General features: G+C 66.1%; 55 protein-coding genes and 1 other RNA gene (1 of these 56 running past the window's edge). 19 read left to right on the top strand and 37 right to left on the bottom strand.

Annotation, left to right across the window (positions count from 1 at the left end):
- Both RSO01_RS11985 and RSO01_RS11980 read right to left on the bottom strand, forming a co-directional pair.
- On the bottom strand, positions 1–185 hold the 5' portion of the coding sequence (locus RSO01_RS11985; RefSeq protein WP_147149329.1) for a M81 family metallopeptidase. 1288 nt of this gene lie to the left of the window's left edge; 185 of the gene's 1473 nt are visible here — the first part of the coding sequence; its start codon is at positions 183–185; its stop codon lies off the left edge, out of view.
- A gap of 143 nt (positions 186–328) precedes the next feature.
- Positions 329–1219: a polysaccharide deacetylase family protein gene (locus tag RSO01_RS11980; RefSeq protein WP_147149328.1), complete on the bottom strand. Its 891-nt coding sequence runs from the start codon at positions 1217–1219 to the stop codon at positions 329–331.
- Positions 1220–1265: 46 nt separating this feature from the next.
- Here RSO01_RS11980 and RSO01_RS11975 point away from each other — a divergent pair, with 46 nt between their 5' ends.
- The 4 genes from RSO01_RS11975 to RSO01_RS11960 all read left to right on the top strand — a co-directional run bounded on the left by RSO01_RS11975 (position 1266) and on the right by RSO01_RS11960 (position 6622).
- Entirely contained in the window at positions 1266–2555 is a 1290-nt protein-coding gene (locus tag RSO01_RS11975) for a hypothetical protein (protein WP_147149327.1), read from the top strand.
- A 142-nt stretch (positions 2556–2697) separates the two neighbouring features.
- Positions 2698–4458: an ABC transporter permease gene (locus RSO01_RS11970; RefSeq protein WP_246158323.1), complete on the top strand. Its 1761-nt coding sequence runs from the start codon at positions 2698–2700 to the stop codon at positions 4456–4458.
- Between the two features lie 26 nt (positions 4459–4484).
- Entirely contained in the window at positions 4485–5522 is a 1038-nt protein-coding gene (locus RSO01_RS11965; RefSeq protein WP_147149326.1) for an extracellular solute-binding protein, read from the top strand.
- A complete protein-coding gene (locus RSO01_RS11960) occupies positions 5519–6622 on the top strand; it encodes an ABC transporter ATP-binding protein (RefSeq protein WP_147149325.1) in 1104 nt (367 codons plus the stop codon). The genes RSO01_RS11965 and RSO01_RS11960 overlap by 4 nt, the downstream gene beginning before the upstream one ends.
- 91 nt (positions 6623–6713) lie before the next feature.
- On the opposite strand, the gene RSO01_RS11955 is transcribed toward RSO01_RS11960, so the two are convergent.
- Positions 6714–7775, bottom strand: coding sequence for a phosphotransferase (locus RSO01_RS11955; protein WP_170303001.1), 1062 nt, complete (start codon positions 7773–7775; stop codon positions 6714–6716).
- 107 nt (positions 7776–7882) lie between these two features.
- Between RSO01_RS11955 and RSO01_RS11950 the strand changes: the two genes are divergently transcribed.
- Positions 7883–8332: an ester cyclase gene (locus RSO01_RS11950; protein ID WP_147149323.1), complete on the top strand. Its 450-nt coding sequence runs from the start codon at positions 7883–7885 to the stop codon at positions 8330–8332.
- Here the strand turns inward: RSO01_RS11950 and RSO01_RS11945 are convergent.
- Both RSO01_RS11945 and RSO01_RS11940 read right to left on the bottom strand, forming a co-directional pair.
- Positions 8329–9495 (bottom strand): aminotransferase class V-fold PLP-dependent enzyme, encoded by a 1167-nt coding sequence (locus RSO01_RS11945; RefSeq protein WP_147149322.1) that lies wholly within the window; start codon positions 9493–9495, stop codon positions 8329–8331. The genes RSO01_RS11950 and RSO01_RS11945 overlap by 4 nt on opposite strands.
- A 261-nt stretch (positions 9496–9756) precedes the next feature.
- Complete coding sequence (locus RSO01_RS11940) at positions 9757–10584, bottom strand: serine hydrolase domain-containing protein (protein ID WP_147149321.1); 828 nt, start codon at positions 10582–10584, stop codon at positions 9757–9759.
- A 266-nt stretch (positions 10585–10850) separates the two neighbouring features.
- On the opposite strand from RSO01_RS11940, the gene RSO01_RS11935 reads away from it, so the two are divergent.
- Positions 10851–11381, top strand: coding sequence for a VOC family protein (locus tag RSO01_RS11935; protein ID WP_147149320.1), 531 nt, complete (start codon positions 10851–10853; stop codon positions 11379–11381).
- Positions 11382–12058: 677 nt separating this feature from the next.
- On the opposite strand, the gene atzD is transcribed toward RSO01_RS11935, so the two are convergent.
- The 5 genes from atzD to RSO01_RS11910 form a co-directional block, all read right to left on the bottom strand.
- Positions 12059–13120, bottom strand: a complete 1062-nt coding sequence (gene atzD / locus RSO01_RS11930) for a cyanuric acid amidohydrolase (protein WP_147149319.1) — start codon at positions 13118–13120, stop codon at positions 12059–12061.
- Positions 13117–13959: an ABC transporter permease gene (locus RSO01_RS11925; protein WP_147149318.1), complete on the bottom strand. Its 843-nt coding sequence runs from the start codon at positions 13957–13959 to the stop codon at positions 13117–13119. Before RSO01_RS11925 ends, atzD begins: the two co-directional genes overlap by 4 nt.
- Position 13960: 1 nt before the next feature.
- The gene (locus RSO01_RS11920) at positions 13961–14815 is read right to left on the bottom strand and encodes an ABC transporter permease (protein WP_147149317.1); all 855 of its coding nucleotides are present in this window, start codon (positions 14813–14815) and stop codon (positions 13961–13963) included.
- Between the two features lie 167 nt (positions 14816–14982).
- Positions 14983–16266, bottom strand: coding sequence for an ABC transporter substrate-binding protein (locus tag RSO01_RS11915; RefSeq protein ID WP_147149316.1), 1284 nt, complete (start codon positions 16264–16266; stop codon positions 14983–14985).
- Positions 16267–16283: 17 nt separating this feature from the next.
- On the bottom strand, positions 16284–17300 hold the full coding sequence (locus RSO01_RS11910; protein WP_147149315.1) for an ABC transporter ATP-binding protein: 1017 nt from the start codon (positions 17298–17300) through the stop codon (positions 16284–16286).
- Positions 17301–17497: 197 nt separating this feature from the next.
- Here RSO01_RS11910 and RSO01_RS11905 point away from each other — a divergent pair, with 197 nt between their 5' ends.
- Positions 17498–19573 carry a hydantoinase/oxoprolinase family protein gene (locus RSO01_RS11905; RefSeq protein ID WP_147149314.1) on the top strand — a complete coding sequence of 692 codons (2076 nt, stop codon included), beginning with the start codon at positions 17498–17500 and terminating at the stop codon, positions 19571–19573.
- A 182-nt stretch (positions 19574–19755) separates the two neighbouring features.
- Positions 19756–21558, top strand: a complete 1803-nt coding sequence (locus tag RSO01_RS11900) for a hydantoinase B/oxoprolinase family protein (protein WP_147149313.1) — start codon at positions 19756–19758, stop codon at positions 21556–21558.
- 331 nt (positions 21559–21889) lie between these two features.
- Here the strand turns inward: RSO01_RS11900 and RSO01_RS11895 are convergent, their stop codons facing one another.
- The 7 genes from RSO01_RS11895 to RSO01_RS11865 form a co-directional block, all read right to left on the bottom strand.
- Positions 21890–22336, bottom strand: a complete 447-nt coding sequence (locus RSO01_RS11895) for a peptidoglycan-binding domain-containing protein (RefSeq protein ID WP_147149312.1) — start codon at positions 22334–22336, stop codon at positions 21890–21892.
- 33 nt (positions 22337–22369) lie between these two features.
- Entirely contained in the window at positions 22370–22855 is a 486-nt protein-coding gene (locus tag RSO01_RS11890) for a peptidoglycan-binding domain-containing protein (RefSeq protein WP_147149311.1), read from the bottom strand.
- A gap of 104 nt (positions 22856–22959) precedes the next feature.
- Positions 22960–24381 (bottom strand): dihydroorotase, encoded by a 1422-nt coding sequence (locus tag RSO01_RS11885; protein ID WP_147149310.1) that lies wholly within the window; start codon positions 24379–24381, stop codon positions 22960–22962.
- Positions 24381–25373 carry a CobW family GTP-binding protein gene (locus RSO01_RS11880; protein WP_147149309.1) on the bottom strand — a complete coding sequence of 331 codons (993 nt, stop codon included), beginning with the start codon at positions 25371–25373 and terminating at the stop codon, positions 24381–24383. The genes RSO01_RS11885 and RSO01_RS11880 overlap by 1 nt, the downstream gene beginning before the upstream one ends.
- Complete coding sequence (locus tag RSO01_RS11875; RefSeq protein ID WP_147149308.1) at positions 25370–26206, bottom strand: LLM class F420-dependent oxidoreductase; 837 nt, start codon at positions 26204–26206, stop codon at positions 25370–25372. The genes RSO01_RS11880 and RSO01_RS11875 overlap by 4 nt, the downstream gene beginning before the upstream one ends.
- A gap of 362 nt (positions 26207–26568) precedes the next feature.
- Positions 26569–27027: an MmcQ/YjbR family DNA-binding protein gene (locus RSO01_RS11870; RefSeq protein WP_147149331.1), complete on the bottom strand. Its 459-nt coding sequence runs from the start codon at positions 27025–27027 to the stop codon at positions 26569–26571.
- Positions 27027–27569, bottom strand: coding sequence for a hypothetical protein (locus RSO01_RS11865; protein WP_147149307.1), 543 nt, complete (start codon positions 27567–27569; stop codon positions 27027–27029). The genes RSO01_RS11870 and RSO01_RS11865 overlap by 1 nt, the downstream gene beginning before the upstream one ends.
- Before the next feature lie 9 nt (positions 27570–27578).
- On the opposite strand from RSO01_RS11865, the gene RSO01_RS11860 reads away from it, so the two are divergent.
- Both RSO01_RS11860 and RSO01_RS11855 read left to right on the top strand, forming a co-directional pair.
- Positions 27579–28310, top strand: a complete 732-nt coding sequence (locus RSO01_RS11860; RefSeq protein ID WP_147149306.1) for an SDR family NAD(P)-dependent oxidoreductase — start codon at positions 27579–27581, stop codon at positions 28308–28310.
- Between the two features lie 26 nt (positions 28311–28336).
- Complete coding sequence (locus RSO01_RS11855; RefSeq protein ID WP_246158321.1) at positions 28337–29623, top strand: LLM class flavin-dependent oxidoreductase; 1287 nt, start codon at positions 28337–28339, stop codon at positions 29621–29623.
- On the opposite strand, the gene RSO01_RS11850 is transcribed toward RSO01_RS11855, so the two are convergent.
- Positions 29620–30141: a cysteine hydrolase family protein gene (locus RSO01_RS11850; RefSeq protein WP_147149304.1), complete on the bottom strand. Its 522-nt coding sequence runs from the start codon at positions 30139–30141 to the stop codon at positions 29620–29622. The two genes, RSO01_RS11855 and RSO01_RS11850, sit on opposite strands and share 4 nt — an antisense overlap.
- 113 nt (positions 30142–30254) lie before the next feature.
- Between RSO01_RS11850 and RSO01_RS11845 the strand changes: the two genes are divergently transcribed.
- From RSO01_RS11845 to RSO01_RS11805, 9 genes are all read left to right on the top strand, one after another.
- Positions 30255–30443: a hemin uptake protein HemP gene (locus tag RSO01_RS11845; protein WP_147149303.1), complete on the top strand. Its 189-nt coding sequence runs from the start codon at positions 30255–30257 to the stop codon at positions 30441–30443.
- A 128-nt stretch (positions 30444–30571) separates the two neighbouring features.
- Positions 30572–30666, top strand: an RNA gene (ffs, locus tag RSO01_RS11840) — signal recognition particle sRNA small type.
- Positions 30667–30762: 96 nt separating this feature from the next.
- Complete coding sequence (locus tag RSO01_RS11835; protein ID WP_147149302.1) at positions 30763–32511, top strand: DNA polymerase III subunit gamma/tau; 1749 nt, start codon at positions 30763–30765, stop codon at positions 32509–32511.
- Positions 32512–32522: 11 nt separating this feature from the next.
- A complete protein-coding gene (locus tag RSO01_RS11830) occupies positions 32523–32840 on the top strand; it encodes a YbaB/EbfC family nucleoid-associated protein (protein ID WP_147149330.1) in 318 nt (105 codons plus the stop codon).
- A gap of 58 nt (positions 32841–32898) precedes the next feature.
- Positions 32899–33492, top strand: a complete 594-nt coding sequence (gene recR, locus RSO01_RS11825) for a recombination mediator RecR (protein WP_147149301.1) — start codon at positions 32899–32901, stop codon at positions 33490–33492.
- 24 nt (positions 33493–33516) lie between these two features.
- A complete protein-coding gene (locus tag RSO01_RS11820) occupies positions 33517–34119 on the top strand; it encodes a DUF4126 domain-containing protein (RefSeq protein ID WP_147149300.1) in 603 nt (200 codons plus the stop codon).
- Positions 34120–34199: 80 nt separating this feature from the next.
- Positions 34200–34934, top strand: a complete 735-nt coding sequence (locus RSO01_RS11815; protein WP_147149299.1) for an arginyltransferase — start codon at positions 34200–34202, stop codon at positions 34932–34934.
- Positions 34935–35086: 152 nt separating this feature from the next.
- Positions 35087–35632, top strand: coding sequence for a TRAP transporter small permease subunit (locus RSO01_RS11810; protein ID WP_147149298.1), 546 nt, complete (start codon positions 35087–35089; stop codon positions 35630–35632).
- Entirely contained in the window at positions 35629–37233 is a 1605-nt protein-coding gene (locus RSO01_RS11805; RefSeq protein WP_147149297.1) for a TRAP transporter large permease, read from the top strand. Before RSO01_RS11810 ends, RSO01_RS11805 begins: the two co-directional genes overlap by 4 nt.
- A gap of 105 nt (positions 37234–37338) precedes the next feature.
- Here RSO01_RS11805 and RSO01_RS11800 read toward each other — a convergent pair whose 3' ends face one another.
- From RSO01_RS11800 to rpoZ, 19 genes are all read right to left on the bottom strand, one after another.
- Positions 37339–38442: a TRAP transporter substrate-binding protein gene (locus RSO01_RS11800; protein WP_147149296.1), complete on the bottom strand. Its 1104-nt coding sequence runs from the start codon at positions 38440–38442 to the stop codon at positions 37339–37341.
- Positions 38443–38598: 156 nt separating this feature from the next.
- Entirely contained in the window at positions 38599–39696 is a 1098-nt protein-coding gene (locus RSO01_RS11795; protein ID WP_147149295.1) for a TRAP transporter substrate-binding protein, read from the bottom strand.
- Between the two features lie 47 nt (positions 39697–39743).
- A complete protein-coding gene (locus tag RSO01_RS11790; RefSeq protein WP_147149294.1) occupies positions 39744–40835 on the bottom strand; it encodes a TRAP transporter substrate-binding protein in 1092 nt (363 codons plus the stop codon).
- Positions 40836–40848: 13 nt separating this feature from the next.
- Positions 40849–41958 (bottom strand): TRAP transporter substrate-binding protein, encoded by a 1110-nt coding sequence (locus tag RSO01_RS11785; protein WP_147149293.1) that lies wholly within the window; start codon positions 41956–41958, stop codon positions 40849–40851.
- Positions 41959–42099: 141 nt separating this feature from the next.
- Positions 42100–43206 (bottom strand): TRAP transporter substrate-binding protein, encoded by a 1107-nt coding sequence (locus RSO01_RS11780; protein WP_147149292.1) that lies wholly within the window; start codon positions 43204–43206, stop codon positions 42100–42102.
- Between the two features lie 165 nt (positions 43207–43371).
- The gene (locus tag RSO01_RS11775) at positions 43372–44478 is read right to left on the bottom strand and encodes a TRAP transporter substrate-binding protein (protein ID WP_147149291.1); all 1107 of its coding nucleotides are present in this window, start codon (positions 44476–44478) and stop codon (positions 43372–43374) included.
- A 70-nt stretch (positions 44479–44548) separates the two neighbouring features.
- Positions 44549–45355 carry an undecaprenyl-diphosphate phosphatase gene (locus tag RSO01_RS11770; protein WP_147149290.1) on the bottom strand — a complete coding sequence of 269 codons (807 nt, stop codon included), beginning with the start codon at positions 45353–45355 and terminating at the stop codon, positions 44549–44551.
- 4 nt (positions 45356–45359) lie between these two features.
- A complete protein-coding gene (gene parC, locus RSO01_RS11765; RefSeq protein ID WP_147149289.1) occupies positions 45360–47603 on the bottom strand; it encodes a DNA topoisomerase IV subunit A in 2244 nt (747 codons plus the stop codon).
- A gap of 65 nt (positions 47604–47668) precedes the next feature.
- Positions 47669–48385: a DNA repair protein RecO gene (gene recO / locus RSO01_RS11760; RefSeq protein ID WP_147149288.1), complete on the bottom strand. Its 717-nt coding sequence runs from the start codon at positions 48383–48385 to the stop codon at positions 47669–47671.
- 311 nt (positions 48386–48696) lie between these two features.
- Positions 48697–49011, bottom strand: coding sequence for a CARDB domain-containing protein (locus tag RSO01_RS11755; protein ID WP_170303000.1), 315 nt, complete (start codon positions 49009–49011; stop codon positions 48697–48699).
- A gap of 98 nt (positions 49012–49109) precedes the next feature.
- On the bottom strand, positions 49110–49532 hold the full coding sequence (locus tag RSO01_RS11750; protein WP_147149286.1) for a type II toxin-antitoxin system VapC family toxin: 423 nt from the start codon (positions 49530–49532) through the stop codon (positions 49110–49112).
- Entirely contained in the window at positions 49529–49783 is a 255-nt protein-coding gene (locus tag RSO01_RS11745) for a type II toxin-antitoxin system Phd/YefM family antitoxin (RefSeq protein ID WP_147149285.1), read from the bottom strand. The genes RSO01_RS11750 and RSO01_RS11745 overlap by 4 nt, the downstream gene beginning before the upstream one ends.
- Positions 49784–49868: 85 nt before the next feature.
- Positions 49869–50792, bottom strand: coding sequence for a GTPase Era (gene era, locus RSO01_RS11740; RefSeq protein ID WP_147149284.1), 924 nt, complete (start codon positions 50790–50792; stop codon positions 49869–49871).
- Entirely contained in the window at positions 50789–51484 is a 696-nt protein-coding gene (rnc, locus tag RSO01_RS11735) for a ribonuclease III (RefSeq protein ID WP_218037317.1), read from the bottom strand. The genes era and rnc overlap by 4 nt, the downstream gene beginning before the upstream one ends.
- A gap of 11 nt (positions 51485–51495) precedes the next feature.
- Positions 51496–52320: a signal peptidase I gene (gene lepB, locus RSO01_RS11730; protein ID WP_147149282.1), complete on the bottom strand. Its 825-nt coding sequence runs from the start codon at positions 52318–52320 to the stop codon at positions 51496–51498.
- 108 nt (positions 52321–52428) lie between these two features.
- A complete protein-coding gene (gene acpS / locus RSO01_RS11725; RefSeq protein ID WP_147149281.1) occupies positions 52429–52830 on the bottom strand; it encodes a holo-ACP synthase in 402 nt (133 codons plus the stop codon).
- Complete coding sequence (locus RSO01_RS11720) at positions 52827–53573, bottom strand: pyridoxine 5'-phosphate synthase (RefSeq protein ID WP_147149280.1); 747 nt, start codon at positions 53571–53573, stop codon at positions 52827–52829. Before RSO01_RS11720 ends, acpS begins: the two co-directional genes overlap by 4 nt.
- Before the next feature lie 68 nt (positions 53574–53641).
- Entirely contained in the window at positions 53642–55825 is a 2184-nt protein-coding gene (locus RSO01_RS11715; RefSeq protein WP_147149279.1) for a RelA/SpoT family protein, read from the bottom strand.
- A 107-nt stretch (positions 55826–55932) separates the two neighbouring features.
- The gene (gene rpoZ, locus RSO01_RS11710) at positions 55933–56295 is read right to left on the bottom strand and encodes a DNA-directed RNA polymerase subunit omega (RefSeq protein ID WP_147149278.1); all 363 of its coding nucleotides are present in this window, start codon (positions 56293–56295) and stop codon (positions 55933–55935) included.
- Positions 56296–56408 lie beyond the last annotated feature (113 nt).

Here is a 56408-nt window from a genome sequence, read left to right as displayed (position 1 = left end):
AGTTCGAAGCCTTCCGCCTCGGCACGCTTGCGGCCGACGAACAATGGCGCGGTGCACATGCGCGGCGCATCGGCCGGATGCTCACCCGGCCGCAGGAACACCGATTCGCGATAGTTGTCGATGCTGGTCGGTAGCGGCGAGAAGGTGTTGGTCTCGGTCGCGAGCGTGGCGGTGAACAGGCGCATGGCATCTCCCCTACTCGTCATCCCGACCGGAGCCAAGCGTAGCGAGGCGCAGCGCAGGGACCTGTTCTGTCGATGTGTCGACCAGAACAGGTCCCTCGACTACGCCGCCCTTCGGGCGGCTTCGCTCGGGATGACGGTGGCGTTTATGGAACAACGCCGGCCGGGAGATCAACGCAATGCCGCGCGATCGCGCCGGGAGTCGTGAGCCAGATGCGGTCGCGGTGTTTCGCGATGTGACGCAGCGCGCGCTTCAGGTGCCGCAGGCGATGCGGCTGGCCGACCAGATAGGCATGCAGCGCCACGCCCATCACCAGCGGCCGCGTCTGCGACAGCTCCAGCATCTCGTCGAACTGGTCGATGATGATGTCGGCAAACGCCTCGCCGCCGATCTTGCGGCCGACGATCTGCGGAATGTCGTTCACTTCCTGTGGATAGGGCACGGCGAGGATGCGCTTGCCGCCGCGGCAGCTGAACCAGATCGGCTGGTCGTCCATGCACCAGTCCAGCAGATAGCGATAGCCCGCTTCCGCCAGCAGGTCGGGCGTGACGTGACTGTGCGAAATCCACGGCCCGAGCCAACCTTCCGGCGGGCGGCCCTCGGCTTCCGTCAGGCGCTGGGTCGCCTCGCCGATCAAGGCGCGTTCGGCCGCCTCGTCGAGGTCGCCCTGGCGCTCGGCGTTGGTGCGGCCATGCCCCACGATCTCGTCGCCCCGGGCCCGGCAGGCCGCCACCAGGGCCGGCGCATAGTCATACATCGCGCTGTTGACCAGGGCGGCCATCGGCAACTGCAGGGCGTCGAAGGCATCGAGCATGTACCAGGCGCCGACGCGATTGCCATAATCGCGCCATGCGTAGTTGAGAATGTCGGGATGTGGTCCACTCGGCGCCAGCTCTGCACCAAGGCCCTCGCCATAGGAAAAATGCTCCAGATTGAGGGCGAAATAGACGGCGAGCCGTCGGCCACTCGGCCAGGTGTAGTCGGCGCGGCCACGCAGCGGCACATAGCCGTAGCGGTTGTGTGTTCTGAGTTCCATTCCGAAAAACTAACGTCGGAAATCACGAAGGGCTACGGTTAGAACCATGCTCGAGCGCCTGCTGTCGGCTGCCCTCACCGGCTGCCTGCTTCTCTCCACCGGCTCCCCGGCCTTCGCCTACTACTCAAAAGATTCGTACGAAGGCGAGGTCACCTTCACCAGCATGGTCGAGATCGCCGAGGATGCGCCCGACTTCCTTCTGCAGCCCTCCTACATCAGCCGGCAGCTCCTGTATCTCGCGGGCCCACTTCAGGCCGCGCCCAAGAAGGCCGCCGCCAAGAACGACGCGAAAGTCGACGTTCTCGGAAAGCATCGCGACAGCAAGACCGGCAAGCTCTACGTGCGCTATCGCTACACCGGCACGTTCGTTCTCGACAACGGGCTTCAGGATGTCGTGAAAATCCGCCTGCCCCTCAACCTGGACGAGGTGTGGGAGCGCTCGAACAACAATTGCTTCAGCTGGGGCGACAAGTATCGCATGGCCTACTTCTGGGCTCCGCTGAACAAAGGCTGCGCGCTGGTCGACGGTGTCGACTATGTCACCTCGGACGGCATGATCGTCGCGAAGCGGGCCAACACCGCCAACACGACGCCCGCCTACGACCGCCTGGCCAACGGCAACGGCGAGATCCGCATCGTGCTGACGTTCGGCGCCGACGACGACAGGAACGGCAAGTCCGGCCCCGACAGCAACAACAAGGACTACAACGCCGCGAACTACCGTGACATCCGCAAGTTCCTGCTCAATCAGGGCTTCTCGGTGCGCACCGTCCCCGCCGACGAGCGCGAGCGCGAATGCGGCAATTCCAAGCCGCTGGCCGACTGGCCCGGCTACGTCGAGGAGTTCGCCCGCAAGGATGGCGCGCGCAAGATCGTCGTCCGCCTGTTCTGGGGCATCACCAACATCGGCGAGGACAGCAAGGCCTTCTTCTGCATGGCGAAGGAGGCTGCGGAACGGGGTTCCGTTTTCCTGTACTCGGGACATTCCCGCGTCGGCTTGCTCGATCTCACCTACATGGGCGAGCAGATCGGCGCGCCCATCAAGATGAATCTCGACCAGTACCAGATCTATGGATTCTTCGGCTGCTCGAGCTACAGCTACTACAATCTCTCCTATTTCGCAGCGAAGGCCTCGAAGGCCGATCCAGAGGGCACCAAGAACGCCGACATCATCACCAACGGCATTACCGGCTCGTTCGGCTCGATGACGGATTTCACCATCAAGACCCTGACCCCGATCTTCAATTGGTCGGCGCGCGGCACCAAGACGAGCTGGCAGCAGATCATGAACTCCTACTCGGAGAGATTCCTGACCGGGGTCAACGGCGACGAGTAGCCGGCTGCAGACCGCCGGGCGACGACTCCGCGCACCCGCAGGGCGTAGCGCGCACAATGCCGATGCGCTACGGTTACACAGCGAATGAAGAAGAAGTCGGCGTCTGAAGCCGCTGTTGGGATATTGGGAGGAGTAGTTCGCGTTGACGGCCACGAGTGCTGAAGCCCTGCCGGCTGCCCGTGACACCACGGACGCGCCGCGACGGTGGGCCGCCCCGCTATGGGTCGGCGCGCTGCTGATCGTGCTGGCGTTCCTGGTGATCTATCCGCTGTTGATGCTGGTGTTCGGCGCGCTGAGCGATTCCAATCCGATCGTCGACGGGTTCGGCTCCTTCCGGCCGTCGGCCAAGCATTTCCTCGACGTGCTGGCCAACGAGAACGTCCACCTCGCCTTCTTCAACGCCCTCGCGGCGTGCGGCGGCGGCACCGTCCTCGCGGTGGTGATCGGGCTCGCCTTCTCCTGGATCGTCGTGCGCACCAACACGCCGTTCAAGGGCTTCATCGCCGGCGCCAGCATGATCCCTCTGTTCGTGCCGCCGCTGGTCGCCGGCGTTGCCTGGGGCATCCTGGGCTCGCCCAAGACCGGCCTGCTCAACACCATGCTCAAGTGGGCGGGGATCGACTTCCGCTTCGACTTCTACTCGATGAGCGGCCTGATCATCGTCTTCGGCATCTACTACGCGCCCTACGTCTACATGTTCACCGCCTCGGCGCTGCGCAACATGGATCCGAGCCTGGAGGAAGCCTCGGAGGTGTCGGGCGCCTCGGCCTTCACCACGCTCTTCACCGTCACTTTCCCGCTGATCGCGCCGGCCATCCTGGCGGGCTCCCTGCTCTCCTTCGTGGTGATGCTGGGCATCTACGGCGTGCCCGCGGCGCTGGGCGCGCCCGCCAACATCAGCGTCCTCACCACCTATATCTTCAAGCTCACCGCCTGGAGCCCGCCGCTCTACAACACCGCCGCCGCCGTCGCGATCCTGTTGATGGTCGTCACGGCGATCCTGGTGTGGGCGCAGCAGAAGGTGCTGTCGGGCAAGAGCTACGCCACGGTCGCCGGCAAGGCGTTCCGCCCGCGCGCCCTCAATCTCGGTTCGTGGCGCTGGTTCACCTTCGGCCTGGCGCTGGTCTACCTGTTCGTCGTCGTGGTGCTGCCGACCCTGGCGCTGATCATCGCCGCGTTCCGCAAGTTCCTGTTCTTCAAGGACTTCAACGCGCTGTTCGACTGGAGCCAGTACAGCTGGGTCCATTTCAACAGCGTGTTCGACAATCCGCTGACCATGCTGTCGATCTGGAACACGCTGAAGGTCGGCGTCATCACCGCCGTGGCCGGCGGCGCGCTGGCCTTCGCCATCGGCTACACGGTGAACCGCACCACCGTCAGCGGCCGCCGCTCGATCGACCTTCTGGCGACGCTGCCCGTCGCCATCCCGGGCCTGGTCGTCGGCGTCGCCTACCTGTGGGCGTGGATCGGGCTGCCCGGCGGCCTCTACGGCACGATCTGGATCCTGGCCCTGGCCTTCGTCGCCCGCTTCATGCCGGACACGGTGAAGGCGCTGTCGACCTCGTTCCTGCAGATCCACAAGGAGCTCGAGGAAGCCGCCTGGATCTGCGGCCGCGGCCTTTTAGGGACCATCCGCACCATCGTGCTGCCGCTCGCCAGGCCCGGCGTCGTGGCGTCGATGACCTTGCTGTTTGTGCTGGCGATCCGCGAGCTGGGCTCCTCGCTGTTTCTCTACACCAGCGACACCACCGTGATGGCTGTCCTGCTGCTCGACTACTACGAGGGCGGCAACACCGGAAAGACCGCAGCGTTCAGCCTGGTACAGACGGCGATCCTGGGAGTCCTGCTGGGACTCACGACCTGGATCTCGCGCGAGACCACGCAGAACACGCGATTCAATTGAACAAGCTTCAGGAGGGAACAAGAGCAATGAAGAGACGTACCTTCACCAGGACCGCCGTGCTCGGCACCGCGGGACTCATCACGACCGGTTTGCCGGCGCTGGCACAGCAGGACAAGTTCGGCACCAAGGAGGAGATCGCCGCCGCCGAGAAGGAAGGCGGCCTCACCTACTACACGGCGAACTTCGCCGAGACCGAGCAGGAGGTCATCAAGGAGTTCAACAAGACCTTCCCCAAGATCAAGGTGTCGATGGTGCGCGCCCCGGGTGGCCAGCTCATCACCCGCATCAAGACCGAGGCGGCGGCCGGCAAGCTCGGCGCCGACGTCGTCAACCATTCCGACCGCGGCCTGATGCTGGAGCTGCAGGACCTGTTCGCCGACTACACGCCGCCCAACGCCGCCGACTACCGGCCCGACGCGCTGGTCTCGCCCAAGCTGTGGCCGGGCGTCACCTTGGGCTGGGCGATCGCCTACAACACCCAGCTGGTGAAGAACGCCCCCAAGACCTGGAAGGACCTCACCAACCCCGAATACAAGAACAAGCAGATCGGCCAGGTGGTCGGCCCGTCGGGCGGCACGACCTGGACCCGCGTCATGTTCGAGCGCCAGGTGCTGGGCGAGGACTACTGGGCCAAGCAGGCGGCGCTCGGCATCACGCTCTACCCGTCGGGCGCGCCGGCCTCCGACTCGCTGGTGCGCGGCGAGGTCTCGATCGCGCCCCTGCTCTACAACATCATCTACACCAAGATCGTCGAGGGAGCGCCGGCCGAGGCGATCTTCGCGCCCGAGGGCGTGCCGATCATCCCCTACGCCGACGGCATCACCAAGACATCGAAGAGCCCCAACGCGTCGAAGCTCTTCATGAACTGGCGGCTCAGCAAGGAAGGCCAGTCCTTCCAGATCGCCAAGCTCGGCAACATCACCTCGATGAAGGAACCGCCCTCCTTCCCCAAAGGCTGGGACCCCAAGGTGGTCAAGGTGTGGGTGCCGAACTTCGAGCAGTTCGAGAAGCTGCGCGAGCCCTGGCTCAACGACTGGAACAAGACCTACGGCTACCGGCAGTGACGAGCGCACTTCTCATCGAGGACCTGGTCAAGCAGTTCGCGACGGGCAAGCCCGCCGTGGACGGCGTCAGCTTCGACGTCCCGGCGGGCGAGATCGTGGTGTTGCTGGGCCCCTCGGGCTGCGGCAAGACCACGACCTTGCGCTGCGTGGCGGGTCTGGAACATCCGACGGGCGGCCGCATCTCGATCGGCGACCGCGTCGTCTCCGAGCCGCAACGCGGCCTCCTGGTCAGTCCGCGCGAGCGCGACATCGGCATGGTCTTCCAGTCCTATGCCGTGTGGCCGCACATGACGGTGCGGCAGAACGTGGCCTATCCGCTGAAGCACCGCCGAAAGAACGGCGGCGGCGACATCAACACCAAGGTCAACGAGACGCTGGAGCTGGTCGGCCTCGGCGACTACGCCGAACGGCCGGTGACGTCGCTCTCGGGCGGCCAGATGCAGCGCGTGGCGTTGGCGCGCAGCTTGGTCTATCGGCCGCAACTGCTCCTCCTCGACGAGCCGCTCAGCAACCTCGACGCCAAATTGCGCATCCGGCTACGCGACGAGCTGCGCCGCATCCTGAAGCAGACCGGCATGACCGGACTTTACGTCACGCACGATCAGTCCGAGGCCGTGGTCCTCGGCGACCGCATCGGCGTGATGAAGGACGGCAAGCTTTTACAGATGGCCCCGCCGGCCGAGATCTATAACCGACCGGCCGATTCCTTCGTCGCCAACTTCACCGGCGCCTCCAACATCCTTTTGGGCAAGGTGCTGGCGCGCAATGGCGACAAGGCCACCATCGATCTCGGCGCCGCCGGCCGCATCGAAGCCTGGACCCCGCAGCCGCTCGCCGTCGGCGACAAGGCGCGTGTGGCCTTGCGCGCCGAGAACGTGCGGCTTGGCGAAAAGGGTCCGGCCAATGCCTTCTCCGGCCGCGTGGTCGAGCGCCGCTATCAGGGCATGCAGACGGTGTACGACGTCGAGCTGGGCGGCCAACGCCTCGAAGCGCTCGAGCTCGGCACAGCGGCCCGTCACAACGACGGCGAAATCCCGCTGACCCTGCCCCCCGACCAGTGCTGGGCTTACCGAGACGAGGGCGCCACCTCAGTCGAATGATTCAGACTCTTCCGGACCGCGAGCCTCCGGCTCGCTCATGAGTCATGAGCAAGCCGGAGGCTCGCGGTCCGGAAGAACATGAAACGCCCGTTCAGGCCAGGAGATCGCGGCAGCGCAGGTCGTCGACCGCAAGCATGATGCGTTCGAGGTTGTTCCACCAGACCCGTGGCGGGATGTTGAACGCCGCTTGCATCACCGGCCTCATGATCAGCCAAAGCGCCGACAGGCGATAGTCGGCGTCGAGCATCCCGCGGTCGTAGCCGGTCACGCCTTGGGCAACGAGTTCCGCATGATAGCGGTCGAGCAGCAGCGACTCGATGCGACGCCGGCGATCAGGGTACCAGAGCATGGCCATCATGTAGGCGAGGTCATCTGTAGCGGTATCGACGCTCCACGCTTCCCAGTCGATCAGCCGAACGCCTCCGCCTTGACGGGGCAGGAAGAAGTTCCACGAGTGTGCATCGCCATGGACGACCGTCAGATGACGATGCGACTGGTAACGACCGAGCAGGCGCGGCGCCTGATCGAGCAGCCGCCGGTAGAGATCGCGCCGGTCAGGGGGCATCAAGCCCTCGCCGAAGCGATCGGTGAACTGCGCCAGCCGTTTTTCGAATCCGTGTACGTTCCGGACAAGGTCGTCGAGGGCGGGCCATCCCCCTCTCAATGCGCCAAGACGCGGACTGTCCCACCACGCGGCATGGAAGCGCGCCAGCGCCTGGACGATGCTCTCGCACTCGGCGAACGTCGGCGGCAACGGCCATTCGGTGGCGATGAAGTGCGAATCGGTCAGGTCCTCGAGCAGCAGATGCCAGGCGCTGGTGTCAGTCGCCTCGACGATCTCGAAGCAGCGCGGCACCAGTCCCGCCGATCCGGCCTGGGCGATGTCGCGGTAGAAGGCGATTTCACGGGCGTTTGCGTAGGTCGAGCGGCCGGCCGAGTCGAGGTGTCCCATCTTGAGGATGATGGAACTCGGCGCGTCGGCGGCCTGCCCTTCGTAGCCGAGGCTGAGCCGCAGCGTATGGGACCGCAGCTTCTTCAGCGAGCTCACGACGGCGACGTCGCGGACGCGTGCCGACCCGATCACACCTGATCTGCGAAGCGCGGCGTCGAGGCGGTCGGCACTTGCCGCCGCGGGAAGCGGAGCGATCGTCACGGCGGCAGCGTAGCAGGTCCCAATTGCAATCAGCAGGCGGATAACGCCGACGGCTTCCGGAGTCCTACGGTCGAGGTGCCTGAAACACCAACCCGAAGGATCCCATCATGTCCAAGGAACAGGAAAACAAGGAAGTCGTCGGCCGCTGGTTCACGGAATTCTGGGGCACGACCTGCAACCTCGCCGTCGTCGACGAGCTCGCCGCCCCCGACATGCTGCTGCAGTACTCGCTGCACGCCCCGCGCCGCGGCCGTGACGACATCAAGCGGTTCATGACCGACTTCCGCGCGGCCTTCACCGATCTCGCGTTCGGCGGCACCGCCGACCTCATTGCCGAGGGCGACTATGTCGTCGGCCGCTGGGAAGGCGGCGGCACGCACACCGGTCCCGCTTTCAGCGACTTCCTGATCGGATCGCTGCCCGCCAAGTCCGGCCGCAAGATGCACTTCACGGGCACAACCGTGCTGCGTATCGAGAACGGCAAGGTCAAGGAAGAGATCGGGCTCGACGACGGCGTGACCGCCCTGCAGCAGCTCGGACTGCTGAAGGCGGCCTAAAGCGCGGCACGCAGCGCCGCGGTGAGCGGCGCATCGTGCTCGGGCAGCAAAACTTGCGGATCGAGGGTGAGCACGCCGCGCGCGGCGTGCCGCTCCGACAGATGCACCGGCGGATCGCCGCGCTGCAGGCGCGCGCTCACGGCAAGCGCTTCCGGCACGGCGATCTCCAGCACCGGCACGCGGCCGGTGACCGAGGCCGGCACCAGCGTCACCTTGTGCCCGTTGAGCTCGATCGCGATCGCCTTCAGGCGCGCTTCCAGCCGCGCATTGTTGGACGCATCGTCGGCTTTCACGAAACGATCGAGCGCCGTCAGCAGGCCGACGATCTCCTCCTTGCCCGCCTTGAAGCCGCGACCGATGCCATGGTGCGGCACGCCGCGCAGGTTGGCGCGATCGACAAGCTTGGGCGGCGACCAGGTCTCCGGCGCCACGTCCATGTCGAGCTGCTGCAGGAGCGCCGAGGCGACAAGGTCGCGGCGGCCGGCCAGGATGCCCGACGCCTGCGGCCCACCCAGCGCCTTGCCGCCGGAGAAGGCGACGAGATCGGCGCCCATGGCGACGAAGCGTTTCAGGTTCTCCTTGGGCGGCAGCTGCGCGGCGGCATCGACGATCAACGGGATGCCGGCGGCGCGACAAGCGGCAACGGCCGTCGGCAGATCGGCGAGGCTCGTGGCATTCACCGAGAAGGCCATGGCGACCACGGCAGGCGACAGCGCCGCCTCGATCTCCCACGCTTCGAGGCCGCGCACGCCGGCGCCCGTGCCGCGGTCGTTGTGCCCGATGTCGATCAGCCGCGCGCCGGACGCGGCCAGCGCATGGGCATAGCCGGTGCGATGGGTGCGCGGGATCAGGATATCGCGCGGAAAATCGCCGTGCGGTAGCGACGCCATCTTCGCCACGTCCCAGCGCGCGATCGACGCTGCGGCCGCCAGGGTCAGCGCCGCGGCCGCACCCGTCGTCACCAGTCCCGCCTCGGCGCCGGTCGCCTCGGCGATACGCGCGCTGGCTGCGTCCTGCAGCTCGCCGATGTCGACGGAGGCGCGCGACGCGGCGGCCATCGCCTCGACGACATCCGGCGCCATGACGGCGCCGCCTAGCCGCGTCAGCGCGCCGGCGGCATTGATGCGGCGACGGACACCGAGCCGTGAATAGGGATCGCTCATGAATAGAGCTTAGCGCGACTGGCCAGAACGTCGAGCGGCCTGCGCAACAGCTTCGCGCCTTCAAGCACGCCGGGCGTGGACTTCGCCGACCATCGCCCGAAGAAGCTTGAACATGCTGGCAAGCATGGAGGACTTACTTAGACGCTTGTCGCGTGTGTTCGCGACGGCTGCCCAGCAGAAGCCGGAACTGGTCCGCACCATGATGGCGGTGGATCCGGGCAAGGAACCGTCGTGCCACCAGGTCCCGGCTTCATTTACGGCTCACCCTTTGGCATAGGTCGCCTTCTGCGCCGAAGCCGTTGTCATCCTGACGATGGTTTCGGGCTTCAGGATATTGGCCGGCTCGGGGAAACCGCTGACATGCATGGCGAAGCGCACGAGGTCGCCGGGGCATGCCAGCCAGCCACCGCACGAATCCAGGCGCTTCACGTTCGCCCGGTACGGATCCCCGCCATTCTGGCCGTAGTACTTCACCTCGCCATGGCGACGTTCTTCCGGCGTATTCCCACCGATCGTCATGGCGCTGATGCCGCAGCGGCTCAGCACGCTCTCGCGGACGAACTCCGCATACGGCCAGCCGGCGATTTTCTCGATCACGCGTCCGAGCAGGCAGTAACCGAAGTTGGAATAGGCAAAGACGGAACCGGGCCGGGTCACCGGCGCCTGGTAACGCAACGTCGCATCGATCAACTCCGCCTGCGTCAGGTCCGGGCGATCGAGCATCGGATCCACCGAGTTGTTCGGCCAGGCCCCGGATGTGTGGGTCAGAAGATGCTCGATCGTGATCTCCGGTAGATGGTCTTCATACGGCGGCTTTTCGTAGTCGATTCCAAGCACGCCGCCCGGCCCCAAGACCTTGTCTTCCAGCCTGAGACGCCCCTGCTCGACGAGCGTAAAGACCGCAACCGAGGTGATCGGCTTGCTGATGCTGCAGACGCGGAACATATGCGCCGTCGTCGCTGCCTCGCCCGCCTCGCGATCCGCCCATCCGAACGCCTCCTGATAGAGGAGCCGGCCGCTGCGACCGATGGCGACGGAAAATCCCGGCACCGCGTACTGCTGCATGAAAGCCGCGGCCAGCTCGGCCATGGCCGTCCGCTCGGCAGGCGTCGGCTCGGCCGCTTCTCTTGCTTGTGACCATGCGGAGCCTTGCGCGAGCGGCCAGGCCGCCGCGGCACCGAGAAGGTTGATGAAGCCTCGCCGACGGATCCGTCCCTCCCTCGCGGGTTGGGGCACATTGTATCGGAGATTCTTGCAATAATCGCGGCTTTCGCTACCCGAGCCTTGTCGGAATCGACTTGTTGCCCGCCAACCGCCTGCGCTTCACGATCCGCCGAACATGGGAGGAACTCGCGATGAGTCGCCTGTTCGGTGAGTTTCGCCAGGTCGGCATCGTTGTCCGCGACATCGAGGCCGCCATGAAGCACTGGGTCGAGGTCTGCGGTGTCGGTCCGTGGTTCTACACCGACAAGCTTGCCGTCACGCAGTTCAGCTACCGCGGCACGCGCTACGACGACATCCACGTCTCGATCGCGCTGGCCAACTCGGGCGACGTGCAGCTCGAGCTGATCCAGCAGCGTTGCGCCACGCCCAGCATGTATCGCGACTTCCTCGCCGCCGGTCACGAAGGCATGCAGCACTGGTCAAGCTGGCCGGTCGACTACGACGCGATCCTGAAGAAGGCGCTGGGATCGGGCTACACGGTCGGCCAGCAGGGCGACAGCGCCCGCGGCCGCTTCGTCTATCTGTGGAACGAAGGCCATCCCGGGACGGTGATCGAGATGGCCCACATGACCGAGGCCCGTCGGCGCATCTTCGACGCTATCCGCGCAGCCGCCGTCGGCTGGGACGGCAGAGACCCGATTCGGCGCAGCTGGCCGACGTGAACGCGCGGGCACTGCGCAGCGCGGGGGCCAGCCAGGACCATGATGAAGAGTCGGCGTGACAGCAGTGCTGGCACTCGCGGCGTCGACACAACGACCGGATGGACCCGCCAGCTTCAGGGGCCTCTACGGTGCAAAAAAACCCACGAAAACGAAACTGTTCTCGCACACTGAAGTTATTGACTGAATCACACTTCAGTTATAATATCGCTGTGTTGCGCTGCGTCCGTGCGCTCCCGCTCTTTGCATCGTTGATCCGAGACCAGAACGCTGCGTCAGACACCGCGCGCTGCCCGTCCGGTCGCTTGCCTCCGGACCGGGGTGCGCTGAGGGCGCGTCATGGTCTTCCGGACCGCGAGCCTCCGGCTCGCTCATGATTCATGAGCGCGCCAGGAGGCGCGCAGTCCGAAAGAGCACGAGATGACGCGCCACTGGAGTCCCCCAGCGAGCTCGGCCTTCACCGCGAGCGTGATTCCAACATCTTAATTATCTTAACCATCTAAATTCAGAGGGCGGCCTACCGATAGTGGGCAGGTCCAGTGAAAACTACTACGCGGGGACTACCGGAAAGGGCGGAAAGGGCGCTAAGTCCGAGAATTGGCTGCCAGCAGTGCATGCACCGCTGCTTCTCATGCACCCCAACCTTCGAAAGCGCTGCACCGCGCCATCAAGCCGAAACGCTAGACCTTCGCGATGATCGCCACCGGCCCGCCGCCCGGCGGGCCCTGGTGCTCGGCGCCGCCGGACACGTAAAGCAGCGTGTCGCCGATCACGCCGGCCAGCACGCCGCCGACCAGGGCGCGGGCGTGGCGCGTCGAATGGATGTCGCTGTCGTCGAGCATGGTATGGCGCCGGCCGCGGATCTCGCCCGTGGGCGAGGCCTCGGCCTTGGCCAGGACGGCGACGGTCTCGCCGCCGAGCCGGGCCAGCACGCGGCGCGCGGCCTCGGCGTCGATGGCGTCGGTCATCACGTCGTGATCGATCAAAAGATCCCCTGCCCAGCCCGGCGCGTTGCCCAGCACGACGATCTCGTTGCGCAAGAGCTCGACGCCGGCCGATGTGCTGGCGACCCTGGAATAAAGCGACCAGTCGCGGCAGACGGCGGCTTGCGGGGCATCCTTGATCTCGCCCAGCGCCAGGGCGACGCCCAGCGCCGAGGCGCCGCGCGACAGCGCCATCGAATGATAGGTATCGTCGGTCGCTACGCCGGCGCCGCGGCGCTCGGCCTCTTCGATGCGCTCCTTGGTGAGCAGCGGACATTTGATCTGGACGAAGTGGACATCGCCGGCCGACGCGATGCCCGCATCCTTCATGGCCGAATCGACGGCCTCGGCGGTCGCCGCGATCTGTGGAGCGCGGCCGATCTCCTCAGGCTTGAAAGACCGTGTCAGGCCGACGCCGATAGCGAGACGCGAGCCGGTCGCCGCTGCGGTCGCCGTCTCACGGCAGAACACCAGAAGATGCGGCGACAGCCCACCCTCCGTGCCGCCTGACATGACGATGGCGACGCGGCCTTCGACCTCGGCCATCGGGCATTTCAGGCGCTCGGCCAGCAGCAGCTTCAGCGCCAGAGTGGCGTAGCCGCGGGTGAAATCGTTGACGCAGCCATTGCCTTCGGTCTTGCCGACGATGGCGACGATGGTCGCGGGATCGATCTCGCCGCGATCGATGGCCTGGGCGAGCGGCACGGTGTCCTGTGGGCCGGCCGTCGGCAGGCGCAGCACCCTCGCCCGGCGGGTCATGCCGCCTTGCCGGCGTCGCTGCCGTGCCGCTGGCGGCGGCGGCGCACCCAGGTGAAGGAGACCAGCGCCAGGGCGATCACCAGGAACGACACGCCCGTCGTCACCGTGCCCAGCGCATAGAGCACCGGCGTGGTGACGTTGGTGGTCATGCCGTAGATTTCCAGCGGCAGGGTGTTGAAGGTGCCCGATGTGTAGAGGCTGCGCGCGAACTCGTCGTAGGAGAGCGTGAAGCCGAACAGCCCGACGCCGATGAGGCTCGGCAGCAGGATCGGGATGACCACGAAGCGGATGGTCTGCCACGAGGTGGCGCCGAGGTCGCGCGCTGCCTCCTCGTAGCGCCGGTCGAAGCGGTTGAAGACGGCGAACATGATCAGCAGCCCGAACGGCAGGGTCCAGGTGAGATGGGCGCCGAAAGCCGAGCTGTACCAGGCGGCATCCCAACCGAGCACGCGATAAAGGAGGCCGATGCCCAGGCTGATCAGAATCGAGGGCACGATCAGGCTGGCGATGGCGAGATAGAAGATGAAGGCCGATCCCTTGAAGCGGCTGCGGAAGGCGAGACCGGCCGAGAACGAGGCGGCGACCGTCACCAGCATGACGGCCACGCCCAGGATCATCGAGCGCTGCAGCGAGCCTGCGAAGTCGCCGACCATCTGCTTCTCGAACAGGTTCTTGAACCAGTGCACCGACACACCGTTCATCGGGAAGGTGAGCCCGCCCGACGGCCCCTGGAACGACAGGACCAGGATGGTGAGGGTAGGCCCGTAGAGGAACAGCACGAACAGGCCGAAGAAGCCGGCCAGCAGCCAGTAGCCAGGACCGCGGCGGCGACCGATCACCTCACAGCTCCTTCCGGATGTCGACCAGCCGCATCATGGCGGCGACCGTGAACAGCACCAGCAGCAGCAGGACGACGGCGTTGGCGGCCGCCGCGGGATACTGCAGCAGCGACATGGCGTTCATCATCATCAGCGACACCGAGGCGCTCTGGCCGCCGCTCATCATGCGCACGGTGACGAAGTCGCCCATGACGATGGTGACGATGAAGATCGAGCCGATGGCGATGCCGGGCTTGCACAGCGGCACGATGACCGTCCACAGCGTCTGCCAGCTCGAGGCGCCGGCATCGCGCGCCGCCTCGAGCAGGCTGCGGTCGATGCGCATCATCGAATTGAAGATCGGCACCACCATGAACAGCGTGTAGAGGTGCACGTAGGTCAGCACGACAGCGAAGTTCGAGAACAGCAGGAACTCCAGCGGCTCGCGGATCAGGCCGAGCTGCATCAAGGTCATGTTGGCGAGCCCGTTGCGCCCCAGGAAGGGGATCCACGAGATCATGCGGATCACGTTGGAGGTCCAGAACGGGATGGTGCAGACCAGGAACAGCACCATCTGCCAGGTCGTCGAGCGCACCTCGAAGGCAAGGAAGTAGGCCACGGCGAAGCCGATCACCAGGGTGATCGCCCAGGTGATGATGGAGAACTGGATGGTCTGCAGATAGGTCGCCCAGGTCACCGGCGAGAGCAGCAGCTCCTCGTAGTTCTGCAGCAGGAAGGCCGGGATGATCTGGGTCGTGTTGTAGTCGAAGAAGCTCACCACGATGATGGTGGCGATCGGCACGACCAGGAACAGCAGGAAGATCAGCGCCAGCGGCGCCACCTGCAGATAGGTCACCCAGGCAGAGACACGTTTCATTGGAGCAAGATGCCCGCCGCCGATCCTTCATGCCTCCTCTCCCCCGCTAGGGGGAGAGGCTGGGGTGAGGGGTTACAGATAACCTTCGAAGCCCCCTCACCTAACCTCTCCCCTTAACGGGGGAGAGGAATACGAGGGGCACGTAACGATGAGTTGTTCGTCCCGGCCTACGCCGCGATGAACGAGTTCCACTTCTGGACCATGTAGCGGTCCTCATCCATGACTGCGTTCCAGCAGGCAACGGCGCCCATGCGTTCGTAGAACGAGCCGCCGTCGCGTACCGCGCCGGCCTTCTCGACCACCTGGCCCTGCGGGTTCTTGATGTCGCCCTGGGCGGGCTTGCCTTCCATCCAGAAACCCCATTCGTCAGGCGTCATGTTGGCCTTGGCCGTCTCGAGCACCGCCGAGTAGTAGCCTTGGCGGTTCAAGAACGCGCCGACCCAGCCCGACAGGTACCAGTTGATATAGTCGTAGGCCGCGTCGAGCTGCGCGCCCTGCAGGTGCTTGGCGAGCGACAGGCCACCACCCCAGGCGCGATAGCCTTCCTTGAGCGGCTGGTAGACGCAAGGCACGCCCTTGCCGCGCACCGCCGAGACGGCGGGCGACCACATCGACTGGATCACGACCTCGCCCGAGGCCATCAGGTTCACCGATTCGTCGAAGGTCTTCCAGAAGGCGCGGAACTGGCCGTCCTTCTTGGTCTTGATCAGGAAATCGATGGTCTTGTCGATCTCCGCCTTGGTCATGTTGCCCTTGTCGCCGTACTTCACGATGCCCGCCGATTCGCAGATCATCGCGGCATCCATGATGCCGATCGACGGGATGTTCAGGATCGAGGTCTTGCCCTTGAACTTCGGATCGAGGATGTCCTTCCAGTTCTCGATCTTGCGGCCGACCAGGTCGGGGCGGATGCCCAGCGTGTCGGCGTTGTAGATCGTCGGCACGATGGTGAACCACTGGGTCGGGCTCTTGGCGAACTTGGTCGAGCCCTGGCCCTCGACGAAGCTCACGGTGCTGGGCGCCGTGCCTTGGGCGATGACGCTGTCGGGCTTCAGCTTGCCGGTGGTGAAGATCGGCACGATCTTATCGAACAGCTTGATCTTCTTGACGTCCATCGCCTGAAGATTGCCGCCCGGGAAGACCTTTTTGATCATCCAATACTCGATGTCGCCGATGTCGAACGAGTTCGGCTGGGTGACGACGCGCTGCACGACGGCGTCGGAGTCGAGCGCCGTCATCTGCAGCGTGATGCCCAAGTCGGCCTTGCACTTCTCGGCGATCTCGTTGATCGCCGACACGCCGGTGCCGCACTGGCGCAGCACGATGTTCTTGTTGTTCTGCGCCCAGATCACCGGGAAGCCGGTGATCGCGCCGCTGCCGATCGCAGCACCCGTGATGCCTGCGGTGCCCTTCAGGACGCTGCGGCGTCCGAATTTCCGATTAGATGCCATCTGACGTACCTCCTTCTTTATCGCCCCAGGACATGAACATCCTTGGGCGCCCACGACAAAACAACAGGCTGGCCGGGCGCCACCGGATTGGCGTCGAACCGCGCCTCCGGCACGACGGCGGACAAGGTCTCCAAACCCATGACATCGACGCCGACCTGCACGGTCGAGCCGAGATATTCCACCGAGCGCGTGACGCCGGCGAGCGACGTCGCATCGACCGGCGCATTGCCGGGCTGTACGACGATGCGGTCGGCGCGGATCGCCACGAACGCGCCCTCGCCCTTGGCGCGCGCCACGGCGGCCGGCAGCACGTTGTGGCCGCCGATGAAGCGCGCCACGAAGGCCGAGGCCGGCTTGTTGAAGACTTCACGGGCGCTGGCCGCCTGCTCGATCTTGCCGTGGTTCATCACCACGACGAGGTCGGCAAGGGCCATCGCCTCGTCCTGGCTGTGCGTGACATGGATGAAGCTGATGCCGAGCCGGGTCTGCAGTGCCTTCAGCTCCTCGCGCATCTTTATGCGCAGGAAAGGGTCGAGCGCCGACAGGGGCTCGTCGAGCAGCAGCACCTGCGGATCGGTGATCAAGGCACGCGCCAGCGCCACACGCTGCTGCTGGCCGCCGGAAAGCTGGGCCGGCAGGCGGCCGGCGAAGGGCTCCATCTGCACGCGCTTCAGCATTTCGCGGGCCTGCGCGCGGCGCTTGTCCTTGTCGACACCGCGCATGCGCAGGCTGAAGGCGACGTTGTCGGTGCAGTCGAGATGCGGGAACAGGGCGTAGCTCTGGAACATCATCGCCGTGCCGCGCGCCGCCGGCGGCAGGTGGGTGATGTTCTCCGAGCCCAGGATGATGTCGCCCTCGCTCGCCTCCTCGTGGCCGGCGATCATGCGCAAGGTCGTGGTCTTGCCGCAGCCCGATGGGCCAAGCAGGCAGCAATAGGAGCCCGCCGGGATACGCAGGCTGACCTGGTCCACCGCCGCGGTCTCGCCAAAGCGCTTGGTCACGGCCACAAGTTCAACGTCGGGCTTCGTCGCCATCGTGCCCCCAGGAAGCAAGCCCCATGCCAGTACTGTAAAATAATATGGAGCGCGGACCTCCAGGTCCGCATCATGATTATGAGCGGACCTGGAGGTCCGCGCTCCAGTAAGACGCGCCCCGGGCAATGAGCTAGTCTCATCTCCTTGGCACGGGTCCTGCTGCCGGCGGGGCAACGAATTGCGAGGGAGTGAAGCGTATGAGGCTGATCGGCGTCGATGTGGGCGGCACCTTCACGGACCTGGTCTATGCCGACACCGAGGCCGGCGAGACGGCTGTCCACAAGGTGTCCACAACCCCGGACGATCCCTCGCGCGGCGTGGTCGCGGGCCTGATGGCGCTTTGCGACAAGTACGGCATCCCGCGCGAGACGATCGACGTGGTGTTCCACGGCACCACGATCGCCACCAACGCCATCCTCGAGCACGACGGTGCCGTCACCGGCATGATCACGACCGGCGGTTATCGCGACATCCTGCATATCGGCCGCCATCAGCGGCCGCAGCACTACTCGATCATGCAGGACATCCCCTGGCAGGACCGGCCCCTGGTCAAGCGCCGCCATCGCAAGACCGTGACCGAACGACTGGTGCCGCCCAAGGGTGAGGTGCTGGAGCCGCTCGACGAGGCGGGCGTCCGCCAGGCGGTGCGCGAACTGAAGGAAGCCGGTGTCCAGGCGATCGCCATCTGCTTCCTGTTCTCCTATCTCGATGCCGCGCACGAGGCGCGCGCCATGGAAATCGTGCGCGAGGAATATCCCGAATGCTTCGCCACGACCTCCTCGTCGGTGTCGCCGCAGTTCCGCGAGTTCGAGCGCTTCACGACGACGGCGATGAACGCTTTCGTCGGCCCCAAGGTGCGCAACTACGTGACGCGGCTTGAGGCGGAGATCGAGTCGTCGGGCTTCAAGGCCGACCTGCGTATCATGGCGTCCAACGGCGGCGTCGCCACGCCGAGCATGGTGGCCGAGCGGCCCGTCCTCACCCTGCTCTCGGGCCCGGCAGCCGGCGTGATCGGCGGCGACTGGGCCGGTGGCCTGTCCGGACGGCGCAACCTCATCACCTTCGACATCGGCGGCACCTCAGCCGATATCGGCATCGTCACCCAGGGCGGCTTCGGCGAGGCCACGGCGCGCGACACCTGGATCGCGGGCTTCCCCGTGCTGGTGCCGATGATCGACGTGCACACGATCGGCGCCGGCGGCGGCTCGATCGCCTTCGTCGACCAGGCCGGCGCCTTCAAGGTCGGGCCGCGCTCGGCCGGCGCCGTGCCGGGACCGGCCGCCTACGGCCGCGGCGGCAACCGCGCCACCGTGACCGACGCCAACGTCGTGCTGGGCCGCCTCGACCGTGGCAACTTCTTGGGCGGCAGCATGTCGCTCGACGAAGTGGCGGCGCGGCGCGTGATCGGCGAGCTGGCGCGCGAGCTCGGCATGACCGACCGCGAGGCGGCCGAGGGCGTGATCACGGTGATCAACGCCAACATGGCCAACGCCATCCGGTCCAGGACCGTCCAGAAGGGCATCGATCCGCGCGACTACGCCCTGGTGGCGTTCGGCGGCGCGGGGCCGCTGCATGGCGCGGAAGTGGCCGATATGCTGGGCATCCCCGAGGTGATCGTGCCGCCCCATCCCGGCATCACCTCGGCCGTCGGCCTCTTGATCAGCGACCTGCGCTACGATGCCATCCGCACCTCGTTCCAGGTATCGGGAGCGGCCGATCTTGCGCGCATCAATGCCGACTTCGCCGCCATGGCCAAGGAGCTCGCCGGGCGCTTCACCGCTGACGGCGTCGACCTCAAGAACGTCACCTTCGAGCGCCGCGGCGACCTGCGCTATGTCGGCCAGGGCTACGAGCTCAAGGTGCCGATCCCCGACGGGCCGATCGACGGCAAGGTGCTCGCCGAGGTCTTCGAGACCTTCCACGAGGTGCACCGCCGCGAATACGGCCATCACTTCGCCGACTCCGGCATCGAGATCGTGAACCTGCGCCTGATCGGCGCCGCCAGCGCGGCGAAGATCGCCAAGCCCACGGCCGGCACGGCCAAGTCGCTCGACGCAGCCAAGGTCCGCGAGGGAACCGGCACGTTCCGTGTAGGCGGCAAGCTCGCCGACTACCCCACGACCTTCTATCGCCGCGACCTCTTGCCGGTCGGTGAACGCATTCCCGGCCCGGCGATCGTCCTGCAGATGGATTCGACCACCGTGGTGCCGCCGCAATACAGCTTCGAGGCGGACGCGGCGGGCAACCTGATCATTCGGAAGAACGATGCTTAGCGTGAGGCAGGATCATTCCTCCCCCGTCTTGCGGGTGTCTTGCGGGGGAGGGTAGGGAGGGGGAAAGCCTCCCACTGGCCTCTGAGAATTTCAGATCTGAAATGGGCGGAGATCGTCGATGAAACTCTCCCCCTCCCTACCCTCCCCGTAAGACGGGGGAGGAGATGAATCGGAGTTAGACCATGGCCACCGCCCCCCAACGCCAGCCCATCCCCAAGCCCGACCGCATCGACCCGATCACCACCTCGGTGATCCAGGGTGCCCTCGAGAACATCGCCGTCGAGATGGGCTACAAGCTCATGCGCATGAGCTACTCCTCGATCATCCGCGAGTCGGAGGATTTCGGAGCGGCTCTGGTCGATGCCGAAGGCCGTGGCCTCGCGGAGTCCGCACAGTCGACGCCGCTGCAGTCCGGCCCGATTCCCGGCTATGTCCGCGGTGTCCTGAGAATCCTGGCTGAGCGGGGCGATCAGTTCCGGCCGGGCGACGTGGTCATGCACAACGACGCCTATTCCGGCGCCAGCCACGGCCCCGACGTCGCCTTCATCGTGCCGGTGTTCGTCCAGGGCAAGCTGATCGGCTTTGCCGCCACCACCGCGCACCATCTCGACATCGGCGCGTTGTCGCCGGGCTCGTGCGGCATCGTCGAGGCGATCGACGCCTATGCCGAGGGCCTGCAGTTCAAGGCGATCAAGGTCTACGACCGCGGTGTGAAGAACGACATGGTCTGGCAGATCGTGCGCGACAACATCCGTGCCTCCGATCTCGTCGTCGGTGACATGGACGCCCAGGTCGCCGCCGCCCGCATCGGCGCCGAGCGCATGGCCGAGTTGGTCGAGCGCTACGGGCTCGCGACCTTCGACCTCGCCTGCACCGCCCTGATGGACCACGCCGAGCGGCTGATGCGCCAGGCCATCGCCAAGCTGCCCGACGGCGTCTATCGCGCCGAGACCGCCATCGACGGCTATCTCGACAGCGACGATCCGTCGAAGAAGGAACTGCCGATCGTCGTCACCATCACCAAGAAGGACGACTCTCTGGTGGTCGATCTCACCGGCACGGCGCCGCAGGTGCCCGACCGGCCGATCAACATGCCCTTGGAAGGCACGGCCGACATCGCGATCTGGCTCACCATCCGCTCGGTGCTGCTCGATACCGAAGTGCACGGCCACATCCCGGTGAATGCCGGCCTGATCCGGCCCATCACCATCGTCGCGCCCAAGGGGTGCCTCGCCAACCCGACCTTCCCCGCGCCGACCATCGCCCGCTTCTGCCCGGGCAACCAGCTCGCCGACACGGTGATGAAGGCGCTGTCGGCGGCGATGCCGGGCAACGTCTCGGCGGGCATTGGCAACCTCAAGGTCATCGCCTTCTCAGGGCTGAAGGACGAGACCCACTGGGTGCACATGGAGATCTTCGAAGGCTCCTACGGCGGCCGCCTGGGCAAGGACGGCATGGACGCCGTCGACACGCTCTACGCCAACACCCGCAACAACCCGATCGAGGACATCGAGACCCACCTGCCCTTGCGCGTGCTGCGCTACGAACTGCGCGAGGACGTAGCCGGTGCCGGCAAGTGGCGCGGCGGCCTGGGCTCGGTGCGCGAGTTCACCTTCCTGAGCGACGGCGGCGCCTCGGTCGAAGGCGAAGGCCATCGCTACCGGCCGTGGGGCTTCTTGGGCGGCGGCGAAGGCATGCCGGCCAAGCTCGACCTCTTCGTGCCCGGCAGCAACGACGCCAGGGCGCTGCCGTCCAAGGTGCCCTACATGGGGATCGGCAAGGACGGCCGCTTCGTCTGCTACGGTCCTGCGGGCGGCGGCTACGGCAATCCGCTCGAGCGCGATCCGGCCAAGGTGGCGGACGACGTGCTGGACGGCGTCATCTCGGTCGAGACGGCGCTCAAGGATTATGGCGTCGTGGTGTCGGCAAAAGGCGTGGTCGACCAGGCCGCGACGACGCGGCAACGCGCAGCGAGAACCAGCTAGTAGCTCTGCACAGTGATCATGACGGGTTGGCGCGGGGCCGGTGGGATTGCCTGCACTGCTGGCACCGGTCCCCGACCCCGGAGTAATTGCGTCGCTCTATGGCCTATGGGACGCAAAAACTAGAACCATAGTTGACTCGTGAAAGCACTTCAGTTATATTGACCTTGCGCTTGCTTTCCGGCGGCTCAGCTCTATGCATCGTTCATCCGATATCATCGCGCCCGTCAGCGGCCCTGCCGGCGCCACCTTTTCCGTCATCCCGAGCGAAGCCGCCCGAAGCGAACGCGATCCCGTTGGCGGTTCAGCCCGTCGAAACCACTGTAAAGAGCGACTAGCTCGCCCCGCCTTCGTTCTCCAGCGCGTCGACCACGGCCCAGGTCTGCGGCCCGACGACGCCGTCGACCGTCAGCCGCGACCGCTGCTGCAGGTCCTTCACGGCCGTCTCGGTCTTCTGGCTGAAGCGGCCGTCGACGCCGCCGGTGTCGAAGCCGACGGCGGTCATGCGGCTCTGCAGCCGGCGCACCGGCAAGCCGCTCGATCCGAGACGCAGCACGGGCTCGCTCTGGTCGGCTTCGTCGATGTTGATCCAGGTGACGCGGCCGACAATCCCGTCGACGGCGATTTCGCGCACCTGCTGGAAGGCCTTCACCGCGCTCGTGGTCCTGGCGCCGAAGACACCGTCGATCGGCCCGGGATCATGGCCCAGCGTCTTGAGCGCCTGCTGGAGGTCGCGCACGTCGGGCCCGTTCGACCCCTGCTTCAGGACGGGTTCAGCCATGACGATGTCCTCCGCGAGAGAGTGATTGCTTCGCTATGCCGTCGTCAGCCCGGCGAGGGATGCCAGCGTCGCGCCGGCGCCGCCTGCCGGCACCCACCATGTGCGCGGGCCGACCACGCCGTCATCGGCCAGAGCATGCTGCGCCTGGTAGGCCTTGACCGCCGCTTCGGTGCGCGGCCCGAAATCGCCGTCGGCCGGTCCGGGATCAGTGGGCGACCCGGGCCCGCCCAGCTTGTGCAAGGCGAGCTGCAGGCCGGCGACGGCGCTGCCCGTCGAATGGCGTTTCAATACGGGTGTGTCAGGGTCGGCCGGCATGCGCTGCCAGGTGCTGTCGCCGACGATGCCGTCGGCGAGCAGGCCCTCGCCTTCCTGAAAGGCGATCACGGCGTTCCGGGTCAGCGGCCCGAACACGCCGTCGATCTGGTCGAAGCCCATGATCTTCATCATCACGAAGATGGTCTGAACGCGCAGAACGTCTCGTCCGCGCGCGCCGAGCGCAAGCTGCGGGCCACTGTTCATCGCTTCCTCCGGGCACGAGGCCACGGCCACGATACGCCTGCGATGGCGCCGCGAATGTGAGACTTCGCACGCTGGAGCGTCGGAACCGAGGTGCCCGCGGAGACCTACACAGCCGGACGGCTGCGGATTTCGTCCGCCACCTTGCGCTTGAGGAACTGTCCGTGCTTGAGGTCGCCGTGGAAGGCGCCGTCCTCCACGACGACGTTGCCGTGCAGGATGGTCGTGGTCGGCCACGCGGTCACGACGTGTCCCTCCCAGGGCGTGTAGTCGGTCTCGTGCAGGTCGGCGGCGCGGATCGTCTTCTCGATCCCGGTCTGCAGCAGCACGATGTCGGCATCCGAGCCCGCCGCCAGTGCGCCCTTGCGCGGGTAGAGGCCCATGATGCGCGCGGCGTTGCTCGAGATCATGTCGACGAAGTGCTCGGCCGAGTAGCCGCGCCTGGTGACCATGTTGGTGTACATCAGGCCGACGCGCGGCTCGACGCCGGAGTTGCCGCCCGTCGTATCGTCGATGCGGCTGCCCTGCAGCTTGACCCTGAGCGGGCAGCACAGCTCGTCGGTGGCGATGACCTGGATGGCGCCGCGGTTGGTCGCCTCCCACAGGCGCTTCTGATCCTCGGGGTACTTCAGCGACGGATAGGTATGGAACATCTGTCCGCCCGGCCGCTTATAATCCTCGGCGTTGTAGAGCAGGTACTGATGCAAGGTCTCGCCGTACATCGGGAAGCCGCGGGCACGCGATGACTCGAGAGCGGCGACGCCGGTGGCCGCCGAGACATGCACCATGTAGAGCGCCGCGCCCTCGACATTCTCCGCAAGGCGGATCACGCGGTTGAAGGAGAGCTCCTCCGACAGCGCGTTGTGGACCTCGGCCATGTGCTCGAAGCTGACGCGGTTCTCGCGCATCAGCTTGTCGTACATGAACATGACGATGTCGTTGTCCTCGGCATGGATGCATGCGATGCCGCCCGCCCCCGCCACGACCTTCAGCGCCTCCCAGATATGGCCGTGCGGGACCATGCGGCCGAGGTTGCCCGGCCGGATGTTGGTGGTGAAGATCTTTATGCTGGCATGGCCGTCCTGCATGGCATCGGCGAGCTGGCCGAAATGCGGCACCGGCACCTCGCCCATCAAGGTGAGATGGAACCCGTAGTCGCAGTAGCAGGCGTTGCGCCATTGCGCCTGGGTCGCCTCGATCGATTGCTGGATGGTGCGGTCGTGCACGCACTGCACGAAATCGATCAGGGTCGTGGTGCCGCCATGCAGGGCCGCCTTGCTGACCTGCGACGGCGGATCGGTCAGCACGTCGGGACGTCCCGGCGCGCGCACCGGCATCAGGCAATGGATGTGCGGGTCGATGCCGCCCGGAATGACCAGGCGGTCCTTGGCCGACACGGTGCGCGCCGCCGGTGGCAGCGAGCCTGGGCCGCCGACCAGGGCGATGCGTCCGTCCTTGACGCCGATATCGGCGGCCTGGGTTCCGGTCGGCAGCACGCAGGTGCCGCCGGTGATGGCGAGGTCGAGCATCAGGAGACTCCTACCGGAGAGCCGTCGGCGAAGCGGCGCAGGATCTCGTCCGATTCGAGATCGCGCACGATGAAGACAAGCCGGCTGGCCCGGTCGGAATCCGGCCAGCGCTCCAGCCAGCGCGGCGGATAGAGCGTGTGCTGCACGGCGTGGATCGCCGCTGGTCCACCCGGCCGGTCGGAGAACTCGACCAGGCCTTTTACGCGCAAAAGCTTCTCGCCGTGATCGCGCGCCAGGCCGCCCAGCGCCATGGCAAAGCCGAGGCGGCTCATCGGCCGCTGCAGGCGCACCGACAGGGCGCGGATGCCATGGGCATGCACCGCCGTCGCATGCGGTCGCGGCCGCGGCAGCGCCCGGGGCGCGCCGCCGAACAGCAGGTCGCTCGCCTCGGCATCTCGCGCATCGACGATCGGCGCCGTGGGGTTCAACGACGCCAGTCGCTGGAGAAGGTTGTCCGTGACGGGGGCCATGTCGCTCTTGGTCAGAAGCAAGAGATCGGCCACGGCGGCCTGGGCGACGGCCTCGGGATAGCGATCGAGCGTGCCCTCGCCCAACACGGCGTCGATCGTCGTGGCGACACGGTCGAGGCGCAGCGAGGCTTCGAGAAAGGAATCGGCAGAGAGCGTGTAGAGCGTGGGTCCCGGATCGGCGAGGCCACTGGTCTCGAGCGCGATGCGCCGGAACGGCGCCCGGCCGGACGCCTGGCGCGATCGCAGCAGCCGATAGAAGGCGTCGGCCAGGCCCTGGCGCACGGCGCAGCAGGTGCAGCCGTTCGGCAGCTCGACGACATCGTCGGCTGCCGCCTCGAGGAGCTGATGGTCGAGGGCGACCGCGCCGAACTCGCTGATGAGCACGGCGGTGTCGCTCAGGTCCGGCACATTGAGGATTCTGGAGAGAAGCGTTGTCTTGCCGCTGCCGAGGAAGCCCGTCAGCACCGACAGCGGGATCGGCTCCGACGGGACCTCCGCGAGGTTGGCAAGACCGGGCGTCACCGGATCAACGCCGCGCCCTTGTCGAGCAACGGCAGGACCTTGTCGCTGGCTTCGGGCGGAACGCCGAACACGACGCGGTCGACGCCGGCATCCTCGGCGCGCTTCAGGCCGTCGGCGTTCATGCCGACGCCGAACAGCGTGATCGGCACGTCGGAGTCCTTGCGCCCGGCAAGCTTCAGCATCTCGCGGAACTCCGGCAGCATGCCGAGCGTGTCGCCGCCGCGGCCGCCGATCGGCATCCAGCCGTCGCCATAGGCGACGGCGCGGCGCGCACCGTGTGGCAGACCGCCGCCGACGATGATCGGCGGATGCGGCTTCTGCACCGGCTTGGGCCACTGCATCATCTCGTCGAACTTCACCATGTCGCCGGCATATTTCGGCTTGGAGCGCGCCCAGATCTCCTTCATCGCCTCGACGCGCTCGCGCATCAGCTTGAAGCGGGTGGCGAAGGCCGTGCCATGGTCTTCCATCTCCTCGGCGTTCCAGCCGCCGCCGATGCCGAACAGCACCCGGCCGTTGCTGAGCCGGTCGGCCGTGGCGACCTCCTTGGCGGTATGGATGGGATCGCGCTGCACGACGAGGCAGACGCCGGTGCCGAGCTTGATGGTCTTGGTGACGACGGCCGCGGCGGCGATGGCAAGGAAGGGATCGTAGGTGTCGTAGTACCACTTCGGCAGCTCGGGGCCGCCGGGCCACGGCGACTTGCGGCTGGTCGGGATGTGGCTGTGCTCGGGGAACCAGACGGATTCGTAGCCACGCTTCTCGGCCTCGACGGCGAGCTCGTGCGGCGGGATTGCATAGTCCGTGGAAAACATCGTGACGCCGATCCGCATGGCCTTTCCTCTCGCTGTCGTTTTGTCGAGCGTAGCCGATTTCCGGCGCCTGGCGCACATGTCATCATGCCGGTGTCGGTATGCGTTGAGTTGCCTTGTCCTCGTCCGTTGACGCCAAGGGGGAGGGCTCGATGCTGGATGGCGTGATGTTGCTGTGGTTCCTGCTGGCCACGGCGTCGCTGCTGTTCATCGCCTATCCGATGCACTGGTGGCTGGTGGCGAACAAGCTGAAGCACGGCATGATGACGGTGCGACCGGCACATGCGGCCGCGCACGAAGGTGCATCGCATGACCACATGTCCCACATGTCCATGGCAATGGAGGCGCGCCCGCCGCTCCGGCCGTCGCTGACGGTGATGACGCTACTGTCGTTTCTTGCGTTGGCTACGGGTCTTGTGATCGGCCGCCTGGCCTGCGCGGACCGCTTCCACGAGCTTCTTCGGCGCCAGGAGGCAGTAGCTCGCCGTCAAAAGCTTGGCGATGTCGGCGCAGTCGACATCGGAATCGAGGATGCGGCCGACGATGTCGGGACGCCAGAGTGGCCGAAAGTACGGCGCTCGCGAGAAAGTCTCCGGATCGACCCGTGGTCCCAGCGACTGGAACGTCAGCACGCAGGCAGGGCCATCGGTGCCCGCGACGCGCGCGTACGCCGGCGGCCATCCGTCGGCGATCATGAGCACGTGCGCGAACGTCTCCTTGCGGATGCGCCAGCGCGTGCCAGTCCAGGCCTGCTCCTCGCGCGTTTCCGGCAGGGCGAGGCAGGCCTTGCGCAGCCGCGCGAGGACGGTCTTGGGAACTTCCGGACGACGCCTGCTCTTCATCAAGCCAGGGCGTCGCGCTCCTCTGTCAGGCGACGGAGCCTCTCCTCCTGCTCGGCAATGCGCTGAGACAGCAGCTCTTCATTGGCGGCGCCCGCCGATGAAGCCGCCTGCTCGACGAGCTCGCGCAGGTTGGCGCGCACCATCGCGATGCGATTGTCGAGTTCGACGACCGGCGCGGCAACGGGTGCAGGTGCGGGCGGAGGTACAGCTGCTGGTGCCGCTGCAGGCCGTGGCCGTGCCACGGCGGCCTTCGGCGCTGCCATTGGCCTCTTCTTCGCCGCCACCGGCTTGCTGCGAGCCCGGACGGCCTTCTTTGCCGCCACCTTGCGCTTGGGCGCCTTCGCCGCCTTCTTCTTCGGCGCGACACGGGACTTGCGCGTCTTCGGCGCCTTCTTCTTGGCGGCCGATTTCTTGGAGCCAGACTTCTTTTTCCGAGCAGCCATTGGCATCTCCCAGCGGTTGCGAAACTCTATCGCGCCTGGCGGCTCCGACAAAGCCAAAGCCGCTGGCTGCCTGTTGGCAACCTGGCGCGGCTCGTCCATCAAGGGCCGATGGACTTCGAGCTCAAGGACCGCACCTGCCTGGTCACAGGCGCCAGCGCCGGGATCGGCGCCGGCATCGCCCGTCTCCTGGCCGACCAGGGCGCGCAGGTCGCCGCCACGGCGCGCCGCGTCGACCGGATCGAGCGGCATCCCGGCGTCACGCCGATCGCCGCCGACATCACCTCGGCCGCCGATCTCACCCGCCTCGCCCGGGACGCCACCGAGGCCCTCGGCCGGGTCGACATTTTGGTCAATTGCGCCGGCGGCTCGCGGCCGACGACGGTCGATGCCAGCGAGGAATTCTGGGACGAGGCGTTCGCGCTCAACTTCACCTCGGCGCGACGCCTCACCACCGACCTGCTGCCCCCCATGCGCCAGCGCCGCTGGGGCCGCATCATCAACATCAGCGGCACCATGGAGCCGCGCGGCCTGAACGCCGCGGTCGCCGCCAAGGCGGCGCTGCACCTGTGGGCCAAGGGGCTGGCCTGCGACGTGGCTGCCGAGGGGGTCACGGTGAACACCATCCAGCCCGGCCGCATCAACAGCGAGCAGATCCTCGAGAAGCTGCATCCGACCGAGGAATCCCGCCGCGCCTTCATTGCTAAAAACATCCCGATGGGCCATTTCGGCGAGCCCGAAGACATCGCCCACCTCGTGGCGTTCCTCGCCTCGCCCCGCGCGCGCTACATCACCGGCACGGTGATCCCGGTCGACGGCGGGATGCGCAACTTCGCGCATTGAGCATGGCGGCCGCGTTGGAACACCACATGCGCCTCGGCGTCTTCGTGCAGACGCCGGGCCATCACGTCGGCGGCTGGCGGCATCCGGACGCTGTCGTCGACGGCTGGCCGAACCTCGCCCTGATGAAGCACATCGCCGCGACGGCCGAGCGCGGCAAGTTCGACATGTTCTTCCTGGGCGACGGCTTCGCCACGGGCTACGGCGAGCATCCCTCGACCATCGGCAAGTTCGAGCCGCTGACGCTCTTGTCGGCGCTGGCGATGACCACCAGCAGGCTGGGGCTCGCGGCGACGGGCTCGACCACCTACGCCGAGCCCTACCAGATCGCCCGCTCCTTCGCCTCGCTCGACCATCTGTCGGGCGGCCGGGCGGCCTGGAACGTCGTCACTACCGCCTATTCCAAGTCGGCCGCCGTGTTCGGTCGCCAGCATCCGCCGCATGCCGAGCGCTATGCCATGGCCGAGGAGTTCGTCGAGGCCTGCCGCATCCTGTGGGACAGCTGGGCCGACGACGCCTTCATCGCCGATAAAAAGGCCGGCACCTTCGTGCGGCCGGGCAGCCTGAACGTGCCGTCGTTCCACGGGAAGTACTTCACGGTCGAAGGCGGCCTGAACGTGCCGCGCTCGCCGCAGGGGCATCCGGTGCTGATCCAGGCCGGCTCCTCGGGTCCCGGTCAGGCCCTGGCGTCGCGCATCGCCGACGTGGTGTTCACGGCGCAGAACGATCTCACCGAAGCACAGGCCTTCTATCGCACCGTCAAGGTGCAGGTCGCCGGGTTTGGCCGCGGGGCCGACGAGGTCCTGGTCATGCCCGGCGTGTTCCCCGTAGTCGGCCGCACGACCGGCGAGGCGCAGGAAATTTTCGCCGAGCTCAACCGCAACATCGACACGGCGCAGGCCTTCACCGTGCTGTCGGAGCGGCTGGGCTCCGACATGTCGGTCCATCCGCTCGACGAGCCGGTGCCCGATTTGCCCGAGACCGAACATCTCAAGAGCCGCGCCGCCCTGCTGATCGAGATGGCACGACGCGAGAAGCTCACGCTGCGCCAGCTCTACTATCGCGTGGCGGCGGCGCGCGGCCATCTGCTGCTGATCGGGACAGGGGCAGAGATCGCCGACGTGCTTGAAACCTGGTTCCGCGCCGGCGCCGCCGACGGCTTCAACGTCATGCCGCCGTTCTTTCCCGGCCAGTTCGACGCCTTCGTCGCCGAGGTCGTGCCGCACCTGCAGGAGCGCGGCCTGTTCCGCGCCGACTACACCGGCACGACGCTGCGCGATCATCTCGGGCTGAAGCGCCCGGCTCGGCGCTCCTAGAACGTCACGTCGGCGGCGGCGACGACGTCGGCGAAGCCTTGGCCAAGCAGGCGATTGTGATGGGCGACGATGCGCTCAACGTCGATCACCGGCGTGTCCCAGGTCGTGTGGCCGTCAGCCACCAGGACCACGCGATAGCCCAGCGCCACCGCGCCGCGGCAGGCCGAATCCACGCACATCTCGGTCTGCATGCCGGCGATGACCAGCCGGTCGATGCCGGCATCGGTCAGGCGTTGGTGCAGGTCGGTGTCGTGGAAGGAGCTGCTGTGCCGCTTCTCGACGACGATCTCGCCCGGCCGCGGTGCCACCAGGGGATGATGGGGCCAGCCCGCCGATCCCTTGCCCAGCACATCGCCCGGGCCGCCATCGTGCTGCACATGGACGACCGGCCGGCCTTCGGCGCGAGCGCGGGCCAGGAGACCCGCGATGCGCCGCACGATCTCTTCGCCGCGATGAATGGGCGGGGAGACTGCGAACGTGCCCTGCTGGACGTCGACAATCATCAACGCGCTCGTCATTGCGTGACTGTCGGGGAGAAGGTCACGGGCGGAAAGCGGAATCGAGCGATGCCGCGTTGACAGCGCATGATTTGCGAATAATTATCAATAGCAGAACTTCAGAGGAGCCAACGATGGAATTTCACGTAAAGGCAGCCGACCCCGCCTCCGGCCAGACGAGACCAGAAGGCGCCCTCGTCGACTTCCCGGTGGCCGAGAGCACGGCCCTCCTGAACGGCCATCGCGAGCTGCGCATCCGGCACGGCAGCGACACCTACCGCCTGCGGCTCACCGCATCGGGCAAGCTGATCCTCACCAAGTAGCAGCGCGGCAGGATTTCGGCCTGAAAATCAAGGCGTTGGCGCACGTGTGCACAGACGCGCGCAAGCGTCCACAAAGAGCGACGTTCGGCTCTTGCGTCCCGTGGCCGGACTCCTGATATAACCGCCTCGAGGGGCCGGTGTGGGCGGAGCAGTCGCCAACCCGGTCAGATCCGGAAGGAAGCAGCCGTAACGAATTCGCTTCGGGTCATGCCGGTCTCTCACCTGTCGCCAGGCGCGCGCCGCCGCCTGGTGCAGGCGGCCGGGCGCGACGACCGCCGGGCCTCATGGGGCCACGGCGCCTTCGGGTAGGACGCTCGCCATGCCGGAAGCCAAGGATACGCTTCCCTATCGGGTCCTCGCCCGCAAATACCGTCCTGTCGATTTCACCACCCTGGTCGGCCAGGAGGCGATGGTGCGCACCCTGCGCAACGCCATCGCCACGGGCCGCATCGCCCATGCCTTCATGCTCACGGGCGTACGCGGCGTCGGCAAGACCACGACCGCCCGCATCATCGCCCGGGCGCTGAACTGCATCGGCAAGGACGGCAAGGGTGGCGCCACCGTCGATCCGTGCGGCGTCTGCGACAACTGCAAGGCCATCACCGAGGACCGCCATGTCGACGTGATCGAGATGGACGCAGCGTCCCGCACCGGCATCGATGATGTGCGCGAGCTGATCGAGGGCGTGCGCTACCGCCCGGTGTCGGCGCGCTACAAGGTCTACATCATTGACGAAGTGCACATGCTGTCGGAGAAGGCGTTCAACGCGCTGCTCAAGACGCTGGAAGAGCCGCCGCCGCATGTGAAGTTCCTGTTCGCCACCACCGAGATCCGCAAGGTGCCGGTGACGGTGCTGAGCCGCTGCCAGCGCTTCGACCTCAAGCGCGTGCCGCAACAGGCGCTGATCGATCATTTCAGCAAGATCTCCGTCGCCGAGAAGGTCGAGATCTCGCCCGAGGCGCTGACGTTGTTGGCGCGTGCGGCCGACGGCTCGGTGCGCGACGGCCTTTCCATGCTCGACCAGGCGATCGCCCATGGCGGCGGCGTGGTCGATGCCGCGCAAGTGCGCGACATGCTAGGCTTGGCTGACCGCAGCCGCGTGCTTGAGCTGTTCGAGAAGACCATGCGCGGCGATGCCCCCGCGGTCGTGGCGGCGCTGGCCGAGATGCATGATTCGGGCGCCGATCCCGTGGTCATCCTGCAGGATCTGCTCGAGCTCACGCACTGGGTGACCCGGCTCAAGGTGGCGCCCGATGCCGCGGCCGCCTCGGCCGACAGCGAGCGCGCCCAGGGGCTCGCCATGGCGGGCAAGCTTTCGATGGCCTCGCTGACCCGCGCCTGGACGCTCTTGATGAAGGGCTTGCAGGAGACGCTGTCGGCGCCCTCGCCTCTGCGCGCCGCCGAGATGGCGTTGATCCGCCTGTGCTACGCCGCCGACCTGCCCTCGCCCTCCGACGCCATCAAGGCGCTGCAGAACGGCGCGGCGGCTGGTCCTGCGGCAGCCGTCGCGGCGCCCGTGCCGCGCGGCGGTGGAGGCGGCGGTGCGGCCGCGCGTCTGGCTGCTCAGCCGATCACGGCCGCGGCGAGCCAGCCGGCCGTCGCCCAGCCCAATCCCAGAAGCTTCACCGAGATCGTCGCTCTGTTCGAGGCGCGCCGCGAGGCCCGCCTGGTGCACCATCTCATGCATCACGTGCACGAGGTGCGCTGCGAGCCCGGCCTGATCGAGTTTCGCCCCGAGCCCAAGGCGCCAACCGACCTGGCGCCGCGCCTCAGCGAGCTGTTGAGCCAATGGACGGGCCGGCGCTGGATCGCCACGGTGTCGTCGGCGCCGGGCAAGCCCACGCTCAACGAGCAGAAGGCGGCCAAGGGCGACGAGCTGCGCAACGCGGCCGAGAACAATCCGTTGGTCCAGGCGATCCTGAAGACCTTCCCCGGCGCCAGGCTCGACGCCGTGCGGCGCAAGGGCGAGCAGAGCTCGCTGGTGGCGGGCCTGGTCGAGGCCGGTGACGAGCCGCCGGGTCCCGAAGAGTATCCCGCGGACGATGACATCCCGGAAAGCGAGTATTGATGTTCGACAAGTTGAAGGATCTCGGCGGCCTGATGCAGCAGGCCCAGGCCATGCAGCAGAAGATGCAGGAGCTGCAGACGCAGCTCGAGCGCATGGAGATCGTCGGCTCCTCGGGCGCCGGCTTGGTCAAGGTGACGGTCAACGGCAAGAACGAGACGCGCAAGGTCGAGATCGACGCGTCGCTGTTCGTGCCCGCCGACAAGGGCGTGGTCGAGGACCTGATCGTCGCCGCCGCCAACGACGCGCGCGCCAAGGTCGAGCAGACCGTGCAGGAGCAGATGCGCACCATCACCGGCGGCCTGCCTCTACCGCCGGGGTTCAAACTGTGATCTCCGGGAGCGCGGGCCTCTGGCCCGCTCATGATGCGGGCCAGAGGCCCGCGCTCCCATGAACGGCCCTGAAATAGAACGACTGATCCAGCTGCTCGGCCGGTTGCCTGGGCTCGGGCCGCGCTCGGCGCGGCGGGTGGCGCTGCATCTCCTGAAGAAACGCGAGACGCTGATGCAGCCGTTGGGCACCGCGCTCGCCGACGCGGCGCGGGCGATCCGCGCCTGCTCGACATGCGGCAACCTCGACACGATCGACCCCTGCTCGATCTGCGCCGACCCCAATCGCGACCAGGGGCTGATCTGCGTCGTCGAAGACGTCGGCGACCTGTGGGCCATGGAGCGCGGCAAGATCTTCCGCGGCCTCTATCACGTACTGGGCGGCTCGCTGTCGGCGCTCGACGGCATCGGCCCCGACGAGCTCAACATTGCCGCGCTGGTGAAACGCGTGGCCGCGGGCGGCATCCGCGAGGTGATCGTCGCCACCAACGCCACGGTCGACGGCCAGACCACCGCCCACTATCTCGCCGAGCGTCTCGGCAATAGCGACGTGCCGCTGACCCGCCTCGCCCATGGCGTGCCGGTGGGCGGCGAGCTCGACTGGCTGGACGACGGCACGCTCGCCACCGCGCTCAAGGCGCGGCGCGCCCTCTGACGGGCCATCCTCTATGATGGGGCCATGAGCACCGACGTCATCGCCGCCATCGCCGTCGCCCTGGGCGCCGGCTGGGCGAGCGGGCTCAACACCTATGCCGCCGTCCTGGTGCTGGGGTTGGCTGAGCGGCTCGGCCTGGTCGCCCTGCCGCACGACCTGCAGGTGCTGGCCTCGCCCTGGGTGATGGGCGTGGCCGCGATCCTGTTCGCGCTCAATTTCTTCGCCGACAAGATCCCCTACGTCGACAGCATCAACGACATGCTGCAGACCTTCGTGCGCGTGCCGGCCGGCGCCCTGCTGGCCTACGGCGCGGCGGGTGGCTTGAGTCCCGAGGTGGCGATCATCGCCGGTTTGCTGGGCGGCACGCTGGCCGCCGGCACCCATGTCGCCAAGACCGGCACGCGGGCCCTGATCAACACCTCGCCCGAGCCGTTCAGCAACATCGCCGCCTCCTTTACCGAAGACATCAGCGTGATCGGCGGGCTGGCGCTCGCCATCGCCCATCCGATCACATTCCTGTGCTTGCTCGCCCTGTTCGTGGCCCTGCTCATCTGGCTCCTGCCCAAGCTGGTCCGCTTGGCGCTGGTGCCGTTTCGCCGGCTGGCCGGCATCCGACAAAGACCTTGACTCGGGGCCGCCTGTCGACCTTGGTCGTACCGACTAGTGCTTTCCTTCGCAGGTGACCGCGGTACACTGTCGTCGAAGCAATGTTCATCCGCCAAAACATCCAGACCCTGCGGTTCTTCCGCACCACACCGGCGATGCGCTGCCCGTATCTGCCGCACCGGCTGGAGACCAAGCTTGTCACCGAGCTGAGCGGACCCGACGCCATCTCGCAGCACGACACGCTGACCGATGCAGGTTTCAGGCGCTCGCACCACTTCGTCTACAAGCCCCTATGCGAGGGCTGCCGTGCCTGCGTGCCCGTGCGCATCCGCGTGCGTGATTTCGAGCCCAGCCGCGCCCAGAAGCGCATCCTGCGACGCAACGAGCACGTCCACGCCATGGAGACCCAGGCGCTGGCGACGGGCGAGCAGTACTCGCTATTTTCACGCTATGTGATGGCCCGCCATCGCGACGGCGACATGGCCGACATGGATTTCGACGACTACCGCGCCATGGTCGAGGAAAGCCCGGTCGAGACGGCCATCATCGAGTTCCGTGACGATTCGGCCGAAGGCCGCCTGGTCGGCGCCTGCCTGGTCGACTGGCTGTCGAGCGGCGTGTCGGCGGTCTACAGCTTCTTCGATCCCCAGGATCCGCGGCGGGGCCTGGGGACGCACATGATCCTGTGGCTGGCCGACGCTGCCGCCAAGCGCGGGCTGCCCTACGTCTATCTGGGCTACTGGATCGCCGATTCCAGCAAGATGGCCTACAAGCGCGCCTTCCGGCCGCTCGAGTTCTTCGGTCCCGAGGGGTGGATGGAGCTGCCTACGGTCTAGGCAGAAGCCGCTGGTGGAGCGACTTGACGCACCCCCGGCATACGCGGAAATGTCCCGGACGCTAGCGTGGTCGTGGGCGCCACGTTATGAGAAGACCCCCCGCTAGCGAGAACGGGGGAGCGAAAAGAAAGAACTCGCGCAGGGGAGGTGGGATGCGCGCATTGCTGGGTCTCAGCACCATCATTGACGTGATCAACGAGAAGATCGGTGTTGTCTGTAACTGGCTGGTGCTGCTGGCCTGTATCGTAAGCGGCGGCAACGCGATGATCCGCTACGCCTATGACCAGAGCTCGAACGCCTGGCTCGAAGTGCAGTGGTACATGTTCGCCGTCATCGTCATGTTCGGCGCCTCATACACGCTGAAGCGCAACGAGCATGTGCGGGTCGACCTCTTCTACATGACGCTGGGCCGCCGCGGTCAGCTCTGGATCGACATCCTCGGCACTCTCTTCTTCCTGCTGCCGACCTGCATCATCCTGGCCTGGCTGAGCTGGCCGTTCTTCATGCAGTCCTTCAACGTCAGCGAACACTCTTCCAACGCCGGCGGCCTGCTGCGCTGGCCGATCAAGCTGGTCCTGCCGATCGGCTTCCTGCTGGTTGCCCTGCAGGGCCTCTCCGAGCTCATCAAGCGAGTGGCCTTCCTCAACGGCATCCCCGTCGAGAGCCTCGAAGCGCACTACGAGAGGCCGACGCAATGATCCCCTTGGAATGGATGCCGCCGCTGATGTTCGCGGGGCTGGTGGTCTTCATGATCATCGGCTACCCCGTGGCCTTCTCGCTGGCGGCGGTCGGCTTCTTCTTCGGCTTCCTGTCGATCGAGATGGGCTACTTCACGATGGCCTTCATGCAGGCCATCCCAGGCCGCGTGTTCGGCAGCATCCTGTCGAATGAGCTGCTGCTCGCCATCCCGTTCTTCACCTTCATGGGCGCCATCCTCGAGAAATGCGGTCTCGCCGAGGACATGCTCGAATCGATGGGCCAGCTGTTCGGCCCCGTCAGGGGCGGTCTCGGCTACTCGACGATCATCGTCGGCTTCATCCTGGGCGCCATCACCGGCACGGTGGCGGCGCAGGTGATCGCCATGGCGCTGATCACGCTGCCGGTGATGATGCGCTACAAGTACGACATGCGCTATGCGACCGGCGTGCTGGCCGCATCGGGCACCATCACCCAGCTGGTGCCGCCGTCGCTGGTGCTGGTCGTGCTGGCCGACCAGCTCGGCCGCTCGGTCGGCGACATGTATCTTGGCGCCTGGGGCCCGTCGCTGATGCAGATCGCGCTCTTCGCAGCCTATACCTACTATGTCACGCTGGTGAAGCCCGACGCCCTGCCGGGGGTGCCGCGCACGCTGTTCGGAAAGGCCCTGCTGATCAAGTGCGCCTGGGGCATCATCCCGGCGGCGGTGCTGATCTTCCTGGTCCTGGGCACCATCATGATGGGCCTGGCGACGCCGACCGAAGCCGGCGCCATGGGCACCATCGGCGCCATCGTGCTAGCCGTGGTACGCAACGCTCCCCTCACCCGGTTCGACCGCCTCACCTTCGGCGCCGGCTGCGCGGCCGCCGTGATCGGCGCCTTAATCGGCATGGTCGCCTTCAAGTCGATCCCCTTCAAGATCGCCTTCACCGTCATGTTCGCGGCCATCGTCTGGCTGTGCTGGCGCGCCTGGCAGGTCAAGGAGTTGCGCGACCTGATCGTGCAGGCCTTCCAGGCGACGATGCGCATCACCGCCATGGTCGCCTTCATCCTGGTCGGCGCCACCTGCTTCTCGATCACCTTCCAGGGCGTCGACGGCAACCGGTGGGTCGAGCACCTGATGTCGAGCCTGCCGGGCGGCGTCTGGGGCTTCCTGATCGTCGTCAACCTGTTCGTGTTCTTCCTGGCGTTCTTCCTCGACTTCTTCGAGATCGCCTTCATCATCATCCCGATGCTGGCGCCGGTGGCGCAGAAGCTGCTCACTCCCGTGGTCGGCGCCGACGCCGCGCTGATCTGGTTCGGCGTCATGATCTGCGTCAACGTGCAGACCTCGTTCATGCACCCGCCGTTCGGCTTCGCCCTCTTCTATCTGCGCAGCGTGGCGCCGAAGGAAGTGAAGAGCTCGGACATCTACTGGGGCTCGATCCCCTGGGTGCTGTTGCAGCTCATCATGGTGGCGATCGTGATCTTCGTGCCGTGGACTGTGACCGTCTTCCTCGACAAGCCGAGCGGCGTCGATCCCAGCAAGGTCAAGATCGAGATCCAGGCGCCGCCGTCGGACGACGCCCCGCCGCCGGTCTTCGGCGCTCCGCCGAAGAACTGATCATCTTGCAGCGCGGGCCTCCGGCCCGCGTTCCCAGAAAAGAAAAAGCCCCGCCGTTGCCGGCGGGGCTTTCTCGTTTCGGTTACTTCTCTTACCGACCCCTTTTTAGCGACCTTGTGCCGACATCGAGAAGTTGAAGTTGTCGAAGGTGTTCTCGGCGACGCGGAACCACAGGTTCTCGTCGGCGCGGAAGGCCTTCATGTTGTCGTAGATCTTCTTGAACTTCGGATCCTTGGCGGCGAGTTCGTCGTAGTACTTGTAGGCCTCGAGGAAGCAGGGCTCGAGGACGGTACGCGGGAACGGGCGCAGCTCGGTGCCCGCCGCCACCAGGCGCCGCAACGCCGCCGGGTTGCCGGCGTCGTACTTCGGCACCATCCACGACGTGACGCGACCGGCGGCCGCTTCCATCATCGCCTGATAGGTCTTGGGCAGCGAGTCCCACGCCTTGTTGTTGATGTAGAGCGAGCCGACCGACGCGCCCTCCCACCAGCCAGGGTAGTAGTAGTACTTCGCAACCTTGTTGAAGCCGAGCTTCTCGTCGTCATACGGACCGACCCATTCGCAGGCGTCGATCGTGCCCTTCTCGAGCGCCGGATAGATGTCGCCGCCGGCGATCTGCTGAGGCACCACGCCGAGACGCTCGAGGATCAGGCCCGCGAAGCCGCCGACGCGGAACTTCAGGCCCTTCATGTCGTCCATCGACTTGATTTCCTTGCGGAACCAGCCGCCCATCTGGCAGCCGGTGCCGCCGAACGTCAGCGAGCGGAAGTTGTACTCCTTGTAGAAGTCGTTGATCAGCTCATGGCCGCCGCCGAACTCGAGCCAGGCATAGTACTGGCGCTGGTTCATGGAGAACGGCAGGCCGGTCTCGAACACGAAGTTCGGATGCTTGCCGAAGTAGTAATAGGCGGCGGTCTGGCCGCACTCGACGGTGCCGTTCTGGACCGCGTCGGCGACCTGCAGGCCCGGCACGATCTCGCCCGCGGCGAAGACCCGGATCTGGAACTTGTTGTCGGACATCTCGCTGATCAGCTTCGCGAACAGCTCCGATCCGCCGTACAGCGTGTCGAGAGACTTGGGGAAGCTCGACGTCAGACGCCACTTCACTTCCGGCATGCTCTGCGCGATGGCCGGCGCGGCGACAGTCGACGCGGCGGCTACGCCCGCGGCGCCGATGCCCGCGGTCCTGATGAACTTTCTACGCTGCATTTGATGTTTACCCTCCCTACAGGCAGCCCACATGGCCCCCTTGGCGAGCGAAGACTGGCACGCGGAATTAGGTTTGAAAAGCCGACTTCAGTCGGAGTTAGGCAAAAGAAAACCCCGCCGGAGCGGGGTTTTCCGCGATTCTACAGCGCTATTCGATCAAACCTTACCGGCTCCATACATCCGTGCCATGAAGCCGTCGAAACCGCCTTCCGCGATGCGCGACCACAGCACCTGCTCCGAACGGTAGGGCTTCCAGATGTCCCATACCTTCTTGAACTTGGCGTTCTTGGCCACGATTTCATTGCAGACCTCGTTGGTCGCATTGAAGCAGGCTTCCAGCACCGCCGTCGGGAAGGGTTGCAGCTTGACTCCGGCTGCCACCAGGCGCCTGAGCGCCGCCGGGTTGCCGTTGTCGTACTTGCCCAGCATCCACAGCGTGACCTCGTCGGCCGTGGTCTCGATGACCTTCTGGTAGGCCGGCGGCAGGCCGTCCCACGCCTTCTGGTTGATGTAGGCGGTGCCCATGCCGGTGCCTTCCCACCAGCCTGGGTAGTAATAGTACGGCGCCACCTTGTAGAAGCCGAGCCTCTCGTCGTCGTACGGGCCGACCCACTCCGCGGCATCGATCGTGCCCTTCTCCAGGGCCGGATAGATCTCGCCGCCGGGGATCTGCTGGGCGATGACGCCGAGCTTGCCCAGGATCTGCCCGGCAAAACCGCCGACGCGGAACTTCAGGCCCTTCAGGTCATCGACGGTCTTGATCTCCTTGCGGAACCAGCCGCCCATCTGCGCGCCCGTGCCGCCCATCATGTGGCCGACGACACCGTAGTCCTTGTAGAACTCGGCCATCGCCTCGCGGCCGCCGCCGTGCATCCACCAAGCCACGTGCTGACGGCTGTTCAGGCCGAACGGCACGGCGGTGTCGAAGGTGAAGGTGATGTCCTTGCCGATGTAATAGTAGGCCGCAGTCTGGCCGACCTCGACTGTGCCGTTCTGCACCGCATCGAGCACCTGGAAGCCCGGCACGATCTCGCCCGAGGCGAAGGGTTGGATCTTGAACTTGCCGTCGGTCAGCTCGCTGACGCGCCGGCAGAACAGCTCGGCGCCGCCCCATAGCGTGTCGAGCGATTTGGGAAAACTCGAAGCCAGACGCCACTTCAACTCCGGCTGGCCCTGCGCCAGGGCCGGTGCTGCCACCGTCGTGGCGGCAGCAGCCCCCGCGCCGGCGGTCTTCAGGAACTTGCGACGCTGCATGGTGATCCCTCCCTGGATCGTTTCTTTGGGTACGCTACTGCCTCCTTTCACTTCACCGTCTGGTTGGCGGTGAAGGCGAAGTTCTCATAGGTGAGCTCGGCGACGCGGAACCACAGGAACTGTTCGTCGCGGAACGCTTTCCAGTGGTCGTAGATCTTCTTGAACTTGGCGTTCTTGGACGAGAACTCGTCGTAGAGCTCGTGCGTCGCCTTCCACGCCGCCGCCAGCACGTCGCGCGGATAGGGCTTGAGCTGCGTGCCGGCCGCTACCAGCCGGCGCAATGCCTGCGGATTGAGATTGTCGTAGCGCGCCATCATCTCGCCGTTGACGTCGCCACACACCGTCTCGACCGCGAGCTTGTACGCCGCCGGCAGGGCATCCCAATGTTGCTTGCCGACCATCAGCGTGATCTGCGTGCCGGCCTCCCAGAAGCCCGGGTAGTAATAGAAGGGCGCCACCTTGTAGAAGCCGAGCTTCTCGTCGTCGTAGGGCCCGACCCACTCCGCGCCGTCGATCGCGCCGCGCTCGAGCGCGGGATAGATGTCGCCGCCCGCGATCTGCTGCGGCACGGCACCGAGCTTGGCCCAGATCTGGCCGCCGATACCGGGGATGCGCATCTTCAACCCCTTGAGGTCGTCGAGCGTCTTGATCTCCTTGCGGAACCAGCCGCCCATCTGGCAGCCGGTATTACCGGCCGGGAACGGCACGGCGTTGTAGTCAGCCATGAACTCGCGCATCAGCTGGAGCCCGCCGCCCATCGACATCCAGGCGTTCTGCTGCCGCGCGGTCAGTCCGAACGGCACGCCGGAATCGAACCCCATCGTGAGGTCCTTGCCGACGAAGTAGTAGGAGGCCGTGTGGCACATCTCGACGGTGTTGTTCTGCACCGCGTCGAGTGCCTGCAGCGCCGGTACGATCTCGCCCGGCGCGAACACGCGGATCTGGAACTTGTTGTCGGTCAGCCCGGCAACCTTCTTGGCGATCGATTCGGCGGCGCCATAGAGCGTGTCGAGCGACTTGGGGAAACTCGACGTCAGACGCCACTTGAGCTCCGGCATCGACTGCGCAATGGCCGGCGCCGCGAGCGTGCTCGCGGCGCCGCCGATGCCGGCGGTCGTTAAAAACTTCCGCCGTCTCATGCTGTCCTCCCTCTTATCCCAGCTTGTTGGCGGCCGACTGGCGCGCCATGAAGCTGTCGAAGGTAAACTCGGCAACGCGGAACCACAGGATCTCCTCGTTGCGGAACGGCTTCCAGTTCTCGTAGACCTTCTTGAACTTCGGGTTCTTCGCCGAGATCTCGGCATAGAGCTCGTTGGAGGCGTTGAAGGCCGCTTCCATCACCGACTGCGGGAACGGCAGCAGCTTGGTGCCGGCCGCCATCAGCTCGCGCAGCGCCTTGGGATTCTCGGCGTCGTACTTGGAGAGCATGATCGCCTGCGCCCGGGCGGCGGCCGACTGGATCACGGACTGATAGCCCTTCGGCAGCTCGTTCCACTTCTGGAGATTGATGTAGGCCGAGGTCTGCGGCCCGCCTTCCCACCAGCCGGGATAGTAGTAGTACGGCGCGATTTTGTTGAAGCCGAGCTTCTGGTCGTCGTACGGACCGACCCACTCGGCGGCATCGATCGTGCCCTTCTCCAGCGCCGGATAGATGTCGCCGCCGGCGATCTGCTGCGGCACCGAACCCAGCTTGGCGCACACCATGCCGGCGATGCCGGCGATGCGGAACTTCAGTCCCTTCATGTCCTCGGGCGTCTTGATCTCCTTGCGGAACCAACCGCCCATCTGGGCGCCGGTGTTGCCGCAAGGGATCGAGATGGTGTTGTAGTCCTTGTAGACCTCGCCCAGCAGCTCCTTGCCGCCGCCCCAGTTCATCCACGCTTCCTGCTGGCGCGCGTTCATGCCGAACGGCAGCGTGGTGTCGAAGGCGAGCGTGGGATCCTTGCCGATGTAGTAGGTGCCGGCCGAATGGCCCATCTCGACGGTGCCGTTCTGCACGGCGTCGAGCACCTGCAGGCCGGGCACGATCTCGCCCGAGGCGAAGATGCGGACCTGGAACTTGTTGTCCGTCATCTCGCCGATGAACTTGGTGAAGTTCTCGCCGGCGCCATACAGCGTATCGAGCGACTTGGGGAAGCTCGAGGCCAGACGCCACTTCAGCTCGGGCATCGATTGGGCGATGGCGGGTGCTGCGACGGTGCTCGCGACAACAGCGGCGCCACCGCCAATACCGGCGGTACGCAGGAATTTGCGACGTTGCATGCTTTTCACTCCCAGAAACGTATTTTTGTTAACCGAGATTCCATTCGGCGGAATGAAGCCTGCCATGTCCGCACGGCGCGCGCAAAGAAAAAGCCCCACCGAAGCGGGGCTTTTCCGACCGTCTAAAACGGCCTTTTGGGCCTAGAGCTTGTTGGCCGCCGACTGGCGCGCCATGAAGTTGTCGAAGGTGTTCTCGGCCACCCGGAACCACAGGACTTCCTCGTTACGGAAGGGCTTCCAGGACTCGTAGACCTTCTTGAACTTCGGGTTCTTGGCGATGGTCTCGGCGTAGAGCTCGTTGGCGGCGTTGAAGCAGGCCTCCATCACCGACTGCGGGAACGGCAGGAACTTGGTGCCGGCGGCAACCAGCTCGCGCAGCGCCCTGGGGTTCTGGGCGTCGTATTGGGCGACCGACCGGCTCACCGTGTCACCGGCTGCGGCGGCGATCGCTTCCTTGTACATGGAAGGCAGCGCCTCGTAGGCCTTGTCGCCGACATAGAGCGAGAGTGCTGCACCACCTTCCCACCAGCCGGGATAATAGTAGTACGGCGCCACCTTGTTGAAGCCGAGCTTCTGGTCGTCGTAGGGGCCGACCCATTCGGCGGCGTCGATCGTGCCCTTCTCCAGCGCCGGATAGATCTCGCCGCCGGCCAACTGCTGCGGCACCACGCCGAGCTTTGCCATGACCTGGCCGGCGAAGCCGCCGATGCGCATCTTCACGCCCTTCATGTCCTCAGGGCTCTTGATCTCCCGTCGCCACCAGCCGCCCATCTGGGCGCCGGTGTGGCTCATCAGGAAGGAGATCATCTTGTAGTCTTTGTAGAACTCGCGCATCAGCTCGAGCCCGCCGCCGTAATACACCCAGGCATTGTGCTGGCGCGTGTTCAGGCCGAACGGGATCGCGGTGTCGAAGGCGAAGGTCGGGTCCTTGCCGACGTAGTAGTAGGCCGCGGTATGGCCGCACTCGACGGTCTCGTTCTGCACGGCATCGACGACCTGCAGGCCGGGGACGATCTCGCCGGCGGCGAAGACGCGGATCTGGAACTTGTTGTCGGTGAGAGCGGCGACGCGCTTGGCGAAGAACTCGCCCGCGCCGTAGATCGTATCGAGCGACTTGGGGAAGCTCGAAGCAAGGCGCCACTTCACTTCGGGCATGGACTGAGCGAGCGCGGGTGCGGCGAGCGTGCCCGCGACAGCGACCGCGCCACCGCCCACACCGGCGGTACGCAGGAACTTACGACGTTGCATCTGGGTAGAACTCCTCGGGATTTTTTCTTGTGATCGCGTTCTGCGACGCGAACCGCCCCTCCGGCGGCGCGGGTTTATGGCACAGCACCCCGGGCTTGGAAAGGCGACGGAAGGCAAGAAAAACCCCGCCGAAGCGGGGTTCTCCATGTTTCCGCGCGGTGCGTGTCAGATCTTGTTGGAGGCCGACAGGCGGGCCATGAAGTTGTCGAGCGTGTTCTCGACGACGCGGAACCACAGCACCTCCTCGCCGCGGAACTGCTTCCACGGCTCGTAGATCTTCTTGAATCGCGGGTTCTTGGCCATGGTGTCGGCATAGACCTCGTTGGCCTTGGCGTAGCAGGCTTCCAGCACCGGCGCGGTGAACGGCGTGAGCTTGGTGCCGGCGGCGACCAGCTCGCGCAGCGCCTTGGGGTTCTGCGTGTCGTACTTCGACAGCATCGAGGTGTGGGCCTTGGCGGCCGCGGCTTCGAGGATCGCCTGGTAGCTCTTGGGCAGCTCGTTCCACTTCGCCAGGTTCACGTAGGCCGAGAGCTGCGGACCTGCCTCCCACCAGCCGGGATAATAGTAGTACTGCGCGACCTTGTTGAAGCCGAGCTTCTGGTCATCGTACGGACCGACCCACTCGGCCGCGTCGATCGTGCCCTTCTCCAGCGCTGGATAGATCTCGCCGCCGGCAATCTGCTGCGGCACCACGCCGAGCTTGCTCAAGACTTCGCCGGCAAAGCCCGAGGTGCGCATCTTCAGGCCCTTGAGGTCGTCGACGGTCTTGATCTCCTTGCGGAACCAGCCGCCCATCTGGCCGCCGGTGTTGCCGCACGGCATGGCGTGGATGCTGTAGTCCTTGAAGAAGTCGGCCATCGCTTCGCGGCCGCCGCCCCAGTTCATCCAGGCATCCTGCTGGCGCGCGTTCAGGCCGAACGGGATGGCGCAGTCGAGGGCGAAGCACGGATCCTTGCCGACATAGTAGTAGGAGGCCGTGTGGCCCATCTCGACGGTGCCGTTCTGCACGGCGTCGGCGACCTGCAGGCCAGGCACGATTTCGCCCGCGGCAAACAGGCGAATCTGGAACTTGTTGTCGGTCGCTTCGGCGACGTACTTGGAGAAGATCTCGGACGCACCGAAGATCGTGTCGAGCGTCTTGGGGAAGCTCGACGCCAGGCGCCATTTCAACTCGGGCGCCGACTGGGCGATGGCGGGCGCGGCGATCGCGCCGGAGGCGGCGGCAGCGGCCGCGCCGACACCGGTGGTACGCAGGAACTTACGACGTTGCATGAACCAAGGAACTCCTGAAGCGGGTTGATTTGCGCGGGCTTATGGCACGCGGCACCCGGCTCCTGAAGGTTCAATGCATGACGATCAGCGCGAGCGCCAATGCGCCCAGTGCAATGCGATACCAGGCGAACACGCCGAAGCCGTGGCGGCTGATGAAGCGCACGAACGGTCGCACCACGAGCAATGCACAAACAAACGCGGTGACGAAACCGATCGCGATGGTGCCGCTGCCGTGCCAGTCGAGCGACGACCAGTTCTTGTAGAGGTCGTAGACCGAGGCCCCGATCATGGTGGGCATGGCGAGGAAGAAGGAGAACTCTGCCGCCGTCGCACGATCCACGCGAAATACCCGCGCGCCCATGATGGTCGAGCCGGCGCGGCTCACGCCGGGGATCATGGCCAGGCACTGGCAGAGGCCGATGTACAACGCCGTCTTGAGGTCGACCTCGTCGAGCGATTTCATGCGCGGACGCTGCGCGTAGCGCTCGATCACCAGGATGGCGATGCCGCCCACGATCAGCGCCACCGCCACCACCGTGGGATTGAACAGCACCGACTTGATGTACTTGTGCGCCGCCACGCCGATCACGGCCGCCGGCAGGAAGGCGATGACGATCGCCGCGGCAAAGCGCAGCGACACCGGATCACGCTTCAGCACGCCCTGCACCGTCGCAAAAATCTTCTGGCGATAGAGGAAGCAGACCGCGAGGATCGCGCCGAGCTGGATCACGATCTCGAACACCTTGCCGGGCGGTCCCTGGAAGCCCAGCACCTCCTCGGCGAGGATGATGTGCCCCGTCGAGGAAACCGGCAGGAACTCGGTCAGGCCCTCGACGACGCCGATCAGCACCGTCTTCCAGATCAGCGTCAGGTCCATCCAATCAATCCTTGAAGCGCTTGGCGCGCGGCCATCCCTTTTCGGGCATGCGGCCCGCCTGGGCGCGCTCGCCACGCCAGAACTTCAGCTCGCTCGCCGGGATGACGCGGTTGGCCCACGGCAGGCCGTCGGCGAGCCGGAAGGCTTGCGCATCCGACAGCTGGTCCGCCTTGGACTTCTGCAATGTCACGCCACGACCGCGGCCCATCTCCGGCACCTGGTCCATCGGGAAGATCAGGAGCTTGCGGCCTTCGCTCAGCGCGGCGATCGAATCCGCACCTTCCGGAACGACGGCGAAGGCCTGCGCCTTCTCCTTGTCGGCGAGGTTCAGCACCTGCTTGCCGTTCTTGGTCTGGGCCACGACCTCGTCTTCGGGCACGATGAAACCGCGGCCGGCATCCGACGCCACCAGGAACTTGCGTCCGCCCTTCAGCACCTCGAGCGTCACGATGTCCTGCTCGTTGCCGAGTTCGATCATCAATCGGATCGGCTCGCCATGGCCGCGCGCGCTCGGCAGCTTGTCGCAGCCCAAGGTGTAGAAACGGCCGTTGGTGCCGAACACCAGGATCTTGTCGGTCGACTGCGCATGCACGGCGAACCGCGCCTGGTCGCCCTCCTTGTACTTGAGGTCGGCCGCGGACTTGTCGTCGAGATGGCCCTTGGCGGCACGGATCCAGCCTTTCTCGGACAGGATCACGGTCATCGGCTCGCGCTCGACGAAGTCCTCGACCGCATGCTCGACCTCGGCCGGCGCGTCGGCGAGCTCGGTGCGGCGGCGGCCGAGTGGAGTCTTGCCGCCGAACTTCCTCTTGGTCTCCTGCACCTCGTCGGCGATCTTGCCCCACTGCAGCGTCTCGTCCTTGAGCAGCGCCTTGAGGTCCTTGCGTTCGGCCGTGAGCTTCTTGTGCTCGCCCTTGATCTCGAATTCTTCCAGCCGGCGCAGAGCGCGCAGCCGCATGTTGAGGATCGCTTCGGCCTGCAGGTCGGTGAGCCCGAACGCCTTGATCATCTTGGGCTTGGGCTCGTCCTCCTCGCGGATGATCTTGATCAGCTTGTCGAGGTTCAGATAAGCGATCAGGTAGCCGTCGAGGATCTCCAGCCGCCGCTCGATCTCGGCCAAGCGGAAGGTCGAGCGCCGCACCAGCACTTCGCGGCGATGGTCGAGGAAGGCCTGCAGCGCCTCGCGCAGGTTCATCACCCGCGGCGTGTTGTCCTTGTCGAGGACGTTGAGGTTCAGCGGGAAGCGGATTTCCAGGTCGGTCTGCTTGAAGAGCTGCTCCATCAGCAGCTCGGCCGGCACCTGGCCGGTGCGCGGTTCGAGCACGATGCGCACGTCATCGGCCGATTCGTCGTGCACGTCCTCGAGGATGGGCAGCTTCTTGGCGTTGATGATCTCGGCGATGCGCTCGATCAGCTTGCCCTTCTGCACCTGATACGGGATCTCGGTGACGATGATGCGGTACTGGCCGCGCGGCAGCTCTTCCTTTTCCCACTTGGCGCGCAGGCGGAAGGCGCCGCGGCCGGTCTTGTAGGCCTCGACGATCGATTCGCGCGGCTCGACCAGGATGCCGCCGGTCGGGAAATCCGGGCCCTTCACCAAGTCGACCAGCGTCTCGACGCGGGCGTTGGGCGTCTTGATCAGGTGCAGCAACGCATCGCACAGCTCGCCGGCATTGTGCGGCGGGATCGAGCAGGCCATGCCGACGGCGATGCCGGCGGCGCCGTTGGCCAGAAGATTGGGGAAGCCGCCGGGCAGCACGATCGGTTCTTCGGTCGAACCGTCGTAGTTGGGGCGGAAGTCGACCGCGTTCTCGTCGATGCCGGCCAGCAATGCCTCGGCGACCTCGGTCAGCCGCGCCTCGGTGTAGCGCATGGCGGCCGGGTTATCGCCGTCGATGTTGCCGAAGTTGCCCTGCCCTTCGATCAGCGGATAGCGCGCCGCGAAGTCCTGGGCGAGGCGCACCAGGGCGTCGTAGATCGACTGGTCGCCGTGCGGGTGGTACTGGCCGATCACGTCGCCGACCACGCGCGCGCTCTTCTTGAAGGCGCTGTTGGGATCGAGCCGCAGCTGGCGCATGGCGTAGAGCAGCCGGCGATGAACCGGCTTCAGCCCGTCGCGCACGTCGGGCAGCGAGCGCGCCATGATCGTGCTCAGCGCATAGGACAGATAGCGCTCGCTGAGCGCCTCTCCGAACTGCACCGGCTTCACGACCGCCAGCGGGACGACGTTAGTGCTGCGTTTTGCCATTTACCGAGACTGAGGGGCCGATCGGAGGGGAACTTGGCTGCGGTTCATGCCACAGCCATTTGTAGTTAGCGTTGCAGGGTTTCCATAAATCTCGCCCGGGCGGCAGGCAAGGGCTTGTTGTGTGGCCAAAACACGTGCCGCTCGAGGAAATAGCCCGTCAAATCGAGGCCTTTGAGCAGCTCCGCGTTGTCCGCCGGCAGGCCGCCGGTGGACAAAAAGGCCGGCAATTCGATCAGCTTCTCCTTGTAGGGCCCGGCGGCGGCGCGGCTCACCGCCCGCCCGGTCTTGGGCGAGACATAGGCCAGGTCCTCGGTGGCACCGGTTGCCGCACACTTTGTGAGATCGAGACCGAAGCCCAGCTCCTGCAGCAAGCCAAGCTCCAGACGCACATAGATCACAGGCCAACCGGGATGGCCGAGCGCGCCCAGCAAGGCGGAGAAGCCGTCGAACATTGCCGGATGCGGCTCGCGCTCCGGCAAGGCGGCATCGAGCAGAGCGCAGGCGGCGCTGAGGCCCGCGAGCTGGGCCGCATCGTCGAGCGCTCGCGCCGCATGTGCCTCGCGCAGCTCACCCGCATAGTTGCCAAGCTGCTCGGACAGCCGCGCCCGCCAGTTCACCTCGACGAGATTGCCCGGCAGCCAGACCGGCCGCGCACGGCGCGAGCCACCGCCCGGCACGAAGCCGGCGTGGCGGCCGTGCGCATGCGTCAGCAACGCCACGATCATGCCGCCCTCGCCGTGCGGCCGCGCCGACAGAACGATGCCCTGATCGGTCCATTCCATGATGCCGTGTATGACGGCTTTGACGGTGGCGCGCTAGGCGGTGGCCGGTGTTCGCTCCGCCGCTTGTGATGCGACAAGCCGAAACCAGGATCGCGTTCGTGCTCTGCCGCAGAACCATCACCCAATTCCTTGCTCTGCCGGCCTTATCGACCGTTGCTGGCAGTGACTGCATGTCGCGTAGATCGCGACATGCGCGACATCGCTCTTCCCCTTTGAACGGGACGCGCCCACGGTGCGTCCCGGGCAAATATAACGACAGTTATACTTGGTGTCAACGATGCGTCCCGCCCAGGCCTTCACGGCTTTGCAGATCAAATCATGTGGTCCGTCACGTTGAAGGTCACCGACAACGTGTTGTTGGACTCGTTGCTCTCGCCGACCATGTTGTTCCAGTAGTCCGCCGCAACGTAGAGCGTGTGCTGGCCGACGCTGAGGCTCGAGGTTTCGGTTCGGCCATTCAGGGTCTGCGTGGCGCCGGCCGCCAGCGCATTGGTCTGGCCGAACCCCGTGTAGTGGGACGAGTCGACCTGATGGTCGACCGTGTAGCCCGCCCAGTTCATCCCCGACGAGGCCCCGCCGGCATTCTTGATCACGTAGGAAAAGTCGAAGGCGGCGCCCTTGGTCACGGAACTGCCGGCGGTGATGCCGCGTTTGAAACGCGCAGTCCGGAAGACAAAGACGTCAGGGTCATGTCAGGAGGCATGCTTATCGGTCCACGGCCATCTCAGGTCGTCCAAGGATTGACGAGGGCCCTCACCGTTCGGTCGAAATCCGAGACGTTGCGCGTGACGAGTGTGAGATTGTGCGCCTCAGCTGTTGCAGCGATGAATGCGTCGGCCGCCCCGATGGGACGGCCGGAGATTTCGCGCAACGCCGTCAACCTCCCCCAAGCGTCGGCAACTTCGGCATCGATCGACAGCACCCTCCCTTCGAAGCGCAGCGGCAACTCCTGCCGCAGCCATTCGTCCAGGCGACGCCGGCGCTGACCGGCAGCCAGGCGTTCGATCCCGTAGCGTAGCTCGGCCAAAGTGACGACGCTGATGAAGACACGGTCCTCATCGGCTTCTGCAAGCCAGGCGACCACACCCGCATCCGGGCGCGGCCGCACCCATTCGGATACGACGTTGGTATCGAGCAGGAAGCTCACAAGACAACCTTTCGCGGCCCCTCCTTGCTGCGCTTGATCTTGAGGCCTGACTTGCGCAACGGCGAGACCGCAAAGAACTCCGCGAGATTGCCGCTGCGCCTGGCCTTGCGTTCCCACTCCTCGGCGTCAACGACGACGACAGCTGTGCGGCCGTTCTTGGTGATCGTCTGTGGGCCGCCCGACCGGGCACGCTCGATGACTTCGCTCAGCCTCGCTTTGGCCTCGGCGACCGTCCAGGTGGCAGCAGTCATGGACCGTTCTCCTTTCTGGTCAATGTAGTCAAGATAGTCATCGACCGGCCGCAAGTCCAGCCGGCCGCGAGAACATCAGTCACGGTCAGGGGTCGTAGTCGAGCCCGATCGCGCGATAGTGCGCCGGATCGTCGGCCCAGCGCTCGCTCACCTTGACGTGCAGGAAGAGGTGCACCGGCCGCTCCAGCATCTGGCTGAGTTCGTGGCGTGCGCGTGCGCCGATCTGCTTGATCTTGGCGCCGCCCTTGCCGAGCACGATGGCGCGCTGGCCCTCGCGCTGGACGTGGATGGTCTGCTCGATGCGCGTGCTGCCGTCGGGCCGGTCTTCCCACTTCTCGGTCTCGACCGCGGCCTCGTAGGGCAGCTCCTGGTGAAGCTGCAGGAAGACCTGCTCGCGCGTGACCTCGGCCGCCAGCAGGCGCAACGGCAGGTCGGCGGCCTGGTCCTCGGGGTAGAGGAACGGGCTCTCCGGCAATGCCGCCGCCAGGGTGGTGAGGATATCGCCGATGCCGTCCTGCTTCAGCGCGCTCACCATGAAGGTGCGCTCGAAGGGCAGCCTGGCGTTCAGGTCGGCCGTCAACGCCAGCAGCTTCTCGCGCTCCACGAGGTCGATCTTGTTCAGGATCAGGTAGCGCGGGGCACGCTGCTCCTTCAGCCGCTCGATGATCGCCTGAGTCTCCTGCCCGACGCCGCGCTCGGCATCGACGACCAGGGCCACGACGTCGGCGTCCTCGGCGCCCTGCCAGGCGGCGGCGACCATGGCGCGCTCCAGCCGGCGCTTGGCGATGCGGAAGATGCCCGGCGTGTCGACCAGCACGACCTGCGCGCGGCCGCCATCCTGCGGAAGATCGGTCATGGCGATGCCGATCACGCGCATGCGCGTGGTCTGCACCTTGGGCGACACGATCGAGACCTTCGAGCCGACGAGCGCGTTGACCAGCGTCGACTTGCCGGCGTTGGGCGCGCCGACGATGGCCGCGAATCCTGCGCGTGTACGCTCGCTGCTCATGACTTGCTCAGTTGTTCGAGCATCAGGGTCGCCGCCGCGCTTTCGGCCTCACGCTTGGTGAGCCCCCGCCCTTGCGCCGGCGGGAGTTTGCCGACCGTCACCTCGACCAGGAACACCGGCTCGTGCTCGGTGCCCTCGCGGCCGATCTGCTTGTAGGACGGCAGGGCGAGTCCCTTGCCCTGGGCCCATTCCTGCAACTGCGTCTTGGGCGGGCGCGGCGCCGGATGCTGGCTGCCCAGCCGGTCGCCCCACAGCCGCTCGATGATGGCCGCCGCCGCCTCGAATCCGGCATCGACGAAGATCGCGCCCAGAAGCGCCTCCAGCATGTCGGCCAAGATGGTGGGCGTGGCCTTGGGCGCGCCGCGATAGGCGATGCGATGATCCCTGAGCCCGATCGCCTCGGCGATCTCGCCCAAGGTGCGCGCGCTCACCAAAGCGGCGTGACGGCGGGCAAGCTGGCCCTCGCGCTCGTTAGGGAAGCGCCGCAGCAGCAGATCGGCCATGGCCAGCGACAGCACGCGGTCGCCCAGGAACTCCAGGCGCTCGTTGCCGTGCGGGAAGGCGGCCTTGAGGTCGGGGCGCTTGTCGAGGGTGCCGCGATGGGTCAGCGCCTCGACGGCGAGCTCGGCGCGCTCGAAGGAATGCCCGAGCCTCTCGCTCAGCGACGCGAGATCGACGTCGCCCGGATTCACGGGAGCGGCCTTCAGTGGATGGCCTGGAAGAAGCGGCTGAAGCGGATTGCTGTTGGCCATTTCCACGGCTCCAGCCAGCCGGCAGCCGACGGATCGTGCGAGAAGAAGATGAACTCGGCGCGCCCGACCAGGTTCTCGGCCGGCACGTACCAGCCGAGCTGGTCGCGATCGCGCGTCGTACCCGAGAAGTCGCGCAGCATCAGCCGCGTTCGACTGTCGAGCGAATCGTCACGATTGTCGCCCATGACGAAGTAGTTGCCGGCCGGCACCAGGAACTCCGGCGTGTTGTCGGCCATGCCGTTGTCGGTGTACTCGAGCACGGTGTAGCTGCGGCCGTTGGGCAGGGTCTCGCGATAGAGCGTGCCCTTCTGGTAGTGGCCGTTGCTGCCCTTCACGTAGTCGCCGATGCGGATGCGCTCGACCGCCTGGCCGTTGATGTGCAGCACCCCGTTGGTCACCTGGATGCGGTCGCCCGGCATGCCGACGATGCGCTTGATGTAGTCGGTGCGGTTCAGCCCCTGCCCCTGGTCGCCGGGGTACTTGAAGACCGCGACGTCGCCGCGCTCGGGCGGCGAGCCGAAGATGCGGCCTGGGAACATGCCCATCGAGAACGGGAAGGAGTGCTTGCTGTAGCCGTAGGAATACTTCGACACGAACAGGTAGTCGCCGACCAGCAGGGTCGGGATCATCGAGCCCGAGGGGATGTTGAACGGCTCGATGGCGAATGTGCGCACCACGAGCGCAATCAGGACAGCATATACCACCGTCCGGATGGTTTCGCCCCAGCCGCCCGCCTTCTCCTGTCCACGCTTGCGCCGTTCAGCCACGTCTGTCATCGCCGTAACCAGTCCAAACGACCGCTCCTGTAGCAGGGCACAGCGCGGCTGTCTCTCCCACCCCCGCCGCGACATGGGAGCGCTGCAAAATCAAGCATTTAGGAGGAATCACGGGCGGGGAACCGCCGAAATGATCACGATCGCCTGCGCCATGGGATATTCGTCGGTCAACGTCAGGTCGATTTGCGGCGACATTCCGGCCGGCGTGATCTCCTGCAGGCGGGTCAGCGCCCCTCCAGTCAGGGCCATGGTCGGCCTGCCGCCGCGCTGGTTGATGACGCCCATGTCACGCCAGAACACGCCACGGCGCAGGCCGGTACCCAAGGCCTTGGAGCAGGCTTCCTTGGCGGCGAAGCGCTTGGCGTAGCTGGCGGCCCGTGTCGCCCGGCCTTCCGAACGCTTCTGCTCGACCTCGGTGAAGATGCGCTGGACGAAACGGTCGCCGAAGCGCTCCAGGGACTTCTCGATCCGCCTGATGTCGCAAAGGTCATTGCCCAGGCCGAGGATCACGCGGCGGCCCCGCGCGCCACATCCATCAGGCGGCGCATCTCGCGGATCGCGGGCTCGAGCCCGACGAAGATCGCCTCGCCGATCAGGAAGTGGCCGATATTGAGCTCGCGCACGTTGGCGATGGCGGCGATGGGTCCGACATTCTCGTAGTTGAGGCCGTGGCCGGCGTGGCATTCCAGCCCGAGCTGCTGGCAGTGCGCCGCCGCCTTCTGGATGCGTAGAAGCTCGGCCTCGCGCTCGGCGCCCTCGATCTCGCAGTAGCGACCGGTGTGCAGCTCGACGACCGGCGCGCCGAGCTGCACCGCCATCTCGAGCTGGCGCGGATCGGCCTCGATGAACAGCGAGACGCGGATGCCGGCGTCGCTCAGCTTCGCCACCAGCGGCTTCAGGTGATTGTGCTGGCCGACGGCGTCGAGCCCGCCCTCGGTGGTCCGCTCCTCGCGCTTTTCGGGCACGATGCAGGCGGCGTGCGGCCGATGGCGCAGGGCGATCGCCACCATCTCCTCGGTCGCCGCCATCTCGAAGTTGAGCGGCAGCTCGATGGCGCCCTTCAGGCGGGCGATGTCGTCGTCGACGATGTGCCGGCGATCCTCGCGCAGATGGGCGGTGATGCCGTCGGCGCCGGCTTTGGCCGCGAGATGGGCGGCGCGCAGCGGATCGGGCGTCGGCGTGCCGCGCGCGTTACGCACGGTGGCGACGTGGTCGATGTTGACGCCGAGACGTTGATAGGGAAGCGCGGGCATTACACTCACTCAGCTCATTCGTATCCACCTCCCCCGTATGACGGGGTATGACGGGGGAGGTGGAAGAGCTAGTTCCTGGCACGCTCGACCGCGTTGATCGCCGGCGTGGCGCGTAGCGCCGCGGTGATGTTGGCGAGGTGCTTCACGTCGTTGACCTCGACGTCGATCACCATGTCGAAGAAGTCCATCGACCGGTTGACGATGCGCAGGTTGGAGATGTTGCCCTCGTGGCGCGCGATCACGGTCGAGAGCTTGGACAGGCTGCCCGGCTGGTTGGCCACCGTGACCTTGAGGCGGCCGGTGTAGATGCCGGGCGCGCCCTCGCTCACCGAATCCCAGCCGACATCGATCCAGCGCTCAGGCGATTCCGAGAAGCTTTCCAAGGTGGCGCAGTCGATGGTGTGGATGGTGACGCCCTTGCCGGTGGTGATGATGCCGACGATGCGATCGCCCGGCAGCGGATGGCAGCAGCGCGCGAAGTGCACCGCCATGCCGGGGATCAGCCCGCGGATCGCGATCTGGCCGCCGGCCGCGTCCTTCTTGGCCTTGGCCGCATCGGCCGCCGCCTTGTTGCGCGCGCGCGAGATCGGCACGACGTCGGCGCCGCCGTCCTTGCGCTGCGGCTGCTTGAGGCCGGGATAGACCGCGGTCATCACCTCGCGCGAGGTGATGAGGCCCGCGCCGACGGCGGCGATCAGGTCGTCGGTGGTGGCCTGCTTGAAGTTGGCGCGCACGCCGTCGAGGCCCTTCTCGGTGACCTCGTAGCCCTCCTCGTGGAAGGTCTTGTCGAGCAGCGACTTGCCGAGCTGCAGGTACTGCTCGCGCTGGCGCGTGCGGATGAAACGGCGGATCGCGGCCTTGGCCTTGCCGGTGACGACGAAGCGCTCCCAGGTCGGCGACGGCGTCTGCGCCTTCGAGGTGATGATCTCGACCTGGTCGCCGTTGGTGAGCTGCGTGCGCAGCGGCAGCATGCGGCCGTTGATCTTGGAGCCGACGCAGGTATCGCCGACCTGGCTGTGCACGGCATAGGCGAAGTCGATCGGCGTCGCGCCCTTCGGCAGGGCGATCAGCTTGCCCTTGGGCGTGAAGCAGAACACCTGGTCGTGGAACATCTCGAGCTTGGTGTGCTCGAGGAACTCCTCGGCGTTGGGCGCCTTGTCGAGGATTTCGATCAGGCTGCGCAGCCAGGCATATTGCGGCGCGTCGGTCGACGGCCCGCCCTGCTTGTAGATCCAATGGGCGGCGACGCCGCGCTCGGCCTGGTCCTGCATCTCCTCGGTGCGGATCTGGATCTCGATGCGCTGGCCCAGCGGGCCGATCACGCCGGTATGCAGCGAGCGATAGCCGTTGGGCTTGGGGACCGAGATGTAGTCCTTGAAGCGGCCCGGGATCACCTGGTAGCGGCCGTGCAGCAGGCCGAGCGCCTGGTAGCACTGCGTGACGTCGGTGACGATGACACGGAACGCCATGATGTCGGCAAGCTGCTCGAACGAGACATTCTTGCTCTGCATCTTGCGCCAGATCGAATAGGGCATCTTCTCGCGGCCCGAGACCTGCGCCTTGAGCCCGCCCTCCTTCAGGGTCTTGACCAGTTCGACCTCGATCTGCGGCACCAGGCGCTCGCCGCGCTCGCGCAGATAGTCCTGGCGCGCCAGCACCGAGGCGCGGCCGTCGGGATTGAGCTCGGCGAAGGCGAGCTCCTCGAGCTCGCGCTTGACCTTCTCCATGCCGATGCGCGAGGCGAGCGGCGCGTAGAGGTCCATGGTCTCGAGCGCGATGCGCCGGCGCCGCGCCGGGTCCTTGATATGGTGCAGCGTGCGCATGTTGTGCAGGCGGTCGGCGAGCTTCACCAGCAGCACGCGGATATCGGACGACATTGCCAGCACGAGCTTGCGCAGGTTCTCGGCTTCCTTGGTGCTCTCCGACTGGACTTCGAGGCGGCTGAGCTTGGTGACGCCGTCGACCAGACGGGCGACGTTTTCGCCGAACAGGCCGGCGATCTCGTCGCGCGTGGCGTCGGTGTCCTCGATCGTGTCGTGCAGCAGGCCGGTGACGATCGAGGCCGTATCGAGCTTCATCTCGGCCAGGATGCCGGCGACCTCGACGGGATGGGAGAAATAGGGATCGCCCGAAGCGCGCAGCTGGTTGCCGTGCTTCTTAAGCCCATAGACGTAGGCACGGTTCAGCATGTCCTCGTCCGCATCCGGATCGTAGGACTGCACACGCTCAACAAGTTCGAACTGACGAATCATGGCAATCGTCCATTATATGGGGACGATTGCGCTCACTCCATGCTGTTTGCGCGAATAGCTGGCCCTACTTGGTCTATTGGGCCCAGCTAATGGCGCGACGCCGCCGGCTACTCGACGATGTCGTCTTCCTCGGCCATCGGCAGGGCCTTCGGCTGAGCGGCTTCCGCACCACCCTGGGCCAGCGCGGCGGCAAGCTCCTGCTCGAGCTCGGCCATCTCGTTGACCTCTTCGGGCTTGTCGATGTCGGCATGCTTCTGCATGCCCGAGATCAGCGAGTCCTTCAGGATCGCCTGGTCGAGCTTGGTCTCGGCGATCTCGCGCAGCGCCACGACCGGGTTCTTGTCGCGGTCGCGATCGAGCGTGATCTGGGCGCCGGCCGAGATGTCACGCGCACGCTGGGCGGCGAACATGACGAGCTCGAAACGGTTAGGCACCTGCAGGATGCAGTCTTCGACGGTGACGCGGGCCATACGGACCTCTGATTTCCCGGGAGCGGGCGGTTATACGCGCCCGTCCCTAAAACACAAGCCTTCATCCGCCCTTCATACACCTCCCCCGTCATACGGGGGAGGCAGGGAGGGGG

The organism is Reyranella soli (assembly GCF_007992495.1).
In the GTDB taxonomy this organism is placed as follows: domain Bacteria; phylum Pseudomonadota; class Alphaproteobacteria; order Reyranellales; family Reyranellaceae; genus Reyranella; species Reyranella soli.
This window is presented reverse-complemented; position numbering and strand designations above follow the sequence as displayed.

Bases quoted from the DNA above. Each gene is read 5' to 3' on its own strand.
- RSO01_RS11980 (WP_147149328.1), bottom strand. From the start codon at position 1,219: ATGGAACTCAGAACACACAACCGCTACGGCTATGTGCCGCTGCGTGGC.
- RSO01_RS11975 (WP_147149327.1), top strand. From the start codon at position 1,266: ATGCTCGAGCGCCTGCTGTCGGCTGCCCTCACCGGCTGCCTGCTTCTC.
- RSO01_RS11965 (WP_147149326.1), top strand. From the start codon at position 4,485: ATGAAGAGACGTACCTTCACCAGGACCGCCGTGCTCGGCACCGCGGGA.
- RSO01_RS11950 (WP_147149323.1), top strand. From the start codon at position 7,883: ATGTCCAAGGAACAGGAAAACAAGGAAGTCGTCGGCCGCTGGTTCACG.
- RSO01_RS11945 (WP_147149322.1), bottom strand. From the start codon at position 9,495: ATGAGCGATCCCTATTCACGGCTCGGTGTCCGTCGCCGCATCAATGCC.
- RSO01_RS11940 (WP_147149321.1), bottom strand. From the start codon at position 10,584: ATGGCCGAGCTGGCCGCGGCTTTCATGCAGCAGTACGCGGTGCCGGGA.
- RSO01_RS11935 (WP_147149320.1), top strand. From the start codon at position 10,851: ATGAGTCGCCTGTTCGGTGAGTTTCGCCAGGTCGGCATCGTTGTCCGC.
- atzD (WP_147149319.1), bottom strand. From the start codon at position 13,120: ATGACCCGCCGGGCGAGGGTGCTGCGCCTGCCGACGGCCGGCCCACAG.
- RSO01_RS11920 (WP_147149317.1), bottom strand. From the start codon at position 14,815: ATGAAACGTGTCTCTGCCTGGGTGACCTATCTGCAGGTGGCGCCGCTG.
- RSO01_RS11915 (WP_147149316.1), bottom strand. From the start codon at position 16,266: ATGGCATCTAATCGGAAATTCGGACGCCGCAGCGTCCTGAAGGGCACC.
- RSO01_RS11910 (WP_147149315.1), bottom strand. From the start codon at position 17,300: ATGGCGACGAAGCCCGACGTTGAACTTGTGGCCGTGACCAAGCGCTTT.
- RSO01_RS11905 (WP_147149314.1), top strand. From the start codon at position 17,498: ATGAGGCTGATCGGCGTCGATGTGGGCGGCACCTTCACGGACCTGGTC.
- RSO01_RS11900 (WP_147149313.1), top strand. From the start codon at position 19,756: ATGGCCACCGCCCCCCAACGCCAGCCCATCCCCAAGCCCGACCGCATC.
- RSO01_RS11895 (WP_147149312.1), bottom strand. From the start codon at position 22,336: ATGGCTGAACCCGTCCTGAAGCAGGGGTCGAACGGGCCCGACGTGCGC.
- RSO01_RS11890 (WP_147149311.1), bottom strand. From the start codon at position 22,855: ATGAACAGTGGCCCGCAGCTTGCGCTCGGCGCGCGCGGACGAGACGTT.
- RSO01_RS11885 (WP_147149310.1), bottom strand. From the start codon at position 24,381: ATGCTCGACCTCGCCATCACCGGCGGCACCTGCGTGCTGCCGACCGGA.
- RSO01_RS11875 (WP_147149308.1), bottom strand. From the start codon at position 26,206: ATGCGGATCGGCGTCACGATGTTTTCCACGGACTATGCAATCCCGCCG.
- RSO01_RS11870 (WP_147149331.1), bottom strand. From the start codon at position 27,027: ATGAAGAGCAGGCGTCGTCCGGAAGTTCCCAAGACCGTCCTCGCGCGG.
- RSO01_RS11865 (WP_147149307.1), bottom strand. From the start codon at position 27,569: ATGGACGAGCCGCGCCAGGTTGCCAACAGGCAGCCAGCGGCTTTGGCT.
- RSO01_RS11860 (WP_147149306.1), top strand. From the start codon at position 27,579: ATGGACTTCGAGCTCAAGGACCGCACCTGCCTGGTCACAGGCGCCAGC.
- RSO01_RS11855 (WP_246158321.1), top strand. From the start codon at position 28,337: ATGCGCCTCGGCGTCTTCGTGCAGACGCCGGGCCATCACGTCGGCGGC.
- RSO01_RS11850 (WP_147149304.1), bottom strand. From the start codon at position 30,141: ATGACGAGCGCGTTGATGATTGTCGACGTCCAGCAGGGCACGTTCGCA.
- RSO01_RS11845 (WP_147149303.1), top strand. From the start codon at position 30,255: ATGGAATTTCACGTAAAGGCAGCCGACCCCGCCTCCGGCCAGACGAGA.
- RSO01_RS11835 (WP_147149302.1), top strand. From the start codon at position 30,763: ATGCCGGAAGCCAAGGATACGCTTCCCTATCGGGTCCTCGCCCGCAAA.
- recR (WP_147149301.1), top strand. From the start codon at position 32,899: ATGAACGGCCCTGAAATAGAACGACTGATCCAGCTGCTCGGCCGGTTG.
- RSO01_RS11820 (WP_147149300.1), top strand. From the start codon at position 33,517: ATGAGCACCGACGTCATCGCCGCCATCGCCGTCGCCCTGGGCGCCGGC.
- RSO01_RS11815 (WP_147149299.1), top strand. From the start codon at position 34,200: ATGTTCATCCGCCAAAACATCCAGACCCTGCGGTTCTTCCGCACCACA.
- RSO01_RS11810 (WP_147149298.1), top strand. From the start codon at position 35,087: ATGCGCGCATTGCTGGGTCTCAGCACCATCATTGACGTGATCAACGAG.
- RSO01_RS11805 (WP_147149297.1), top strand. From the start codon at position 35,629: ATGATCCCCTTGGAATGGATGCCGCCGCTGATGTTCGCGGGGCTGGTG.
- RSO01_RS11800 (WP_147149296.1), bottom strand. From the start codon at position 38,442: ATGCAGCGTAGAAAGTTCATCAGGACCGCGGGCATCGGCGCCGCGGGC.
- RSO01_RS11795 (WP_147149295.1), bottom strand. From the start codon at position 39,696: ATGCAGCGTCGCAAGTTCCTGAAGACCGCCGGCGCGGGGGCTGCTGCC.
- RSO01_RS11790 (WP_147149294.1), bottom strand. From the start codon at position 40,835: ATGAGACGGCGGAAGTTTTTAACGACCGCCGGCATCGGCGGCGCCGCG.
- RSO01_RS11785 (WP_147149293.1), bottom strand. From the start codon at position 41,958: ATGCAACGTCGCAAATTCCTGCGTACCGCCGGTATTGGCGGTGGCGCC.
- RSO01_RS11780 (WP_147149292.1), bottom strand. From the start codon at position 43,206: ATGCAACGTCGTAAGTTCCTGCGTACCGCCGGTGTGGGCGGTGGCGCG.
- RSO01_RS11775 (WP_147149291.1), bottom strand. From the start codon at position 44,478: ATGCAACGTCGTAAGTTCCTGCGTACCACCGGTGTCGGCGCGGCCGCT.
- RSO01_RS11770 (WP_147149290.1), bottom strand. From the start codon at position 45,355: ATGGACCTGACGCTGATCTGGAAGACGGTGCTGATCGGCGTCGTCGAG.
- parC (WP_147149289.1), bottom strand. From the start codon at position 47,603: ATGGCAAAACGCAGCACTAACGTCGTCCCGCTGGCGGTCGTGAAGCCG.
- recO (WP_147149288.1), bottom strand. From the start codon at position 48,385: ATGGAATGGACCGATCAGGGCATCGTTCTGTCGGCGCGGCCGCACGGC.
- RSO01_RS11745 (WP_147149285.1), bottom strand. From the start codon at position 49,783: ATGACTGCTGCCACCTGGACGGTCGCCGAGGCCAAAGCGAGGCTGAGC.
- era (WP_147149284.1), bottom strand. From the start codon at position 50,792: ATGAGCAGCGAGCGTACACGCGCAGGATTCGCGGCCATCGTCGGCGCG.
- lepB (WP_147149282.1), bottom strand. From the start codon at position 52,320: ATGACAGACGTGGCTGAACGGCGCAAGCGTGGACAGGAGAAGGCGGGC.
- RSO01_RS11720 (WP_147149280.1), bottom strand. From the start codon at position 53,573: ATGCCCGCGCTTCCCTATCAACGTCTCGGCGTCAACATCGACCACGTC.
- RSO01_RS11715 (WP_147149279.1), bottom strand. From the start codon at position 55,825: ATGATTCGTCAGTTCGAACTTGTTGAGCGTGTGCAGTCCTACGATCCG.
- rpoZ (WP_147149278.1), bottom strand. From the start codon at position 56,295: ATGGCCCGCGTCACCGTCGAAGACTGCATCCTGCAGGTGCCTAACCGT.